This window comes from Enterococcus sp. LJL51 (genome assembly GCF_054871795.1).
The window spans coordinates 1-57,671 of record NZ_JBTXLW010000015.1 but is presented as its reverse complement, the minus strand read 5'-3'; the positions used below and the strand labels follow the sequence as shown (position 1 = coordinate 57,671).

Below are 57,671 nucleotides of genomic sequence, written 5' to 3'. Positions count from 1 at the left end.
GAACCGTAGACAAGCTTGTAGGAACCTAATGCATTGTCTCGAGAATCGCTAGACTCGTAGAGACAGCAAGCTCACTACACTTTGTTCCGATAGCATCAACTTCTAAGTGCTAAAAGCACTAAGAGTTGAAGTTCTCGGAAATAAGCCGAACGATCTCAAAAATATGAAAAGCTCCAGGTAGGTATCAATCAACAGCTACTGGGTTCCCTTGTAGTGTTTCTTGACAATTTTCGGATAATCCGTCTTATTGCTGTGAAACACAGCGAGGGATGAGCTGATGTTGAACAGTACCTACTTGGTTCTCGGAGCTAAACACTTTTGTCTCGACCTCGGTTGAAAGGCTTTGCGTAAATAGGAGTAAGCACTTATTAGCTGCCGTTTTTTGTAATTTTACAGGTTTGAAAAATGAGAAATATTACTTAAGCGATGGAAGAAACTGCGCCCGCTCTCCTCATAGTTTCACTAAAAGAATCTTAATTTAGAGCTCTTTTACCTAAAAAAGTTTAAATTTCAAAAACTTTCATGTATAATGGTTGGAGTTATAGAAGTTATTTAAAAAGCAAGGAGGATTAATTTTGGCAAACGATAACCAAAATAATCAAGATCATTCTGATTCTTCCTTTAAAGATCAGGTACTGCGTTCTTTGAGAGGTGACAATGTTGAGAATGACAATACATCTTCTTCTGGAAACAACTATCATAGTGAAGAAACTAATACGCATACTGATTATACTGATAACTCATCAGAGTGGGAGTCTCGGCAGGAAGCTCCCGAAAGCTATTCTCGATCAGCGGCTCACGATACCCGCAGTGGCGGCTATCAATCAGAAAATACAAATGAGAGTGGGGATGAAGTACACCGCACTTCAGAAAATAGAGCAGGTTCTAAAGAAGAGTTTAGACGAACTCGAAAGAAAGAAGACAGAATTGTTAATAAAATAGCATTATTAGTTATTTCTGTTTTGATTCTGGTGATTGCTATTTTCGGTTTTACCTTATACAAGTATGTTGATGATGGATTGAAACCATTGGATAAAAGTGATTCTAATCTAGTTCAGGTTCATATTCCTGAGGGATCTTCTAATAAGGAGATTGGGGCCATACTAGAGGAATCAAAAGTTATTAAAAGCGGTATGGTGTTCAACTACTATATTAAATTTAAAAATCTGACGGATTTTCAGGCAGGCTATTATCAGATGTCTCCTGATATGACCTTGGACGATGTGGGCGAGATGCTCAAAGCTGGAGGAACAGCTGAGCCAACTCAAATTGCGGATGGAAAAGTAACGATTCCTGAAGGGTATGATATTGATAAAATCGGAGATGCAATCAAAGAAAATACTTCGTTTAAAAAAGACGATTTTATTGCATTGATGAAAAATCAAGATTATTTTAACTCGCTTCAAGCGAAATACCCTGACTTGTTGGAAACTGCGGCAACTGCAGAAGGGGTTCGTTATCGTTTGGAAGGCTATCTATTCCCGGCAACCTATGATTACTACAAAGATATTACACTGGAAGATTTTGTAGAACAAATGGTAGCTAAGTCAAACAGTGTAATGGAGCAATTCAAGCCAACAATTCATGCAAAAGGAATGTCTAATCAGCAGGTGTTGACACTAGCTTCCCTCGTGGAAAAAGAAGGAGTCGAAGAAAGCGACCGAAGAAACATTGCGCAGGTCTTCTTCAACCGATTGGCTGCTAATATGCCACTGCAGTCCGATATTTCAATACTTTACGCATTAGGAGAACATAAGGAACTGGTAACCTATGAGGATCTGGAAGTTGATTCTCCATACAATCTCTATAAAAATGCCGGATATGGACCTGGACCTCTAGACAGTCCGAGTGAACAGGCGATTTCCGCAGTGCTGAATCCTGAAGAGAACAATTATCTGTACTTTGTAGCGGATATCACTACTGGAAAAGTTTACTTTGCTGAAACATATGAAGAGCATCAGGTTTTAGTAGACAAATATGTGAATAATACAGAAGAAAATAGTGATTAAGTATAATTTTAGAGTAATTTGTTACGAGCCAAACTATTTACGGTGAGGCTCGTTTCGCTTTGATAAATTTATGAAAGCGGTAGATTTTTTAGAAACGAAAAAAAATAAAAATACACAATTCTTATTTACAATTTTTGGAAACCGTGGTAATCTTTTGTGGATTACAAATGCTGTATATTGTTAGAAACAAATACATAACAAATTGTAGTAATTTAGTAAGGGAGAATCATTATGGTGGAAAAAGTATTTCCTATGACACTTGAAGGAAAAGAAAAGTTAGAGCAGGAATTAGAAGAATTAAAAACAGTTAAACGAAAAGAAATTGTAGAGCGTATTAAGATTGCCCGTAGTTTTGGAGACTTGTCTGAAAACTCTGAGTATGAATCTGCTAAAGACGAACAGGCTTTCGTTGAAGGACGGATCACTACATTGGAAAATATGATTCGTTTTGCTGAAATTATCGATAACGGCGGAGTTGATTCAGATGAAGTTTCTATTGGAAAAACGGTTGCGTTTATGGAACTGCCAGATGGAGACGAAGAAGAGTATACAATCGTAGGAAGTGCTGAAGCGGATCCGTTTTCAGGGAAAATTTCCAATGATTCACCAATTGCACAGGCTTTGATTGGCAAATACTTAGGTGATGAGGTTGCGATTGCAACACCGGGCGGCGATATGCAGGTAAAAATTACCCGTGTAGGCTAAAGAATAGATGAAGATGATAACCGAGGATAGGAGAAATAACTCTCCCATCCTCGTTTTGTTGAAAACTCAGGCTTAAGACCTATAGCAAAATCGTACTAAAGCAACTAATATTATTGTGAGAGACAAGGTATACTAATGACAGAAAGAAAGGGGGAGTAAGAATGAATAATCCATGGAGATTTTTTATTATTGTAGAGGCATTATTATTTGTTTGTGCTTTATGGCAGGTTATACATAACACACCTCTTCTCATCCTGTTGATACTAGGCGTTTTAAGTGTGGTCTTTTCTACAAGAAGACCGCGTAGAAATAACTTTAACAGTTTTTTACTTATAATGGGGGTTATCCTGATTCTAATTGGGGTAATTAACAGTCCGGCTGTTTGGCTGATGGTTGTCTTTGCTATTTTATTTATTGGTTTAAAAGGTGTGGAAGTTGCCGGCATTGATATTACACAGCGGGCTCCTTGGAAGAAAAAGCAAATGATGATTATTGAGACAACGAATGTTGAAAGTAAAAATGGCCGCCGCTTCAAACGTCCCTGGTTTGCCAATGAGCGGATTGGCAGCAATGTGTATGAGTGGGATGATATCAACATCAACGTTCTTTCAGGCGACACAATTGTTGATTTAGGAAATACCTTGTTGCCGAAGGATGACAATGTTATTATTGTAAGAAAAGGTTTTGGCCGCACAAGGATACTTGTTCCTTTGGGCGTAGCAGTTCTGTTGGAGCACTCCACATTTTTCGGCAGTGTGACATTTGAAGACGAGAAGTATCATTTGAAAAATGAATCCTTCAAAATTTACAGCGACAGCTATGATGATAATCCGAGAAGGCTGAAAATCATTACAAATACTTTGTTAGGAGATGTTGAGGTGATCCGTGTATGATAGGTGAGAAGATTTCCCGACAGATGCTGGCAATTTATGCTTCGCTCAGTACATTTTTAGTTGTAGTATTTACGCTGTTTTCCTACTTCTATTCAACAAGACAAAAAGATTGGCTGTTGGAGCTTTTCCGTAGAAAAGTTTTCTACATCCCTTTCTTTTTTCATATTTTACTGATTTCTTTGTTGGTGGGTTTGATTACTTTTCTATTGATTTCTATTGTGCAAAAAGCGCAATATGGTAAAATTGAAGAAAAGCTGCGCTTGTTGGCAGCTGGGAACTATGACAGTCCTCTGCTGGCTAAGCGAATCCCCCATCCGGAAAGCGATGCATATGTTGGCGAAATTGACACGGATATGGGAAAGATTCGGGCTAAATTGCTGGAGATGTCGAAAGAACTTCAGTTGTTAAACAGTCGTCCGCAGATTGTAGATGGCGAAACGAGAGAAGAGATTTTAGAAGCAGAACGTCATCGTCTGGCCAGAGAACTGCATGATTCAGTGAGTCAGCAGCTCTTTGGCGCGATGATGTTGATTTCTGCACTAAATGAGCAGGCTCAAAAATCAGAGGCGCCTGAAATGGCAATGTTCAAGAAACAACTGGCGATTGTCGGTGATATTATCAATGCTTCTCAATCTGAAATGAGAGCCCTGCTGCTGCATTTACGTCCAGTAAGTCTGGAAGGAAAGAGTTTGAAAAAGGGGATTGAACAGCTTCTAAAAGAACTGCAGACAAAAATTAAGATTGAACTGACGTGGGATGTAGAAGATGTTTGTCTGAACAACAGTATTGAAGATCATCTGTTTCGGATTGTTCAGGAGCTCCTATCGAATACGCTGCGTCATGCGAAAGCCCATGAGCTAGAAGTATACATGCATCAAGTTAATGATAGCGTCCTTTTGCGACTGGTTGATGACGGTGTGGGCTTTGATACAAATGAAAACGAGAACAAAGCCGGCAGCTACGGCTTGAAGAACATTCGGGAACGAGTAGCCGGTATGGGCGGTACAATCAAGATTATTAGCTTTAAAGACCAAGGAACGAGTGTAGAAATAAAAGTACCTGTGATAAAGGAGGAGCTTGTAGATGATCAAAGTAATGCTGGTGGATGACCATGAAATGGTGCGCTTAGGTGTTTCTTCCTACCTGTCTATTCAAGAAGATATTGAAGTAATTGGCGAAGCTGAGAATGGAAAAATTGGCTACGAAAAAGCATTAGAGTTAAGACCGGATGTTATTCTGATGGATTTGGTTATGGACGAAATGGATGGGATAGAATCTACACAAGCGATATTGAAAGACTGGCCAGAAGCCAAGATTATTATCGTAACAAGTTTTATTGATGACGAAAAGGTATATCCTGCTATTGAAGCTGGCGCTGCCGGCTATTTATTGAAAACATCTACAGCTCATGAAATTGCCGATGCTATTCGGGCAACTTATCGTGGGGAACGTGTACTTGAACCAGAGGTTACAACAAAAATGATGGAGCGGCTGACAAAGAAACAGGAGCCGGTTCTTCATGATGATTTAACAAATAGAGAATTTGAAATTCTTTTGCTGATTGCGAAAGGGAAAAGTAATCAGGAAATCGCTGATGAGCTGTTTATTACATTAAAAACAGTAAAAACCCATGTTTCCAATATTTTAGCAAAGCTTGACGTAGATGATCGGACACAGGCGACGATTTATGCTTTTCAGCATCAGCTAACAGAGTAGTGATAAAATTGTATAGCATTTAAAAGCAGAAGTGCATGGAGGAATAATAACCCCCTATTGTGCTTTTGCTAAATTCATTTATAGGAGCATTGAATATTATGAAGCAGAACTTTGCGGTTATTGGATTGGGAAGATTTGGAGGCAGTATTTGTCAAACGCTGGCTGAGGCAGGACAAGAAGTCCTTGCAATTGACAGCAGTGAAGATCGGGTAAATGAGTACATGAATATTGCTACTCATGCAGTAGTTGCTAATGCGCAGGATGAGATGACCCTGCGTTCTTTAGGTATCCGCAATTTTGATCATGTAGTTGTAGCGATTGGCGAGGACATTCAGGCAAGCATCTTGGTCACATTGATGGTGAAGGAAATGGGTGTACCTAACGTTCTAGCGAAGGCTGTGAACTCTTATCATGCTAGAGTATTAGAGAAAATAGGAGCAGATACAGTGGTTCACCCGGAACGGGATATGGGGGTCAGACTGGCACACAAGCTTGTATCAAAAAATATTTTAGATTATATTGAGCTGTCAAATGAGTTTTCCTTAGCAGAGGTTCGTGTATCTAATCCAAAGTTTTATAACAAAACACTTGCTGATTTAAATTTCCGTCAGCGGTTCGGCTTGACCGTAGTTGCTATTCGTCGATCTAAAACAGAAGTTATTGCTTCTCCTGCTGCAGAAGAAATCGTTCGGGAGAATGATAACCTGTTAGTAATTGGTGATACGGACGATGTTGACTTATTGGACGAGAAAATGAGTCAATAAGCATTTTTCCATGAAACTACTGTGCCGTATGCTACAATGGTTTGGTAGGGAGGAATGATGATGAAACTGACGATAACACCTCGTGCTCAGAAATGGTTTGAAGGGGAAATCGATGTTGCCTCAGGGATGGGGATTCGCTTTTATGGGAAGGTCTACGGGAAAACCGATGTCCATGAAGGTTTTTCAGTTGGGATGTCTGTTGATACCCCAGAGACGCCGCTAATAGAGGTTAATGAAGCAGGCAGACTATACTTTGTTGAAGAAACCGATGATTGGTTCTTTAAAGGCTATGACTTGCTTGTAGACTATAATGCCAAAATGGACGAACCGAGCTACCATTTTGAAAAAAATGATGATTTTGAAGGGTAAGTAGGTATCTATTCTTGCGGACGATTGATTTTCTATTTTGAATAGATGTTAATTCACTTCATTTCAGATACAGAAAATGAGAATGCAAAAAATATAAAGCTCCGAGATTAAACTGGAATTATCCGAAAATAGCTGCTGCTATTTTTGATTGATTCCTGCTTAATCCCACGGAGCTTGCTTTGCTGTCTATGCTTCTTACGACAGTACGTTTCAGGAATATAAGAACAATGAAACGCTATTTAATATTTTTTTAGGACTGGAGCTTAGTCATATGACTAAGCTCCAGTCCTATCTTTACTTTTAAAGTATTGTTGCTGGTGATTTTGGGATAATGAAAGAACAAGAAACGGTTTGTTTAAGTTTCCCTATAATTTACTCAGCCGGCAATAAATTTATTGGTTTTTTCTGTATACTTTTCCTGTAGGGTAGAAAAAAGAATTTTTTGGTAATTTTCCATCTCAGTCAATGTAATTAATTTAAAGTTTCCCTTCCTTCTTACGCTTTTTGGCAGCAGGAGAGGAGAGGTGGCTATGTAGAAATCATAATCCTTTTTTGCAGATGAGGTAATCAAATCGACATCAACAAAGGGGATTTTTGATAAATACTCGAACAGTGATTGAGAGACGATAGCATTTTGAAACAGAATAATACCTACGCGAAGTAAATGATTTTTCCTGCTTCTTTCAACATATGGAAGTAAAAATACTGCACATGTGTAAGATAAATGGTCAATGCAGTTGATAAGCCACTGATACTGTTCCATTTGGGCAGTTGACCTTAGAAAACTTTGAATATTCTTGAATAAAGGTTCAAATAATGGATGATGACCTTTGAACAAATCAAAAGAAAAATCAACAGCAAGGGGTAGTGTATTTTCTCTAATTGCATGATTAAGCACAGTAGTAAAAATGTTAATATGTAGTAGCTCTTTCTCCTCATTAGTGAGAGAGAGATCGCCAAGTGAATGGCTATAGAAAAATTGGAAACGGTCAATCAAGTCATCCAGTGGGTGGTTATCGCTGAGCATATAAGAGCGTACATACGGGATGCGAGGATCATCAAAGTGGAAATAGGGAATCCAGTAAAAGAGCATATAAGACAGAAAATCACATTCTCGTGAGCGGAATTCAGCGGAAACGCCTAACTGCTTCAGCTCATCAAAATAGGAAAGGTTGGTTTCGGGGTAAACCAACTGATCAAATGGTGTTTCATCCAAATAATGAGCCTTTTCAAGACGCAGCCGGTTAATAGAGGTTAACAGAAACCATTGGCGTGGTTCTACATATTTCATCAGCTGTTTATCGCTGAAGTCGAATAATTCTGGTCCACGTTTTTTTTCATCAAGTGCAACAAAAAAATCTTCTCCAAAGGAAGTCAGCCAGAAAAAGTTGAAATATACGATTCGAATAATCGCTTCATTTCCGGTGATTTTCATTTTGGAGCAGTTGATTTGGATATCAAATTTTTTAAGATAGTTAATGAGAGGATTTAGTCTACGCAGAACAGAAGCTCTACTTATGTAATTTTCTTCACAAAAGTCTTCAAGCCGATAATTTTTCTCAAGGATTGCGGCTAATAAAAATTTATAAGCAATGCTTTCCTGGAAAAGGAATTGTTGATAGGGAATTTTTATTAGCTCCTCTTTATCAATTACGACTTTACCATCTTCGGAAAGAAGGGAGAAATCAGCCTGCTGCTGAAAGTCTTCATTCATTTCTGAAAATAAAGAGATTAATCTGGCATAGGAAAACTCTGAATACTGCTTAAAGAAGCGGGGGGAATAAACACCATCATCAAAATCAAATAGTTGATGAAACATTTCCAGCTTTTTTACAGCAAAATCATCTAATGCAATTGTTTCAAGCATATTTATCTCCTTTATAAATAGTTATCAAGTAAATTATTTTTTATTATTCACTACATATATATAATACCCATGAAAACGGATAAATACAACACTTATTTCAGAAAAATTTGTTTTTTATATAAAAATAAATAAATAACAAGCCTATTTATAGGGAAGTTATATCGCTATTTTTTCATTTTATTTAATAATACGCTAGTTATTTAATATGTTGTATTTATCTACGTTTATGGTATGTTATAATAAATAGAAGACCGTTGTAGGAGGAAAGAGAAAATGTTATCGATAGTTATTCCTTGTTATAATGAAGAGGAGTCCATTCCAGCTTTCTTTAAGGAAGTAGAAAAAGTTAGTCAGCAAATCGACCATGAAATTGAATATATATTTGTGAATGATGGGTCAAAAGATAGTACCTTGTCTTGTTTAAGAGAATTGCATCGTTCTTATCCCCAAAAGGTTAGGTACATATCGTTTTCTAGAAATTTTGGCAAAGAAGCTGGTTTGTATGCTGGTTTACAATCTGCAAAAGGCGAACTGGTAACAGTCATGGATGCAGATTTACAAGATCCGCCTGAATTACTGCCGGAGATGATTCGGCTGATTGAAACAGAAGATATAGACTGCGTGGGTACGCGAAGAGCAACGAGGGATGGAGAACCGGCTATCCGTAGTTTTTTTGCCCGCATGTTTTACAAATTGATTAATAAGATTGGCGAAACTGAGATGGTAGACGGTGCACGTGATTTTCGCCTGATGACACGCCAAATGGTGGACAGCATTCTTGAACTGACTGAATATAACCGTTTTTCAAAAGGGATTTTTAGCTGGGTGGGGTTTAACACAAAGTATCTTTCTTATGAAAACAGGGAACGCGTAGCAGGCGAGACATCGTGGTCTTTTTGGAGTCTATTGAGCTATTCGATAGACGGTATCATCAATTTTTCTGAAGTTCCATTGAACATTGCTTCATATGTGGGTGCGTTGTCATGTTTTGGCTCGGTAATTGCGATGCTGGTTATCTTGTTCCGCACATTGATGTATGGTGACCCGACGAGCGGCTGGCCCTCAATGGTTTGTATTTTCCTATTTGTCGGCGGACTACAGCTGTTGTGCTTAGGAATTATAGGGAAATATATCGGAAAGATATTTATGGAGACAAAAAATAGACCTGCGTATATCGTAAAGGAAACTGAGGAAAACAATCTATTATAATTGTAAAAGAAGCAAAGCCATCCAACAGGAAACTGCGGATGGCTTTTATTATATAAGTTGTCGAGTAAAGGGATTAGCAATCATAGTTGTGGGATAGTTTAATAACCTTTTGTAAGGTCGACTTGATTTTTTTCAAGTTTTCCAGCTTCAATAAAACTTTTTAAATTGCTCAAAAATATTCTGGTTAACTTTTCTTTAAAGCCGGCAGTCATACCTGAAATATGCGGGGTAATCAGAACATTATCTAGTGTCCATAATGGAGAGTCTTTGGGTAATGGTTCTTCTTCAAAAACATCCAGTGCGGCAAAACTAATTTGTTCATTATTGAGAGCGGAGAGCAAATCTGTTGTTTTGACCGAAGGTCCTCTTCCCACATTGATAAAAACAACTCCTTTTTTCATTGCATTAAACATAGCTTCATCGTATAAATAATACGTTTCCTCTGTTAACGGTAAAATATTAACAACAATATCCATGTCCTGAATAATTCGACTCATATTTTTTTGTGAGTAACATTCCAAAAAGCCAGATGATGGATGCCCCGTTGAATTGATGCCGTATGTCTGTATTTTTAATCCTTGAGCAAATGCAGCCAGCTGTTGTCCGATTTTTCCAGTGCCCACAATTAACATTTTTTGACCTGAAAGCTGCCGTATTTTACTGGTAGACCGGCTCCATGCGTTTTTCTTTTGATCAATGACTGCACTGCGCAATCCTCGATATTCGGATAATAAAACACCTAATACATGCTCAGTTATGGAAACACTGTGAATACCGCTGCCGTTAGATAATAAGATATTTTTGTTCTGAAAAGCAGCCAAATCAAAAGAATCAACTCCTGCCGAAATAGACTGTACCCATTGGAGCTGACTATGCGGATTCGCTAATAGACGAGGGCCTATTTCCTTGTTCCAGCCGAGCATAATAGCTATATCCTCTTCGTTAAACGTTTGAGAGTCAGTTGACGAATCAAGCACAAGATAGTTTTCAGCAGTTTCTGTGATTCGTTTAATTTGTTCAGGCTTAAGCTTTTCCTGAAGAAAAATAATTGGTTTTCCCATGATAATATCCTCCCCTTCGCTAGTATCATTGTAACAAAGAATAGCGAAAACAAACAAAAAATGCACTCTTCTTGGAAAGAAGAATGCATCTCTATTTTATATTTCTTCACCACGGGCATAGGCTTCAGCTAATAGGTCTACCTCTTTTTTTAGTTCCTCTACCATGATTTCCTCTGGAACAGTTCGGATAATCTTTCCTTTTTTGAAAAGCATCCCTTTTCCTTGACCGCCTGCAATACCGATATCTGCTTCTCTGGCTTCTCCCGGACCGTTCACTGCACAGCCTAGAACGGCTACTTTGATGGGTGCCTTGATTTTTTCGATATAAGCTTCGATTTCATTAGCAATCGGAATCAAATCGATTTCAATCCGTCCGCAGGTTGGACAGGAGATTAGAGTTGCAGCATTACTTGCTAAGCCAAAGGCTTTTAGAACTTCTCTAGCCACCTTTATTTCTTCTACAGGATCAGCAGAAAGAGACACACGACAAGTATTTCCGATTCCTCGAGAAAGAAGAGCGCCCAGCCCGGCAGCCGACTTAATCCCGCCGGAAAACTGTGTGCCAGCCTCAGTAATACCTAAATGAAGCGGGTAGTCAAAGCTTTCTGCCGCCAGAGAATAAGCATCAATGGCAAGGTTCACATCACTGGCTTTTAAAGATACGATGATATCATAAAAATCCAAATCTTCTAAGATTTTAATATGTTCTATAGCACTGGCCACCATTGCTTCAGCAGTAGGATAGCCATATTGTTGAAGAAATTTCTTTTCTAACGAGCCGGCGTTGACACCGATTCTGATTGGAATCCCTTTTTCTTTGCAGGCAGCAACAACTTTTTCAACCCGGTCTTTCCGGCCGATATTTCCGGGGTTAATCCTGATTTTGTCGACGCCCTGCTCAATTGCTTTCAAGGCTAACCGATAATCAAAATGGATATCAGCAACTAAAGGAATATGGATTTGTTTTTTTATCGCACCTAATGCATTTGCTGCTGCTTCATCAGGAACAGCCACCCGCACAATCTGACAGCCAGCTTCTTCTAATTCCAAAATCTGAGCAACAGTTCCTTCTACATCGTGCGTTTTTGTTGTGCACATACTTTGAATGAACAATTCATTACTTCCGCCAATTGTTAAGTCGCCAACCTTTACCGGGCGAGTATTCTTTCGATGAACCATCTTCTTCATGAATCTCTCTCCTTTACCTTGTCTAATGGAATGGGGTGAAGCAGCTGAATCAAATGCTTATGAAACAGACAATGTATTCTAAAATATAGTATTTTCCGTTTATCAATAAACAATAGTAACATATTCCGGCAAAAGAAGAACTATAAAAATGTTTAAAATTGTGCTAAGAAAAAGAAGAAATTGAAGTGATGGCTTATATTTAACTGGAAAAATTGAGTTTTTTTGAGAGGAGTTGAAGTTATTTTTTAGTATTTTTCCCTGTATAGTGCAGGAAAGCAAAAAAAACGTGGAAAAAAGAGTGTTTGTAAGCAATTATTTTGAAGGTTGGCTTCAAGTTTGTTATGCTGATATTGTATAGAGTTTAAAACATTGATTTTGGAGGAGATTTAAGATGACTTATAAACTACCAGATTTACCTTATGCTTACGATGCTTTGGAACCAAACATTGACACAGAAACGATGCATTTGCACCATGACAAGCATCATAATACCTATGTAACCAACTTGAATGGTGCAATTGAGAAGCATCCTGAATTGGGCGAGAAATCGGTTGAAGCATTAATTGCTGATTTAGATAGTATTCCAGAAGATATCCGCGGTGTTGTGAGAAACAATGGCGGCGGCCATGCAAATCATACATTTTTCTGGGAAATTATGGGACCTAATGGCGGTGGAGAACCGACTGGGGATATCAAAACAGCCATTGATGAAGCATTTGGAAGCTTTGAGGCGTTTAAAGAAGAATTCAAAACTGCAGCGACTGGACGTTTCGGTTCAGGCTGGGCTTGGTTAATTGTTAATAACGGTAAGCTTGAAATCACATCAACACCAAATCAGGACTCTCCTTTAATGGAAGGCAAGAAACCTGTTTTAGGTTTAGATGTTTGGGAACACGCATATTATTTGAAGTATAAAAATGTACGTCCTGATTATATTGCTGCATTTTGGAATGTTGTAAATTGGGATAAAGTAAATGAAAATCTAAAGAATGCAAAATAAAAATTAATAAAAAAGAGGAGAAGTAAAAAAATTACTGTTCTCCTCTTTTTTTTTATGGCATACTAGTAGTTGGAGTGTTCTCAGGAAAAGGGAGGTTTCTTAAATTGAATGTGTCTTTGTATAAAGTACATGGATCGGGTAATGATTTTTTTATTTTAGATGAAAGAAAGCTTTCAAAACCGCTGACAAGCTCAGAGATTGAGCAGCTAAGAATCAATCTGTGCGACCGTGAAACAGGGCTTTTAGGCGGAGCGGATGGAATTCTGCTTATAGAAAATGTGAGTAAAGGAACAAGTCTGGCTAAAATGCGTGTTATAAACAGAGATGGAAGCGAAGCAAGTATGTGCGGCAATGGATTGCGCACAGTAGCTAGATACCTCTCTGATAGCTACCAAAAGGAATTCTTTTCAATAGAAACAATGTTTGCTGATTTAAAGGTTGGAAAAACAGACAGCTTTGCAGAAGGCGTGCCTGCTTATCAGGTAGAAATATCACCGGTCAGCTTTGACAAGGATGCTGTCCCTATGATTTATTCCCAACAAACCATAATTGACAAGATGATTCCAGAGCTTTCTAATACTTTGCACTTTTCAGTAGTTTCTGTACCCAATCCCCATTTAATTGCGTTTGTTGATCATAAGGGACTGTATGATGGAGAATTAGAGCGGATTGCAGCTTATGTCAATGGCGAAAATCCAATTTTTCTCGATGGCATTAATGTTAGTTTTGTTGAAGTAGTTGCCGAAAACAAATTGTTTGTGCGGACGTATGAGCGAGGTGTCGGCTTAACCAGCGCCTGTGGAACAGCTATGTGTGCAAGCAGCTTAATGTATGCGCTGCTGTATTCCAGACGCTTTTGTGAAAAGATTACCGTGAAAAATACGGGAGGAATGGTTCAGACCGTTGTCCATGAAACCGGAGACGGAGGTTACTGGATGGAGCTAATAGGAAATGCAACAATTACCCATCGGATTAACGGAACCTTACCAGCATTGCTTGATGAAACCTTTAATAAGCTTATAATTGAAGAAACGGATGAGCAAACGGCGTATCTTGAATTTATAAAAAGTATAATATAGTATGGTAAAAAGTATGAATAAGTGTATAATTTGAGGTTAGAATAAATTATTTTCCGCTAATTAGAAATATTAGCAGTAACCAGGAGGAAAAAATGGAAGAGACAATAAGTTTGAAAGATATATTTAGAATTTTAAGAAAGCGGCTGTTTTTGATAATCTTTGGAATCATCGTAGGAGTTACTGCTGCGGGAGTGCTTACTTTTTTAGTAATTGCACCCAAATACAGTTCTCAGGCGCAGTTAATTGTTCGGTTGCCTCAGGGAGAAATAAATAATGTAAATGATATTAATGCTAATCTACAGATGATTAATACATATATGGATTTAATCACTAGTGACACAGTCTTAAGTGCTGTTCAACAGAAAATGAAAGAAGAATACAATCAGGAAATAACTATTGAAAGTTTGAAAGCAAGTTTACAAGTAAAGCAGTCTCAAAACTCTCAAATGTTTTCGATTAGTTCAACCACGGATGATCCAATTCTATCGGAGCAAATAGCCAATCAGACGTCTACGGTTTTTAAAGACACTGCGTTGAACACATTAAATGTTGACAAAATTACGATTATTTCTAACGCCTCAGCTAATGTCATTCCTGTTTCACCCAATAATAAGTTGAATTTGGCGATTGGATTGCTAGGCGGCTTATTAGCGGGGATTCTATGTGCGTTTCTAATTGAATTATTTGATCGTTCGCTAAAAGATGAACACTTTATTTCTGAGGATTTGGAGTTACCAATACTAGGAGTTGTGCCAAATATGTCGGCCAAAGAGTTGAATGTAAAAATATCGAGAATTACTTCTGAACAGAATGATGAGCTTCAGGAAAATGCACCAAAAGAAAATGGGCAGCAGCCATTACGTAGAACTCGAACAAGATTATAGGAGAAAAGCGAATGAAAAATAATATGAAAAAACAAGATACAGAAAAAGGCGTTAGTCTGATTACTCTAGCAGACAAAGCGTCTCCCGTTTCAGAACAGTATCGGACAATTCGTACAAATATTCAGTATTCCATGATAGATCATGATTTACACACCTTAGTAATCACTTCATCTGGTCCGGGTGAAGGGAAATCGACTACTTCAGCTAATCTGGCTGTTGTCTTTGCTGATTCCGGAAAGAAAGTTCTGCTGGTGGATGCAGATTTGCGAAAACCAACAGTAGCCAAAACATTTAATTTATCTAATGTAAATGGTTTAAGCAGTATCTTAGGAAAGCGGCAGGTGAATATTCAAGAAATTATTCAGAGGTCAGGAGTAGATAATCTTCATATTTTACCTAGTGGACCTAAACCGCCAAATCCTTCAGAATTGCTTGGATCTGCTCGAATGAGCCGCTTGATTGAGGAACTAAAGCATAGCTACGATTTAATTATTTTTGATATGCCTCCAGTTGTAACAGTTACAGATGCTCAGATTTTGTCATCTAAAGCAGATGGAACGATTGTAGTAGCTAGAGAAGATGTGTCCAATCGTGAGGCGTTGAGAAAAGCGAAAAGTTTACTGAATTATGTTGATGCCAATATTTTGGGTGTTGTATATAATGGTGCCAGAAATATGACTGAACAAGGCTATTATTACGGGTAAGAGAAACAAGAACAAAGGTAGGCGAGTAGAATGATTGATTTGCATTGCCATATTTTGCCAGGGATAGATGATGGCGCTCAAACGTTGGAAGATTCTATTGCTATGGCTGAAACAGCCGTAGCACAAGGAATTGAGCATATCCTTTGTACTCCACATCATAACAACGGCAGCTACAATAATCCAGCTGCCCAAGTTATTTTAAAAGTTAGGGAGCTTCAGGGGGTTTTAGATTTACGTGGAATTCCTTTAACTTTATATGAAGGACAGGAAGTACATATTACTGAAAAGTTACTTCAACAGATTCAAGATGGGGATATACTTTTTGCGGATTTGAATGATAAATATATACTAATAGAGTTTCCTTTTGAGGGAATCCCAGAGTACACTGAACCAATTTTTTTTGAGTTAACCCAAAGAGGACATCGTCCAATCATTGTTCATCCAGAACGTAACAGTACTTTTATTGAAGATCCTAACCGACTTATCCCATTTATTCAAATGGGGGCATTGGCTCAATTAACAGCACCAAGTTATCTAGGTGTCTTTGGTAGAGAGATTGAACAAGCTGCTAAGCTGATGGTGGAACATAATCTGGTGCAGATGATGGCCTCTGATGCTCATAATACAAAAAGACGCAGTTTTTTTATGCAACGGGCATTTAAAGCAATTGAACAAGATTTTGGCAAGAGAAAAGTAACTGCAATGGAGTTTTGCGCACGGGATGTATTGAATGGAGACGAAATAGCAAGACCTGCATTTAAGGAGATTAAACGGAAGAAATTCCGATTGTTTTAGAAAGAGTGGCTAGTGGTATGTCGAGAATCCAGAAATTATTGATGCTAGTATCAATAGATTCTATCATCATTATTGGGGCAAATATATTTACGTATTTTTATATGATGCCTTACATTCATATTTCAACAGATTTTGTATTTGTTAGTACATTGTTACAATTGTTTTTTTACATAATATTTGGTTTTGTTTTTAAAATTTTTACTCGAATCAATCGTTTCACTAATTTAAGAGAAATGATTGCGATTTTTTTTGCTACAAGTATCAGTCTTCTTTTGGAAGGAATCATTCTTTTTAGAGAAAGCCGTCGTTTTTTGTTGCTAACTTATCTAATCACCACTTTTATTATTATATCAAGTCGGTTAGTATGGCGTTTATTTATCGAGTGGCGTAACGGGAAGCGTGGTGTCAATCCTAAAGCTAAGAAAACGTTAATCATTGGTGCTGGAGAAGGCGGTCGAATATTGCTTTCAAGTCTGAGCACTTCAACAACTAGCAGAGACATACAAGTCGTTGGGTTTATTGATGACGCATCTGATAAATATAGAATGTACTTATCTGGCGTAAAGGTCTTAGGAAAAACAACCGATATTCCTCAAATTGTTGAGGAGTACAATGTTGAGATGCTGACAATAGCGATTCCTTCTTTAAAGAAAGAGGAGTTACAAAGGATTTTGGATATTGTAACGCCTCTTGGTTTGCCTGTTAATGCTATGCCGGCATTAGAAGAGGTAGCTTCGGGCAATATCACCATCTCTCGATTAAAACAAATAAATGTAGTAGATTTGTTGGGGAGAGAAGAAGTTAAGCTGGATATGAATCAGCTAAAGGGGAAAATTACAAACAAGATAATTTTGGTGACAGGTGCTGGGGGATCAATTGGTTCGGAGATTTGTCGGCAGCTGATGCGTTTTAACCCTAAGAAGCTTATTTTATTGGGGCATGGAGAGAATTCAATTTATTTGATTCATAAGGAGCTTACCAATAAATATCCTAATAAACTGACAGAGATTATTCCAATTATTGCTGATATTCAGGACAAACAACGGTTAGTAGACGTGATGAGTATATACAAACCGGACACTGTCTATCACGCAGCCGCTCATAAACATGTTCCGTTAATGGAATACAACCCGATTGAAGCAGTGAAAAACAATGTGTACGGTACAAAGAATGTTGCTGAGGCCGCCAAAGAGTGTGGAGTTGAAAACTTTGTTATGATTTCAACAGATAAAGCAGTAAATCCGCCGAATGTTATGGGTGCAACGAAACGAATTGCTGAGATGATTGTTACAGGTATGAATGAAGAAGGCTGTACCAAGTTTTGTGCTGTTCGCTTTGGAAATGTATTGGGCAGCCGCGGTAGTGTGATTCCTGTTTTTGAAGAACAAATAAGTCGTGGGGGACCAGTAACAGTTACCGATTTTCGGATGACTAGATATTTTATGACGATTCCGGAAGCTAGCCGTTTGGTTATTCAAGCTGGGGCTTTGGCAAACGGCGGAGAAATTTTTATTCTGGATATGGGAGAGCCAGTTAGGATTTATGATTTAGCCAAGAATATCATTCAGCTGAGTGGTTATCAGGAAGGCGAAATTGAAATTATAGAAACTGGTATTCGTCCAGGAGAGAAATTGTATGAAGAATTGTTAGTAAGTAAAGAGAAAAATTCAAAACAAGTCTATGAGAAAATCTTTATAGGGAATGTAAATGGCTTTTCAATTGAAGAAGTAATGGAGTTTGTTGAACATTTACCAAAAAATTCTGAGAAATTGAGTAAAGAGTTGGTAAAATTTGCCAATGAATCGAGTAAGTGAGGACTATAATGAAAAAGCTTATAATAATAGGTGCTGGTGGGCATGGGAAAGAAGTATGTTTTCTTGTTGAGCGACTTTCTGAATATGAACTGTTGGGGTTTTTAGACGATAATAAAGTTGGGGAAGTAGTGTGCGGTAAACCCGTACTTGGGGGCATTGCTGAAGCTGGCCAATTGCCTGTAGGAACCCATGTAGTCTTTGGAATATCAAGTCCACAATTTAAAGAAGATATATATAACCGATATTTTCGAGAGAAAAATGGAGAATTAGTATTTCCAAATCTTATTGATCCAAGTGTCTTGATGGGTAAGTCTGTGAAATTAGGAAAGGGTAATGTAATCATGGCGTATACAACATTAACAGAAGACATCGTTATCGGAGACTTCAATGCAGTAAATATTGGTTGTACAATTGGGCATGATGTAAGTGTCGGTGATTTTAATTCCATTTACCCTTCTGTAAATATATCTGGAAATGTTAATCTTGATAACAAAATACAATTAGGAGTAGGAAGTCAAATAATACAAAATATAAACATTGGCGAATCAGTTATTATTGGTGCAGGAAGTGTAGTAATAAATGAAATTGCTGATGGAAATAAAGTTGTAGGAGTTCCAGCTAAAGCAATAAGGGAGATGAAGAAAAAGTGACTAAAAAAATTCTTTTAGCTTCACCTCATATGAGTGATGAAGGTTATGAGCAAGCTTTTGTACAAGAAGCTTTTGACACAAATTGGATTGCTCCATTAGGAGAGAATGTAAATAAGTTTGAAGAAGAGCTGGCTGATTTGGTAAATATCGATCATGCTGCAGCGTTATCTTCAGGGACAGCTGCTATTCACTTGGCGCTAAAGGACACTGGAGTAGATAAAGGAGATATTGTTTTATGTCAGTCGTTAACTTTCTCAGCTACTGCTAATCCTATTATTTATCAGGGCGCGATACCCGTTTTTATTGATAGTGACTTTGCGACATGGAATATGGATCCTGTTTATCTGAGAAAGGCATTAGAAAAATATCCTCAGACCAAAGCAGTGATTGTGGTACACTTATATGGTTTGTCGGCTGCCATTGATGAAATTCAAGCAATTTGTGATGAATATGGTGTGACATTGATTGAAGATGCTGCAGAGTCACTGGGAACTACATATAAAGATAAGGCAACTGGAACATTTGGAAAATATGGTATTTATTCATTTAATGGGAACAAAATTATTACCACATCTGGTGGTGGTATGTTAGTTTCAAATGACAAGGAAGCGATTGATAAAGCACGATTCTGGGCCACTCAATCAAGGGATCAGGCAAGACATTATCAGCATAGTGAATTGGGATACAATTATCGCATGAGTAATATTGTTGCTGGCATTGGCCGGGGACAGTTAAAAATTTTAGCTGATCGAGTAAAAAAGAAAAATGAGATTTACCAGTTTTATAAAAAAGAACTTGAAGCGTTTGAACAAGTGTCATTCATGCCAGAAAATGAATGGAATCAGCCAAACTTTTGGCTGAGCTGTATCACGCTTAAAGGAGTTGCTCCGGAAGAAATAATGGATGCACTTGCTGAAGATGATATTGAATCACGACCAATTTGGAAGCCAATGCATATGCAGCCTTATTTTGAAGAGTATGATTATTTTGGTGACAAGGTTTCGCAGACGCTGTTTGAAACCGGCGTTTGTCTCCCTTCAGATACTAAAATGACAGATGAAGATCTTGAACGGGTAGTGAAGATTATCAAGAAGGTGTTGGCTGGTGACTAAACAGGGAGCATATGGAAAATGGGTTAAGCGTTTGTTAGATTGTTTATTATCTGCTATAGCACTAGTAGTGTTGAGTCCTATATATTTAATTGTTGCTTTATTGGTAAAAGTAAAATTGGGTGGTCCTATAATTTTTAAACAGCAAAGACCAGGACTAAATGAGAAAGTTTTTTCTATGTATAAGTTTAGAACGATGACAGATGAGCGAGATGAAAAGGGTGAGCTGTTGCCGGATGATATTCGACTAACTAAGTTTGGCAAATTTCTGCGCTCAACCAGTTTAGATGAATTGCCTGAGCTTTGGAATATTTTCAAAGGAGATATGGCAATTGTCGGACCACGACCTTTATTAGTTGAGTATTTACCACTGTACAACGAGGAACAGTGCAAACGGCATGATGTTCGGCCTGGACTAACAGGATTGGCTCAAGTAAATGGTAGAAATGCAATTAGCTGGGAAGAAAAGTTTAAGTTAGATGTTCATTATGTCCGTCATGTAACATTTTCTGAGGATATAAAGATTATCCTTTTAACGATAAAAAAGGTTATAAAAAAAGAAGATATTAATGCATCAGATCATGTAACCATTGAGAAATTTAAAGGAACAAAAAAGGGTTGTTAATCGGTTATATAGATGGCCAATTTTTTGATTATTATTACATATTATTTCAAGTAAAACAGTGGGTATGATTAATTGAGTTAGTTGAGGTGAAAGTTTTGAAAAATGTACTGATAGTTGCTTCGGCGCCATCAATGATTGGTCAATTTAATATAGAAAACATCTTAATTCTTCAAAGTATGGGATATACGGTTCATGTAGCCTGTAATTTTAATATTAAAGGAATAATGGATGAAGAAAGCTTAAACCAGTTAAGAAGAAAACTGGAAAATTTAGAAGTTATTGCACATCAGGTTGATTTTAAACGTGGTATTGGAGATATTAAAACTAATATTTCCTGCTATAAACAACTAGTGACTATCTTACAAGAAAATAAAATTGATTTTATGCATTGTCATTCTCCAATTGGTGGAGTATTGGGAAGGTTAGCGGCAAAAAAAGTAAAAATTCCCGTGATTTATACGGCTCATGGATTTCAATTTTTTCAAGGTGGCTCTCGAAAAGACTGGCTGCTATTCTATCCAGTAGAAAAATATCTTTCTAAATATACGGATATTCTCATTACTATTAATAATGAGGATTATAATTTGGCTAAGAAATTTAAATGTGGGAAATTATTTAAAGTTTCAGGAGTAGGAATTGATTATGAAAAATACTACAACCCAGTTTCTAGTGAAGTAATTCAAAGTATTAAAGAAGAACTGCGCATATCAGAGAAGTCAAAAGTGATGATTTCTGTTGGAGAACTTACTATAAGAAAAAACCATATCGCAGGTATTCATGCTTTATCGATATTAAATAACGAAAACATAATCTATTTGATTTGTGGCAGCGGTGCTGAGCTTGAAAATTTAAAAGCTGAAGCCGAAAGACTAGATGTTGCATCTCAAGTGATTTTCTTAGGATATCAATCAGCTATTGAAAATTACTACGCTATTTCTGATATTTCCTTATTTTTATCTAGACGAGAAGGTCTTGGCTTAGCGGGATTAGAAGCTATGGCTGCTGGACTTCCTTTGGTAAGTTCAGCTTTAGGTGGCATTAAAGATTATACAGAAGATGGTAAGACAGGATATACTATTGTTGATCCAACAAATTGTGAGGAAATTGCAGGCGCTATTCACAAACTATTTGATAAGAATAGTGAGGAGCTAAAAAAAATAGCAGAAAATAATAAAAATATTGCTAAAGAATATGACAAAAGTAAAGTAAATATACTCATGAGAGATATCTACGGGGCTATGGGAAAGGAAATATGATGGGTTACAAGGTTTTAGTTATAATGTCTACTTATAATGGTGAAAATTATTTGTCTGAGCAGCTTAATAGTATTTTTAACCAATCTGGGGTGGATGTTTCTGTTTGGGTTAGAGACGATGGTTCACAAGATAGAACTATGGAGATACTCGAAGAAAGTAGTAAAAAAAATTCCCTACGATTTTATAAAGATGGGAGTAATTTAGGTCCTGCTCGAAGTTTTCTGAAAGCGTTGAAAGATTCAGGAAATGACTATGATTTTTATGCATATGCTGATCAAGATGATATTTGGTTTCCTGAAAAAATGAAAAATGCTTGTGAGAAGCTTTCAACGTATCCTGTAGATCAGCCAAATTTATATTGTTCAACTTATGATGTTGTGGATAATAATCTTAATGTTCTTTTTAAAAGAGAAATGCATGCACATATACCATTGACATTAGAAGCAACGATTATCGACCGCTCTCCTTCAGGCTGTACAATGCTTTTCAATAAAACTCTAAGAGATATTCTTTGTACTTCTAATCCTAAAAGTATCCGAATGCATGATTATTGGACATTGCTGACTACAGAAGCATTGAACGGAAACATTTATTTTGATGAGAATTCCACGATGCTTTATCGACAACATGAATACAATAATGTAGGATATACAAATAAAAATGTCTTTAAACGAATACGTCGATTAGTGAAAAGTGCAGTTAAGCAAAAAAATGAACGACAGCAGCAAGCAATTTCAGTATATGAGTGTTATAAAGAACGAATTGAGTCTGAAAAGCTGGCGGAACTAAAAAAAGTGGTCTTTTATCGGGACAGTTTAAAAAATAGGTTTCGTTTGGTTAAAAGTAAAAATTTTGTAACAGATACCCACTTAAATACATGGTTATTTAAATTTTCTGTAATTTTAGGGATTTTTTAACTGAGAAGGAGATAATTAATAATTTGAAAATTGAAGTACAAGTGCTGCTTTCTTATTATAATGGCGAAAAGTATATTAAGGAGCAAGTTGAAAGTATTCATCGTCAAGAGGGACCATTCAAAGTTAAACTGCTTATTCGTGATGATGGCTCGCCAGAACCATTTCCAAAGTTTTTGAAAGAGGGAAATCAAGAAGTTATAGCAGGAACGAATATTGGTCCGAAGCTGAGCTTTTTGGAATTATTAAAAAAATCAGATAGTAGCTGTAGTTATTTTGCTTTTTCAGATCAAGATGATTATTGGGAATCTGATAAGCTGGCAGTAGCTGTTGAGAAACTTAAAAAATATGAAGAACCAGCATTATATATATCCAAGACTCAACTAACAGATTTAAATTTAAAAAAAACTGGTTTAGATAATTTTGAAGAGGGAGCCTTTTCATTTGGTCGCATAGTTATCAAAAATAATGGTGTGGGCTGTACGATGGTTATGAATAAAGCTCTAAGGGATACTGTAAATAGTATAAGTATCAAGAGTAACAATTCGAATTTTCTCCATGACCATCTGATCTATATGATTTGTTTGGGGGTTGGAGGGACAGTGATATATGACTCGACTCCTCACATTTTTTACAGACAACATGAAAAAAATGTTGTTGGTGATCGAAGTACCTTGTTGGAAAAAATTACTGATAATGGTTTTTTTGATTCTAGAAAGATTAGATACCATTGGTGTGAAGAACTATATGTTAACTATGGGGAAGTTCTTACTAGCGAAAATAGAGAGTTTTTAGAGGAAATACTTTCTTATGATAAAAAGCTGACTAATAAAATAAAACTTTGTATAAGCAAAAAGTTCGACACTCGGTCTATTCTAGAAAAATTAAATCTTAGTATGCTTATTCTTTTAGGAAAATATTAGTTTAATTGAAAACTTATAAAGGAGATATTATGGAAGAAAAGTTAGAAAACATTCGCTTTGGTAAACGAAGTATTCAGAAGTTGTTAATTAGCTTATTTCTATTTTTTGCTGTCTTTACGCCAGCAGATTCCTTAAACTTAAAATTATTCTTTTTTTCCATAATATTGTTAATTAATATATCGTTGTTTCTTGATTTTTATAGAAAAAAAGAGAATTTATACCTGTTGTTTTATACATTGATTTTCCCAGCTATTCTATTTATAGTATCTTTGATATTGACGGGTAATTTTTCTGACACATTGAAATACTTTTATGTTTTTACCTATCTATTGCTTATTCCTATAGTAGAGAGGTACAAAATTGATTATATTAAAATATTTATGAACTGCTTGAATATTATTTCTCTTACTATAGTACTTAGCTCCTTGTTAGACCTGTTAGGAATATTGAGTATTTATGTGAATCCATTGTTACAATTTTTGAGTACAAATGGGGAGGCGCAGATAAGCCTATCTATGTATGCTATTTTTAAATATGTTCTTTTTTTAAAGGGATCACCGCTCTTGATTATATCTTTATGTTATTATACATGGCATTATAGACTTGGATGGGCAACGGTGTCATTTCTTGGATTAATCTTGTCTGGAACTAGAGCTAATATATATATGGCATTGATGGCTATCGTTGTTTTAGCTTTTATAAATAATAGAAGTAGATGGTTAAAACCAATATTTCTAATTGTTTTAATTTTGATAGTAATTCTTTTTGGTGGGAATTTTATAGATAAAGTTGAAACAATAAATTGGGCAAAATCAACCGGAGATAGTATTAGAGAATTGAATGCTCAATCTATCTTGCTAAGTATGAAATCAAATCCTTTATCTTATTTTATAGGTAATGGGGCTATGTCTGCTTATTATGGATTGGGTCGTGGAGAATACTTGATGACATCAGAGCTTTCATATCTGGAACTATTTAGACAGACTGGGTTACTGGGAATCATACCATTTGGGCTATTTTTACTTAGACCACTTGCTACTTTTGTGGTTAAGAAAAATTCTTGGCTGCTGATAGGCTACAGTTTTTATTTGATAAAATGTGTATTTGATCCGTTCTTATTCACATCAACGGGATTTCTTTTGTATGTTTTAGTTTATTATGAGATGAGAAGAGGACAGGAAAATGATTTATTATCCAATAAAATATATTAGCAACCTATTAATAAATAGTGTAGTAGCTTTTTTGAATATTTTTATAAGAAGAGATAAAGATATTGTTTTAATTGGCGCTTGGATGGGAGAAAAGTTTACAGATAATTCGAGATACCTCTATCAGTACTTACACTACAATAAGCAGTCATTAAAATTAAACCGTGTTATTTGGGTAACTAGAAACAAAGCATTATTAGCGGAACTGCAAAGTAAAAATTATGAATGTTATAAAATGAATAGCTTGAAAAGCCTCTATTTTCACTTGAAATCAGGAGTGCATATAGTTTGTAATGTTCCACATAGTACAAAGAAATACAAAGGAGATATTTTAGGAGAACTCTCATTGGGGGCTAAAAGAATTCAGCTTTGGCATGGTATCCCATTAAAAGGTGTGGGTAATACTATTTCAACAAACTCAGCGATTCAAGCAACCAGCAATCCAATAAGAAAACTTTCAAAATCTTTAAAGAAATTTTATTTATTCAAGCACTTAATTCATGTATCAGGGGGCTGGGATGATTTTCGTTTGTTATCGACTAGTAAAGATGTCAGTAAAAGATTTGAAAGAATTTTTGATATCAGTCCCAATAAAATCATTGATTCATCTTATCCTAGAAACTGTGAATGTCTAGAGTATTTGCAAAAGGAACAGGAAGTTCTTGATAGAATAAGTTCAGCAGAATTTACCGTTTTATATCTGCCAACTTTTAGAGAAGGAAATATAAAGTTTGCATATCCTTTAGATACAGAAGAAATTAATAAATTGATAGACAAACATTCTATTTTATGGATAGAAAAACCTCATAGTGCAGATAACAATTTTGGAAAAAGATCGAATAATTTATCAAAGTGCACATTACTTTTGGAAAGTGAATTTGATATTAATACAATTGTTCCCAAAGTAGATTTGATTATTACAGATTATTCATCAGTGTCTTTTGATGCTATTTATTATAATAAGAAAGTCATTTACTATATTCCAGATTTTGATAATTATATTTCTAATGAACGGGGACTTTCTTCTGGTTTCGATGAGAATACAGCTGGTTTTATGGCTAAGTCTATTGAGAAATTATCTGAAAGTATCCTATATGATTATTTCAATAGAAAAAATAGTGATGATGAAGAAATGAAATTACAAAGTGTAAAAGAGCTTGTTTTTGATTCTAAGAAAGCAGCTTATAATCAAATTATCCATGATTTGGAATTAGAAGATAGAAAAAATAATTAAACATTTTTGAGTAAAAATATTCTTTTATGCTAACAATGGATGAACCAAATAAATGGAGAAATTGACAGATGAAAAAAATGCTTACTAATATTGTAATGAATGCATTGTATCAAGCATTGATTATACTTATACCAATAATAACTATTCCTTATGTAGCAAGAGTTCTTGGCGCTAGTACATTAGGAAAAAATACGTCAATTACATCAATGTCGCTTTTTTTAGGATATATAGTATTAATGGGGTTAGCTCAGTTGGGACCCAAAGAAATTTCTCAAGCTGAAGAAGAGAAGAGATACGAGGTGTTTAAGAAATTATGGCATATCCAGTTAATGATGGGTATCCTTGTTACGAGTTTGTTTACATGTATCACTTTTTTCTCAGAAGATAGAATTCTTTGGTGGACTCAAATTCCGTATTTGGCATCTGTAATCTTAGATATTTCCTGGCTGTTTATCGGTCTTGAGCAAGTGAAAAAAGTTGTTATTAGAAATACGAGTGTTAAATTGCTTTCACTCGTGCTGATATTTATTCTAGTCAGGCAAGAAAATGATCTATGGCTGTATCTTTTAATAAACAGTCTTAGTGTTGCCTTTGCAAATTTGTTGTTCTGGATAGATGTAAATCATAATTTTCCAAAACATACACAGAAAAATAAAATTGCAATAAAAGCATCGAAGATTTATATTGGGAGTGCATTAATTTTGTTACTTCCACAGTTGGCAGTACAAATATATACGAGTTTCGATAAAGTTCTAGTTGGGTTTATGGTTACTTCAGCAGAGCTTTCCTATTATGATCAATCGCAAAAAATTGCGAGAATTGTTTTAGCAATTATTACATCCATTAGCGTGGTTTTAATGCCCATGGTTGCAAAATTGGATAAAGAGAAAGGTAATACAGAAAAAGTTCAAAATTTACTTAAATATTCTCTAGATTACACTCTTATAGGCGCATTATTGTTTACAGCTTTAATTACTTTAAATGCAGATATATTTGTACCTTGGTTTTTAGGAAAAGAATTTATACCAATGATTCAACATATGAAATGGGTAAGCTTTATTATTATTCCAGTTGCTTATGGCGGTGTTTTTGCTAATCAGTTCACTTTGGCAAAAGGTTTATATAAAAGCTACTCTATTCCTTTTATAATAGGAGCCTTAACAAATATAACATTAAATCTTTTATTGACATCTTTAATGGGTTCGTTTGGTGCTACAATGGCACTCATTATTACTGAATGTATGGTTTGTTTCTTACGTATCTTTTTGATACGAAAACAAATGGAGTTCAAAATTTTTTTCAAGGGACAACTTCAAATAGTTATTTGTTTTCTACTAACGTGTGGTCTATTCTCCCATTTTAGAATTAATCTATCCAATGCTTTGCCAACGTTAATTATAAATGCTATTTTACAATCATTATTTTTCGTGTTCCTGTTATTAATAATAACAAATAGAGTAAAAACGGATTTAGCAAAAATTTTTTCGTTGAAAAAAAAGAATAAATCACAAAAGAAAGAGGGAAGTTAGTGAAAAAAATAATTACGTATGGCACGTTTGACTTATTGCACTACGGACATATAAATCTTTTAAGAAGAGCAAAAGAACAAGGGGACTACTTAATTGTAGCTTTATCAACTGATGAATTTAATTGGAACGAAAAACAAAAAAAATGCTATTTTTCTTTTGAAAAGAGGAAGCAGCTCTTAGAGGCTATAAGATATGTTGATTTAGTTATACCTGAAGAAAGCTGGGATCAAAAGGTTAGTGATATTAAAGAGTTTAGAGTTAATCGATTTGTTATGGGGGATGACTGGAAAGGTGAGTTTGATTTTATAGCAGATGAGACGGATGCTGAGGTAATTTATTTAGAGAGAACACCAGAAATCTCAACTTCTCAAATCAAAGAGGATTTAAATAAGAAAAACTTATAGTTATTGTCATCTTAAAGTATGCATGATGTGAGCGAAGTGATGAGATGATTATCAGTAGACGAATGTCTTAATTAGATATACAATAGGAGACGCTGATACTTATAATAGAAATAGTATTTGTTATGAATTTTGTGGATAATTTGAAAGTTTTGAACCTTAGAATGAAAAGTTTTATATTAGAGGAGAAAGCCAATCATGAATATTTCAGTTTTCGGTCTAGGCTACGTTGGTCTGGCAAATGCATTACTATTATCACAGAATGAGCAGGTTCAGGCATATGATATTGTTGGTGAGAAAATTGATATACTGAATAAAAGAGAATCGCCATTGGAAGATAAAGAAATCCATGAGTTTTTAGATAGAGATGACTTGAACGTGGAATTTACGAAAGACTTTGAAGCTGCTGTCCGTTTTGGCGATTATCTAATTATTGCGACACCAACGGACTATGATGAACAGAAAAATTATTTCAATACATCAACAGTTGAAAATGTGATTGAACAAGCACGAGCAATAAGACCAGATGCTGTATTTATTATTAAGTCAACCGTGCCTGTTGGCTATACACAAGCATTGAAAGAAAAATATGATACCGAAAATATCATATTTTCACCAGAGTTTTTACGAGAAGGCAGAGCACTGTATGATAATCTTTATCCTTCAAGAATTATCGTAGGCGAATGCTCTGAACGAGCTCAGGAGCTTGCAGATATGTTTTTGCGAAATACAGTGGAAAAGAATAGTCAGGTTTTATTGACGCATTCTACAGAAGCCGAAGCAATTAAATTGTTTTCGAATACCTATCTGGCTTTAAGAGTTGCCTACTTCAATGAACTGGATACGTATGCTGAATCAAGAGGATTGGATGCAAAACAGATTATTGAAGGTGTGGGGCTTGATCCAAGAATCGGTTCCCATTATAATAATCCATCCTTTGGGTATGGCGGTTATTGCTTGCCGAAAGACACCAAGCAGCTGCGTGCCAATTATGAAGATGTTCCCAATAATATCATTGGTGCTATCGTGGATGCTAATCGGACAAGAAAAGATTTTATAGCAGAGCAAATTCTTAGCAGAAAGCCAAATACTGTAGGGATATATCGTTTGACGATGAAGGCAAATTCGGATAATTTCCGTTATTCGTCTATTCAGGGTGTAATGAAACGTCTAAAGGCCAAGGGCATTGAAGTAGTTGTTTATGAACCCGCATTGGATGAAGAGGAATTTTATCACTCCAAAGTAATCAAAGATCTTCAGGAGTTTAAAGAACTATCTGATGTGATTGTCTCAAATCGATTTGAAGACGACTTGGCTGATGTTGAAGAAAAAATTTATACAAGAGATTTATTTAAACGGGATTAAGCGTTATCCCGTTTTTTCGATGTTATTGTTTCTTAAACTATGTAGAGAACCACTGAGTCGAGAAAATTTGGATTTCTTATGTTCAGTATTTTACAATTGTGTTAAGATATCATGCCAATTTTTCAAAAATATTGCTAGCCCGGGGAATTTATGAGAAAATGATTGGGTGTAACGATTCTTGTGTAAATGAGGAAGTGTCTTATGAATCTATGGAAAAAACTGGTACTGTCATTTTTAGGACTGGTATTGATACTGATTGCTGGTGTTTGTGCCTACGGTCTAAAAATGTATTCAGATGCCACTGATACAGTAACAGATGTTTATGAATCGATCGAAAGAGTATCTACAAAGCGGGAAACAGCAGTGAATATTGATGCTCAAGAGCCTTTTTCAGTTTTATTGATGGGAATCGATAACGGAGACCTTGGGCGAGCTGAAGAAGATGGCGGTCGTTCTGATACCTTAATGGTTGTAACCGTAAATCCGAAAGAAAATAAATCAACAATGATTAGTTTAAGTCGAGATACGTTAACTGAAATTGTAGGAAATGATACAAATGATAAATTGAATCATGCCTATGCTTATGGCGGAGCTAAGATGGCGATTGAAACAGTGGAAAATCTGCTGGATATCCCAATTGACAGCTATGTTTCCATCAATATGAGAGGTCTAAAAGACTTAATTGAAGCAGTCGGGGGCATCGATGTGGATAATCCATATGCAACAGAGTTGGATGGTATTGAACTGCCTAAAGGACCAATGACATTGAATGGAGAGACAGGTTTAGCTTATGCTAGATACCGTTATGATGATCCAGAAGGAGATACTGGCCGTCAGAAACGGCAGCGGGAAGTTGTTGAAAAGATTGTCCGAAAAGTAATGAGTTTAAATGGTGTAACTCAGTATAAAAGTATTTTAAATGCTGTGAAGGATAATGTTAAAACTGATTTAACCTGGGATGATATGATTGATATTCAGAAGAAATATATGTCGGCATTCCAGACGATTGATTCATTGCAGATAGAAACAACTGGCGAAATGATTAATGGTGTATCTTATCAAATCATGAATCCTGATAACCTGTTTGAAGTACAGACAAAACTTCGGGAGCAGCTGGGTTTGCCTAAAAATGAAGAAATGCTGGCGGAACTGACAAATAAGTTATCTATTTACTCATCAAATGCTGGGACAGCGGATAGCACCTATTATGAAGATCAGGATTATTATGATCAAAATACGTATGTGGACCCTAATGCTGCTAACCAAACATATTATGGAAATGATCAAACTGGTGCTAGTTATAATCAGGGTTATCAGGCACCTGTTTATAATGAACCAGTGACTCCTGCTGAAACAACGCCTCAATATGAAGCTCCTGTAGATCCCAATACGGGCGTTGATGGAACCGGCAGTACAGACACTGGTGCTGGAGTTCAGCCAGAGGCTCCTGCAGATGTACAAAATGCAGAGGATACCTGAATAATCTGAAAAAAAAAGTAAGAGATTGAAAGCAGAAGCACTGTCAGAGTGTTTCTGTTTTTTTCTTTTATCTAATCTTTTAGGTAGAAATTTGAAAATAAAAGTGGTATAATTGGACTATACCAAATACGAAAGAAGTAAAGGAGATTGTCATAAATGAAAATCATTCGTGTAGCAAATGCAGAAGAAGGCGGAAAAAAAGCGTTTGAATTGATTAAAGAAGGCATGGAAAAGGGAGCAAAGGTTTTAGGCTTGGCAACTGGAAGTACACCGGAAACACTTTACCATGAAATGGTAGGGAGCGACCTTGATTTTTCTAATATGGTTTCTATCAATTTAGATGAATACGTTGGCTTAGGCGGAGAAGATGAACAGAGCTACCGCTATTTTATGAATCAAAAGCTATTTAGTAAGAAACCGTTTAAAGACACCTATGTACCAAACGGTAAAGCAGAAGATTTAGATGCAGAATGTGCGCGCTACGAAGAGATTATTGATAGCCATACAGTTGATATTCAAATTCTAGGAATTGGTCAAAATGGTCATATCGGTTTCAATGAACCTGGCACTCCTTTAGATAGCCTGACACACGTTGTACAACTAACAGAATCTACAATCAATGCAAACAAACGTTACTTTGATAAAGTTGAAGATGTACCGACAACAGCTGTTTCAATGGGGATTGGCTCAATTATGAAAGGTAAGAAAATGATTTTAATGGCATACGGCGAAGCAAAGGCTGATGCGATTAAAGGAATGGTAGATGGACCTGTAACAATTGATATGCCGGCAAGTGCTTTACAAGACCACGAAGATGTTGTTGTAATCATCGATGAAGCAGCAGCAAGCAAGCTGTAAAAGATAGGAATAATTAGAAGAGCTGAGTTTTTACTCGGCTCTTTTTTCCATTCCAAAGAAACATCTGCAAAAAAATATTATCCACAGGCGTTCATATTTTTTTGATATTAGTGCTATAATTAAGAAATACAAGGTTTATAGAAAAAGGTGAGAGAATTGAGTACATTGGAATTAACAGTGCCGGAGATAATTCTGCGTCTGTCTATTTCTTTGGCAATCGGCGGTATCATCGGATTTGAACGGCAGTACAAGAATCGACCGGCTGGAATGCGCACCCATATATTAGTTTGTATGGGCGCAACGATTATCGCATTGATACAGGATCAGATTGCAATCTCTGCATTGAAGGATGCAATGACATATCCTGAGTTGAGTGGTGTGATACGATCGGATCAGGCCAGACTGATTGCACAGGTTGTCAGCGGTATTGGCTTTCTAGGAGCTGGAACAATCATTGTAACAAAGCGTTCAGTTACAGGACTAACAACAGCAGCATCGCTTTGGGCAGTCGCTGGTTTGGGAATAGCAATTGGCATGGGCTATTACTCAATTGCTTTGACTAGTTTTGTTGGAATCTTTATGGCGTTGACATTAGTCAAAAAAGTAATTCATGTGCCCAGCATAAAAAAACTTGAGGTTCGATATATCCATAAACAGGAGACAAAGGAATTTATTACTCAATATTTTACAGAGCATGGTATTGAAGTCAGTGATGTCAATTTCGATGTAGACTTAAGTGGTCCAGCAAGAATCTATACGAATATTTATACCATTGAGCTGGCGAAGGGAATGACCTACGCGGAAGTAATAGAAGATCTTTCTATCTATGAAAATATCACTAAACTACGTTTAGTAAGTCTTTAGGGAGGTAACAATGAAACTTGCAAATTTTAGAGAATTAGGCGGCATCAAAACAAAAGATGGAAAACAAGTCAAACACAAGCGGCTACTTCGCTCTGGGGAAGTGTATCAGCTGGATGAAAAGAGCTTAAAGGTGCTGGAGGCTCATGAACTGACTAAAATTATTGATTTACGAGGAGAAAAGGAAATTAATGAACGTCCGGATGATCAGCTGGCGAATGTTTCCTATCAGTGGATTGATATCATGAAGGAAGTTCACCATAATGCTAGCATGGAGGACTTGTTTGATGTTTCCGATATTGGCGCTGTGGATCAGCATATGATGGATATTTACGAGAATCTCATTTTAAATACAGGTGCTCAGCAGGGATACCGGGAATATTTTCAGCAGCTGCTTTCGACGGAGCAGGGAAGTGTACTGTTCCACTGTTTTGCAGGGAAAGATCGGACTGGTGTTGCAGCTGCCCTGACATTGGAGTTGTTGGAGGTATCAAAAGAGACAATCTATAAAGATTATTTAGATACAAACATTCAACGTCAAAAGCCTAACGCTTTATTTTTAGCAGAGGCAGCTTCACGAGGGCTGACAAAAGAGCAGCTGGCAGGAATCAAAGTGGCAATGGAAGTCAAAAAAGAATATTTGGATTATGCCTATCAGCTGATTGATCAGAATTTTGGAAATGTTTCTGAGTATGCAAAGGATATCTTAAAGCTAAGCAGTAGTGATGTTCAGCTGTTGAAGCAGATGTATGCTGAATAGGGAAATCGGTTGAGGCAGAAGCGTTAAGCTTTGCGAACTAAGCAGATACTGAGAAAGATTCGCTCATACCTCACTTTGTTTTCTCAGTAATAAGAAGGACTTTCTTAGGGTAACTATACAAAGTTTAAAGAAAATTTGGCTTATTTCCGAAAACTTCAACTCTTAGTGCTTTTAGCACTTAGAAGTTGGTGCTATCGGAACGAAGTGTAGTAAGTTGATTCTGAGCCACCGTTAATTTGAATTTTAGAGAAAGAGGAGGTTGGGGATTTAGTTATGCTTCAATCTCTTTTTTATAAAGTATTTTTTGCGAATGAAAGCATAATTTTTTATAAAGTATGTAGAAAATACTGAAAAAGAATATTTTGTAGAAGTTGATAATGTTAAAATATGGGTAATTATTGTTTTTTGGGAAAGGGTTTTGGTTGAATGGGTTCTTTGTTTAAGCAGTCCAAATTATTATTTTGGACAGTAGAAATAGTTTTAACGATTATCGGTATTTTCTTTTTAATGAGGATGCCAAACATTTTTACACCAGTTTTGGGGATGATTTCAGCTTTATTTTTACCACTGCTGATTGCGGGATTTTTCTATTATATGTTTGAGCCGATTGTTGTTTTTATGGAGAAAAAGAAGATTCCAAGGCTGGTAGGTTTCTTTATAACATTGATCGTATTGATGATATTGATTGCTCTCATTGTGATGAATGTAGTACCACAGCTTGTTAATCAATTTTTAGAATTAAGTCAGTCTATTCCGGCTTATGCAGAGGAAATCAATAAATGGCTGGTGGAATTAAGTCAACAGGAGGCTTTGAAGGGATTTAATCTTCAGGAAGAATTGTCTCAAGCAAACATTACTGTCAGTAATATCCTTAATATTGCTATTGTTGGCGTGACAAATAGTTTATCGAAAATTGTCAGTGTGCTGATGCAGTTTTTCATTCTTTTATTCACAGTTCCATTTATCCTGTTCTTTATGTTTAAAGATGGCCATAAATTTTTGGATGCTGCCTCTCATTTCTTTCCTAAAAGTATTCGTAAAGAACTAAGAGAAACTGTTCAGGAAATGAATCAAACGTTGTCTGCATATATCAGCAGCACGATTCTAGATGCGCTGATTATTGGTGTGCTGAGCTTTGTAGCTATGACGATATTGAATCAGCCTTACACATTGCTGCTAGCTGTATTTTGCGGCGTGACGAATATCATTCCCTATGTCGGACCCTTTATCGGAGCTGTTCCGGCAGTTTTAGTCGGTGTATTCGTTTCACCATGGCAGGCTTTATATGTTGCTTTAGCTATTTTAATTATTCAGCAGCTTGATGGTAATTTGATTAAGCCTCTTCTTATGGGGAAATCGCTGAGTATTCATCCATTGACTATTATTTTAATTTTGATTGCTGCAGGAAGTATTGGCGGAATTATCGGGATGCTGATTTGTATACCTGTTTATGCAGTAATTAAAACATTAGTGCTGAATATCCGCAAAATTTATCTTCTAAAAAAAGAAACTAAAATAGAGACTGATTTGAATAATTAAGTGAGATACTTTCTGCATCCGTTTTAAGTGATGCGGGAAGTATTTTTTATTATACTCACTAAAAATCAAAACATTTGCTCATTTTCTGAAATAATTTAAGAAAATTTCAGGAAATGAGCAATATTGTTTGAATTATTAAAATAGGATGAGATAATACTTTCCAGTTAAATAAATCCTACTAAATAAATGAGAAGCTATACTGAAACGCTGGGAAAGGCGATAATAGCTACTCTGAAAGCTAAGTATCTCTATTAAAGCAAGCTTATTGGATAAACAATTAAGTAGGATTTATCTGACATCAAAAAATGGAAAGAAGGAAGACTGTTATGATTAAAGGAATAATATTTGATATGGATGGCGTGATTGTTGATTCAGAATACACCTTTTTAGAATCAAAAGCAGAGTTGCTGAAGGATGTAGGCTTCCCTCTTGGTATCAGCTATCATTATCAATTTATGGGAACTACGTCTGAATTTATGTGGAAAAAGATTAAAGAAGACTTATCGCTTCCCGGGTCTGTAGAAGATTACATCAAAGAGATGACTGCACGTAGAAAAGAAATTATTAAAAGAGATGGATTGAAGCCCATTGAAGGCGTAGTAGAATTTATTCATCGTCTAGCAGAAGAAAATGTACGGTTGGCAGTTGCCTCTTCTTCTCCAAAGAAGGATATTATTCATAATCTGAAGGAATTAGGTATTCGGGATTGTTTTGATGCATTAGTCAGCGGTGAAGAGGTTAATCGTTCTAAACCGGCCCCAGATGTTTTTCTAGAAGCAGCTAAGCAAATCGAGATTGCTCCCGCAGAATCTTTGGCATTTGAAGATTCTCATAATGGAAGTATCGCTGTAAAAAAAGCCGGAATGTTCTGTGTTGGAGTAGAAAATGATAATTATCCTCCACAAGATTTAAGCCAGGCTGATCAACTAATTTCAAGTTTTTCAGAGGTCGAACTAAAAGATTTAAATCGATCCTTTATTAATAATAAAAAATAAAGCTCTTCAATCTTTCGAATGTATCAGCTTGTTCTAACCGATACATCGAAGCTCTATAGCTTTGTAATACGCTGTGCTGGTGGAAACCTCTTAAGGAAAATCCAACCAGCACTTTTTAATTAACCAAACGTAAAGAAGGAATACCAAGTGAAGGAAATCATCTCAAACCATAGTCCATTAAAAAAAGGCTTGTCTGTTGGTAAAAATGCTAGAGTATTCATAGACATACAAATAGACAGCTCTTCTTCGAAATAAAAGAAGAAATAGAAACAGTGATTTCTGCTTTTTATTCCAAATTCCAAGTTTTCATTTAGTTTTTATTATGCTAACATAAATTGATATAGAGATATTTTTGCTTTCATTCCGGATTCTTCAAAGTAAACGAGTGTTTAATTCAATCAAAAGTCATGAGATAATACGATAGAAAATAAAAAAGAATACGAATGACGGGAGAACCAGGATGATTAAAGGGATAATATTTGATATGGATGGTGTATTGGTTGATTCTGAGTACACTTTTTTAGAGTCCAAAACTGAAATGCTGAAAGATGCTGGCTTTTTGAAAGATATCAGCTATCAGTATCAATTTATGGGAACTACTTTTGAATTTATGTGGCAGAAAATGAAAGAGGAGCTTGGACTGCCGGATTCAGTTGAATCCTACATCAAAGAAATGAATAGTCGCCGAGCGACGATGATAAAAAGAGATGGAATTCGTGGAATTAGAGATGCAGTACCATTGGTTCGTCATTTAGCAAAGCAGGATATAAAAATAGCCGTGGCCTCTTCCTCGCCTAAAAAGGAGATCCTCTATAATATGAAAGAGCTTGGTTTACTTCCTTGCTTTGATGCCTTAGTCAGCGGAGAAGAGGTGGAAAACTCTAAACCAGCGCCAGATGTATTTTTGGAAGCGGCTAAACAGATAGATGTTTTGCCGGAAAACTGCCTCGCCTTTGAAGATACAAAAAACGGCAGTCTGGCAGTAAAACGGGCGGGTATGTTTTGCGTAGGGTTTAAGAATCCTGAGTACCCGGCACAGGACCTTAGTCAGGCGGATCAGGTTATTTCCAGTTTTTCAAACCTCAGAATGTCGGACTTAAAGAGGTGGTTTTCTGAACAATAATCAACGCATCACCAAAAAAAGCGTTTGAGACATAATTAAATGTCCAAACGCTTTTTAATTAGTCTAAGCCAATCAGATAGTCATCGTCTTTCATTGCTTCTACTTGCCCCAGCAGGTAGCCGTTTCCTACTTGGGAGAAGAAGTCATGATTACTAGTTCCAGTAGATAAACCATTCATAACAATTGGATTCACATCGTTGGCAGTATCGCCAAACATTGGGTCCATCCCCAAGTTCATTAAGGCCTTATTGGCATTATAACGCAGGAAGGTTTTTACTTCTTCAGTCCAGCCGAGATCATCATACAATTCTTCTGTATAACGTTCTTCATTTTCATATAATTCATAAAGTAAGTCGTACATCCAAGCTTTCATCGCTTCTTGTTCATCTTCGGCTAATTCATTGAAGCCAAGCTGAAATTTATAACCGATGTAGGTTCCATGAACGGACTCGTCGCGGATAATCAACTTGATAATTTCTGCAACATTGGCCAGTTTGTTGTTGCCAAGATAATATAGCGGTGTATAAAAACCAGAGTAGAATAAAAATGTTTCTAGAAAAACACTGGCAATTTTTTTCTCTAAAGGTGTTCCATTTTTGTAGATTTCATTGATGCGCTCTGCTTTTTTCTGCAAATAGACATTAGTATTTGTCCATTCAAAGATATCGTCAATTTCTTTTTTTGTATTTAAAGTACTAAAGATAGAGGAATAACTTTTTGCATGGACAGATTCCATAAACTGAATATTATTTAGTACAGCTTCCTCATGAGGAGTCCGAACATCTTTGCGAAGCTGGTCCATACCGCTTTCAGATTGAACGGTATCCAGTAATGTCAGTCCGCCAAAGACATAGCCTACTGTTTGTTTTTCTAGCTCAGAAAGTGTACGCCAGTCATCTAAATCGTTAGATAAAGGAATACGGGTATCCAGCCAAAATTGCTCAGTCAGCTTCTCCCAGGTTGATTTGTCAATGATATCTTCAATTGCGTTCCAATTAATCGCTTCATAATAAGTTGCCATAGTTTTCTTCCTTTCTGCCTAAATAATCAAAGTAAACCGGCTGAAGCAAGATAAGAGGAGCGTTAATCAGCACGTTCTCTCTAATAACTTTCTATTAGACCATGGTGCTTACTGGAAGCATGCCGATGATTCGCAGTCCAAGGTTGTCCAGTTTGCAGCCGGTTGTAGATCATTAGGTTGTCCTAGATGACACAGCTTTCACATTGATTACTACCAATTTCTTCAGAATCTTCAGTGAAAGTCCGTACGTAATAAATTGATTTGATGCCTTTATGGAAAGCATAATGGCGTAAAATATTTAAATCTCTGGTTGTCTGTTTCGTTGTTTCTTTCCATTCATACAGACCTTCTGGAATTTCTGAACGCATAAAGAGCGTTAAACTCATTCCTTGATCCACATGCTGCTGAGCAGTAGCATAAACATCAATTACTTTACGCATATCCATGTCATACGCTGAGGTGTAATAAGGAATCGTATCATTAGCAAGATGAGGTGCAGGATAGTAAATTTTTCCGATTTTCTTTTCCTGACGTTCCTCAATCATACGAGTAATCGGGTGAATACTGGCACTTGTATCATTGATATAAGAAATTGATCCGTTTGGAGCGACTGCCAATCGGTTTTGGTGATACAAACCATCCTGCATAACAGCATTTTTCAGTTGTTCCCAATCTTCCGCTGATGGAATAAAAATTCCTTTAAAAATTTCTTTTACTTTATCAAATTGAGGGGTAAAATCACCATTGATATATTTATCAAAATATGTGCCGTCAGCATAAGCTGATTTTTCAAAGTTATGGAAGGACTGATTATATTCTTTAGCGATTGTATTGCTTTCAGCCAACGTCCAATAATTTAGGAGCATAAAATAGATATTTGTAAAGTCCAATGATTCTTCCGAACCATACTCCATGTGGTTTTTGGCAAAGAAGGTATGGAGCCCCATTGCACCTAAACCGATTGTGTGGCTGAGCTTGTTGCCGTTTTGAATAGTCGGAACAACATCAATATCAGATGAATCTGTTACAAAGGTCAATGCACGAGTCATCGCACGTACTGATTTTCCAAAATCGGGACTTTCCATTAAATTAACAATGTTTGTAGAGCCTAGGTTACAGCTGATATCAGTTCCCATAACCTCGTACTCCTGCTTGCCGTTAATAACAGAAGGTGTTTGTACCTGTAGGATTTCAGAACAAAGATTGCTCATAATGATTTTTCCATCAATCGGGTTCTGTTTATTTGCTGTGTCAATATTAACAATATAAGGATAGCCTGATTCCTGCTGCAGCTTGGAAATTTCATTTTCCAAATCTCGTGCTTTGATTTTTGTTTTACGGATATTCGGATTGGCTACCAAATTATCATATTCCTCAGTAATATCTACATAAGAGAAAGGAACACCATATTCCCGCTCCACACTGTAAGGGCTGAAAAGATACATTTCTTCATTCTTACGAGCTAGCTCATAGAATTTGTCAGGTACTAATACACCTAGAGAAAGAGTTTTTACACGAACTTTTTCATCTGCATTTTCTTTTTTTGTTGATAAGAACATTTCAATGTCAGGATGGAAAACATTCAGGTAAACCACGCCGGCACCTTGCCGCTGACCAAGCTGATTAGAATAACTGAAGCTATCTTCGAAAAGCTTCATAACAGGTACTACACCGCTCGCTGCGCCTTCGTAGCCCTTGATTGGAGCACCGCCCTCTCTTAAATTAGAAAGAGTGATTCCAACACCGCCGCCAATTCTTGATAACTGTAGTGCAGAGTTGATTGAACGGCCGATGCTGTTCATATCATCTGTGACTTGAATTAAGAAACAAGAGACCAGCTCGCCACGACGTTGTCTGCCGGCATTTAGGAATGACGGTGTGGCAGGCTGGTAGCGCTGATGAATCATTTCATCTGCAAGACTTATGGCCAGCTCTTCATTTCCATCAGCAAAATACAACGCATTAAAAGCAACACGGTCTTCATACGATTCCAGATACTCTGTCCCGGCATTATTCTTCAATGCATATTGAGAATAGAATTTGTAAGCAGCCATAAAAGATTTAAACTGGAAGTTTTGTTCTGCTAGAAACTGATACAAACATTCAATAAATGCTAAAGAATATTTCTTGATGAATCCTTTTTCAATATAATCATTCTCAGTTAAATAGCTGATTTTTTCTGATACATTAGCAAATTTTTTAGTATTAGGTAAAACATTTTCATTAAAAAAAGCCTTCAGGGCTTCGCCATCCTTATTTAAAGGAATTTGTCCGTTGACAGGACGATTGATTTCGTTATTTAACTTGAAATAGCTAACATCTTTAATTTCTTTTAAACTCAATCTCACTCACTACTTTCTTAAAGGATTCGACATCTTCGGTTGTTCCGCTGAATTCAAAGGAGAAAACTAGCGGTACATGATAATCTCTGGCAATGTCTTTTGCCGTATAAATAAAAAGCTCAGCGAAGTTACGGTTGCCGCCTCCGGCTACGCCTTGTAAAAAGTCTTTATTGGATTTGTAATCCAGAAAATCATTAACAACTTCAGTAATTTCTATATCATAAGTAGGGACAATCAAAACAAACGGCTCGTTTATCTCAAAAAAAGGATTCGCAGGCTCAATTTCATAAGCTGGCAAATCCAATTTTTTTATAAAGCGTCTGGTCTGTCCGGTCACACTAAAATAGACTATTTTCATAATTAATTTGCCAATTGCTTCAATTGATCAGGACGGAACCCGACAACTGTAGTGGCATCAGAAGTAATCACTGGAACGCTTTGATATCCTTGTTCCTTTAACCAGTCAATCATCTCAGGCTGATTATCGATATTTACTTCCTCAAAAGTAATGTTATTTTCATTTAAAAAGCGTTTTGCCATGTTGCATTGGATACAATTATTTTTAGAAAAGATTTTTACGTTCATTTTTTTTGCCCCCTTGATTAATCTACATTCACTAGTATAAATCTCTTTAGGAAAAAGTCAACACTTAGGCACTACATATTGTGGTCGTTTTTTTGTTAGATACTATGTTTTGTGTTTTTTTAAGATTTATGAAAACCAGTCGCTATGAGAGTTTTCCCGAGAAAAAGAGGTTTTTTATCTTTATAAATTGACGAAAATAAAAAATTTTTGAAAAAAATTTGCTGTCTAAAATACAAGATATAGTGGTCAGTTTTTTTAGAGACACTATTTTTTAGACGAAAAATAGGATTAGCTAAAAAGTTACTTTTTGTGTATAAACTTTATAAAAATATTCAATGCACGAACCTCTAATCTTATAAGTCTGTTATTTCAGCTTCGTTAAATGAGCTCCTATAGTAAATAGGCAGGCAAAAGGAAACGCACGTTAATCTACTAAAATTCATTTTTTAAAGATATAAAATTGGCAGGTTATCGTTAATATTCTGAGGGTTTTAAGTGGTGTAATATTGACAACTATATATAGAAGGAGTATTCTTATTGATAATGATTATCAATCCCAATGAAGCTGGAATTGAAACTTTTTCACAAAAAAAGGAGGAACTTAGATGCTGACTTTAGTAGATGCTGAAATCAATACGGTATATATAGTAAAAGAACTCACTGTCTCTGACGAAACAAAAAAACACTTAAATAACCTGGGATTGATTGTAGGCGGTAAGATTGCACTGGTTAGCTATTCTAATGGAAATGGCATTATCCTCCTTCATAACAGTCGGATTGCCTTGAGTAAATCAGTATTAGAACAAATTATAATAGATGAAGAAATTCTGGAAGAAGAGAGCTGGTTGTCTTTGGATCAGCTAGAGGTTGGAGAGACGGCAACCGTTATTAGTGTTCATGGTCAGGGGGCAGTTCGCAGGCGGTTGATGGACATGGGGATAACTAGAAATGTCGAATTACTGGTTAGAAAGAGAGCTCCTTTAGGAGATCCGATTGAAATCAATCTTAGAGGGTATGAACTGACGCTTAGAAAAAATGAAGCAGAGCTGGTTTTAATAAAGAGAGTGGGGTAAGAAATGAACGAGTGCCAAATTGCATTAACAGGGAATCCGAATAGTGGAAAAACGACAGCCTTCAACGGACTAACGGGTGCCAATCAATATGTTGGAAACTGGCCGGGAGTGACTGTAGAGCGCAAAGAAGGAAAATGGAAACAGAAGAAGAATGTGCTGATTCAGGATTTGCCGGGTATTTACTCGCTCTCACCTTATACACCGGAGGAAGTAATTGCCAGAGATTTTCTGCTGGAACAACAACCGGAAGCCATCCTTAATATAGTAGATGCAACGAATCTCGAACGAAATCTATATCTGACGACACAACTAATCGAAACAGGTATTCCTGTGGTTGTCTGTCTAAATATGATGGATATTGTTGAAAAAAGTGGAAAACAAATCAATTTTCAGAAGCTGGCGTACAGTTTAGGAACCAAAGTCGTTGGAATCAGTGCGGTCAAAAAAAGAAATTTGGATGAGGCTGTGGAAAAAACACTGCAGCAAGTTGAATCAGCTGAGGAAATAAATTATCCTCAATATGATAAACGCCTAGAGGCTGCATTAAATGAAATCACTGGTGTTTTAGGTACGACGGTTTCGAAAAAACAGGCGCGCTTTTATAGTGTGAAACTTTTTGAAAGAGATCCTCAGATACAAAAAACACTGCGGCTAAATAGTGAGCAGCAGAAAGAAATTGAAGAAATTATTAAAATAACAGAAAAAATCTTTAATGATGATAGTGAGACGATTGTGATTAATGAACGGTATGATTTCATTGCTCGTCTTACTGCTTTGTGTGCAATTGAGGAAGATGAACTGAAACTAAAATTAAGCGATAAAATTGATCAAATTGTGACTAACCGCTGGTTAGCCCTGCCAATATTTGCACTAGTTATGTGGCTTGTCTACTATCTGGCAATTCAGACCATAGGTACTCTAGGTACTGACTGGGTCAATGAAGAGCTTTTCGGTTCGATTATTCCTAATACTGTTCAGTCGTGGCTGGATAACTGGCAGGTTGCTGGCTGGATGCAGAGTCTGATATTGGATGGAATCCTTGCTGGTGTGGGAGCAGTCTTAGGGTTTTTACCTCAATTAGCTGTGCTGTTCTTATGCCTGGGCTTTCTTGAGGATTGTGGTTATATGGCAAGAATTGCTTTTGTGATGGATCGAATGTTCAGAAAATTTGGCTTATCAGGAAAATCGTTTATTCCCATGCTGATTGCTACTGGCTGCGGCGTCCCGGGTGTGATGGCTAGCCGGACCATTGAAAATGAAAAAGACCGTCATATGACCATCATGGTCACAACCTTTATGCCCTGCTCAGCTAAGCTGCCAATCATTGCACTGATTGCCGGCGCATTTTTTCCAAACAGCAGCTGGGTATCTCCGTCAGCTTACTTTTTAGGTATTGGAGCAATTATTCTTTCGGGGATTGGCTTAAAGAAAACCAAAATCTTTGCTGGTGATCCAGCTCCCTTTATTATGGAGCTGCCGGCCTACCATTTACCCCAGCTGAAAAATGTTATCCGCTATTCATATGATAGAAGTAAAGCATTTGCTAAGAAAGCGGGAACCATTATTTTTGTCTCTAGTATCATTATTTGGTTTACCTCCACCTATACCTTCACTCTTCAGGAAGCCGAAGGCGACCAAAGTATTCTAGCAGCAGCCGGTCGTCTAATTGCACCAATTTTTGCGCCATTAGGCTGGGGTAACTGGCAAGGGGCGGTTGCGACAATCACTGGATTAGTAGCGAAGGAAAATGTGATTGGAACTTTTGGGATTTTATTTGGACATGTAGAAGAAGTATCTGAGAACGGTCAGGAGTATTGGCAGGCGCTGCAAAGTGCTTTTACACCAGTAGCTGCGTATTCTTTCCTTACATTCAATTTGTTATGTGCGCCCTGCTTTGCTGCGATTGGAGCTATTCGCCGGGAATTGCCAGATTTGAAATGGCTGGCAGGGGCAATCGGCTATCAATGCGGATTGGCTTACGTCGTTAGCTTTATCATTTACCAAATTGGTCATGTGATTTTTGAAAACGGTACTTTGGGATTTGGCACATTGCTCGCTATTATCTTGATTTTCACAGGTATTTATTTATTAATTAGAAAGCCAAAGAATTTAGGAAAGACACCAGTAGGCGTTCTTCCAATCACGGAAAAGGGGTAGGAATATGGCAACGATTGTTTTAGCTGTTATCATTTTCGGCAGCGCCGGCTATATCGTCTATAGTCGAATGAAAAAGGGACAGGACTGTACAGACTGTCATACAACTTGTCCAGTGAAGAAAGAACAGGAATGAGATAGAAGGATTCTCTGTCAGTGTAAAACTGGCTGCTGACAGAGAAGGGGTTGATTGTTTCACGCAATTTTAAACAGAGAAAAATAGTGAGTAGAATCTTTCAAATTTTAATAGAGATTTCACTTGAATAAGTGAGACTGTGGTGCTACAATAGTTAAGTATTGTTTGGGCCGTTAGCTCAGTTGGTAGAGCAGCTGACTCTTAATCAGCGGGTCGCGGGTTCGAGCCCCTCACGGCCCATTGGGTGCCAAACCCACGAGAATGGTATTCTGTCGGCGTCTTCGGACGTTTAGAAGATGGAGTACGCATTCTCTTTTTTTGTTTTGACCACATTTTGACCTCAATCTATTTATTCGTCTTTAACGAGTTTGATAATTTTAGAAATGTCATCAATATCCAAAGCATCTGCAATTCTTTCGATATGAGGTAGATAGATTTTCTCTCTTTTTCCATTTGCTAACTTGTTAATGATTGATGGTTCAATATCTGATAAACGAGCTAATTCTCTAAGAGATATTCCTCTTTCCTTAAAAAGTTCTTTCAAACATATTTTTACTTTTCTATCCATAAGTATCCCATCTTTCTTTTTTATTGTTGTCTATAGAGACATCGGATAGTGAAATGAGAATACAGGTGGTCACCATTAGTAAAAATAAGTAGAATGCTGATGGATAGTATAAAAACGGGTATCACTAGAAATAAACAACCGATAAAAGAAATTAGTTATCAAGGTATTCATGAAATTAGTGATTTGTTAGAGCGATTGAGTTCTTGGGATTAACCTCTTAAAATTTTAGATGATTTTTTAGTGAGAAAAGTAATCCAGTCAATAAAAAGAAGATAGTAAAAGAATATCATGCGTGCTCTCAATTATTTCATGCGTTCCATTTTGAGTTTGGCAATTCGATACAAAGGACTGAAGGACAGATTGAAGAGTTGAAGAATCGGAAAAAGGCATGAAAAAAGAACAATGATATCATGCTGGGTATCATTGTTCTTTTTATGCTATTTTGATTCCGTGTTCATTAATTGTGCAAATCGTTGTACCGCTTGTTTATTTACTTCTTTTGTAATATGAAGATACACCTTTCTCATTGTTTTAGAATCTTCGTGTCCGATTCGTTCTTGTATCGCTTGTAAATCAATACCAGCATCTAGGAGTAAGCTTACGCGGTGTGGCTAAACTTGTGAAGCGTAAGGGGGTTACTATTAACTAATTTTTACAGGTATCTTTTTAGACAGAAACCTATTGCTCTTCTTGATTCCGGATAACCGCAGAAGTTCCCTTCTAGCTTGGTAAAAACAAAATTTTTATCATGATAAGCAGGAAAGATTTTTTTAATCTCTTCTTGCTCAAATTGCATAACACTTAATTGTTCTAAAACAACCTTATCCACTAAAATAACTCTGTTAGACTTTTTTGTTTTTGGAGTAGTCAAGTAGTATACCTGTATGAAATTCAACATGCTTTAGAAATTTCAATAACTCGTTTTTTGTAAAATAAAGATCTTCTAGAGACTGTTCTTTTTGCTCTTCAATAGTTTTGGCTGGTCGGGAATGCGTATTTTTTGTTTAAAAATCTGTTGTATCTATCATGTTAGTCTGATATTCATTGATTTCGGGATTTAGTAAACGATTTATTTCACTTTCCATCTGTTCAGCCCATAATGTTTCTCCCATATTTTGCAGAGTTTCAACAAATGTTCTAGCGACTTTTTGGTAGTGATACTCTTTTGTGGTTAAGTACAAATACATATTATGTAAATATCCAATGTTTAGATGATAGTGGTAATCCTTTACACCAGAATCCATAGATTTCGCTAGGTCAATATACCTCTCAGCCAACAAATAATTTCTCTCAAATAAATACTTTGTGATTATATTAGTTACTCCATTAAGAACAAACAATCTAGTTTTCTGATTTCTTAAATGACAATATTTAATTGGATATGCCGCTTTTGAAAGGAGGTCAATCTGTGTATCGTCAAAAATGAAAATGGTATCGCTTAGTAAAACATAGTCAAAATGAGTAAAAAAACTTTTATTTGATAGGTAATGGTATATTTTGTGCATATCTTTTTTTGATAGAGGAGTAACTTCTTTAAAGCGATGGCCCAAATGAATCTTTATTGATACAAGATTTGAGTATTCCTGTATGTTAAGATTGCTCCGATTATTTAAATCATAATATATGGAAAGTAACTTTTCTTTTGACTGCAAATCACTTGAATTAACTGAACAATTATAAAATAGCAACCGAAATTTATTCTGTTCTTCGTCAAGCTCAACAACAGAAAAAAATTCTTCTTGGCCAATTCCTGCCTTCTTTAAAATATCTCTTATCTCTTCAAAAGGCACTGTTTGCTTGCCGTTTTCTATTTTTGAAAGAGTGGGTTGTTTCATATAATCAGGTCGGACACTTTTTTGTGTCAAGTTCATGTTCTTTCTAAAGAAACTTAAGGCTTCTCCAACTTTCAAAAAAATCCCCCTTTTTTATAAAAATATAACTTACAAGAATAAATTTATCAGGAAAATGGCGAATAATCATAAAAATGGGAGTATTGTTAATAATATGTATGTTATTTTATTCTAATTTGTTATAAACACTCATCCTCTATTTATTTTCCTTTAATGATTTGCTACAATCCGAATATAGCAATATAAAAAGGAGGTTTTTAGATGGATGCAATTATGGTTTTAATCAGCAGGGTACCATGCATCATCGGAGTAAGTCCGTAGACACGAAAAAACAGGAGCACATTCACAGATTGACCATCATGTAAAAGCACATAGCTAGTGCTGCTCCCGCTTTGTAGAAACCTACGTTTAAAGTATGTCAGATATCTATGGAGCAAAACACTGAATATTAATTTAAATAAAAAATCCTGTTATTTAACTAAGCCCTTAATCATAAATTATAAGGGGTTGTTATCATGAAACTGAGTAATGAAAGTAACTCAATGTCTGAGAAAGAATATGTTGAATATATTATAAAAATGCTTTATCAGATAAAAGATATACATTTAATAAAAAAAATCTATACTATTACTAGTTATTACTATAAACAGGCTGATTAATCAGTCTGTTTTTTTGTTTCTGCATTTATCTTGTCAATCATACTTTCAAGCGCATCCCATTCGGATTTATCAAATTTTGAAAAAGCTCGGAATAGATTTCTATGGAATTCATTATCCCCAAAGTTAACCTCATCAAACAGCCTCATTATTGCATCTTCTGATTCAGAAAACATATTTCCTTTTCCAGTATCCAGCCATAGGGGGTCTACATTGAACTCCTTTATCATCAAACGACGTGTGGATTCTGGGATAATCCGCTTCCCTTTCTCCCAGTTTGAAACAGTTGACTTAGTTACTCCTAGCCTTGTACCAAAATCTTCTTGGTTCAATCGCAAAGATTTACGTAACTCAATTAGTCTATTTAGCATTTCATCATCTCCTTAGTAAATATTTAAACAGAAAAAGTAAACTTAGTCAACTTTTGTATTGACAAAGTTTTCTAAGTCGATTAATATGTTGTCAAAGGCGATATGAGTCTGGAGGTGAAGAACATGACAAAAGCAACAATTGAGCAAATGAAACAAACAGCACAAAAAGTTTACTTCTATGGATGTGGAAGTTTAGCAGTTCATTATGGGCTATATAGTTGGACGGGCTAGAAGCAAAAATATAAAGGAAAAGATGCTTTGATAAAAGAAATGTTCAATAAATAAGCAGCATAGGAGGAAAAAGTGATGTTGCATTATTAACAATCCGCTGATCCTTCTTATTGTTGTGAAACAAGTGAGGGACGAGCTGATGTTAAACAATACCTACTTGGTTTTCAGAGCTAAACATTTTTGTTGCAACCTCACGTAAATATTTTGAAGAAAAACAGGGCACAATTTTAAAGCCGTTAGTTACTCTTCGTTTTCTTGTGAAATTTGATTATGGAAATCCTACATTCAAAATCGATGAGAATCACCTTTGTGGTTTGAACACAGGAAAGGACATCATTGGATTTGGAAAAGAATCGAGTATCTAGAGAAGGAAGTAGCAGAATCTAGAGAAGGTTGTTTGAAAGGAATGAGAAATGCAATCAAACAAAAAAACTTGTCCGAAAACAAGGTTTTCGTAGCAACCCAGCGAGAGTTGCTAATCTGAATTCGTACTTAGATTATAACACTCCCAGAGGCTGGTCACAACGAATGAAACGCTGTAGTATCAACATTTATCACCCTCGTATACTGCATTAACATTCTGATGTAACAGAAGTAATTGGTGAGGGAGATAGGGAAAGCTGTTATTCATTAGAGAAAAAATAATAAGGTGTGGTGGATATGCTGAAGGAGATATTATTCTCCACACAGGTATAACAGAGAAGACTGTTAGAGACAGACGAGGAAAGCGAAAGAAAATATCTAGGTCTAGCCAGAATAAGGTGAACGATAAAAATTCATCAAGATATTTGACAATGGTATGTAGGGGGATTGGAGAATGGAACTTTCTAAGAAACAACAAATGGCTTTATGCTTCGCAATTGAAGAACATGATTATAAAGAAGTGCTAGATAGTATTAGCAGCATTTACTATTCGTCATATCTTAGCCCACTGGAGACAATAGAGGTTATTAGAGAATATTTGGATTTTGTAAAAAAAGAGGTTTCCAATCTGGAATTAAAAAACATAGAAGGAAAGTAAGATGAAGAGTCATCGAAAGGGGGTATAAATTTGACAGTAAAAAAGTAGTTGAGTTTTCAGATGAGCAGCTTAAGGAACTCGCTGAAATAGTTATTAATCGTCTAATAAGCTTTTTCCTAGCTGCAACTTGTGGAAATAAGATTATGCAACAGTCAACCTAACATTGATAATTAAAATAATGTTTGGCTAGGAAGGCATTACGTAGAAAATGACAGACGGATGGAACATAACTAAATTCCCAGACTTTTCGTACGCTTAAATCCGCATAAATGGTGAGACAGTAACACATATGGGCACTGAATTGCAACGAGTAACCGCAGAAGCAGCTTTTTCGACAATAAGCCGAAATTTAGTAAACGTTTTTGGCGCACCAGATAGGAATCGGTCAACATCGAATGGTTTACCTTCGTGTTTCCTGTCATTTTCATAATTTCCGACTTATTGCTTTAAATCACTGTGACTGCTCACTGCGTAAGTAGAACAGATGCTGAAAAGTATCTAATTGGTGCTTGAAGCTAATCGTTTCTGTCTCAACCCCCGTTTGCTTTTGTTTGAAAGGATAAAACGAATAGACCACATTGAAGAGATTAAAAAGATAAGAGAAGAAAAGCACCTGGATCATATTGCTGCCGCAATAGAAGAAGTAATACGTATGTTATCAAAATAGAAAGAAAGCAGGCTTGAGTTTTTAAGTCTGTTTTTTTATCGGAAGAGTTGCCTCAGTGTATTGAGGAATATAAACGATTTAAAGCTTTAGGTCTGTAACAATGTATGTTCGCTTGAATAATTGTAAGGAAAATGAAAGTGTAAAAGTTATCCTTAGTAAGTTGGGTTCTATAAAGTTCTCATGTATAATAGAAAAGATATGAGTAAGAGAAACTAAATTAATTGAGATTAGCTGGTAGAAAGTATCTGGTGAAGAATATAAATCAAATAGGTTTTAATGATAGAATTTGACATACTTATGAGAGGTTTTTTATGAAGCACAAGAAAGAAAAAAGACATAGTGAATGGTACGAGCTTTTAATTAGCTGCGGATTGTTCTTGTTGGGTGGAATACTTTTTGGGTATTTGTTGTTTAATAATTTGGATTATCAAGAGGAGGCAGCTTGGCCTAGTCATGAAGGATATCGGCTTTCGAAAGAAGAGATTATCCAGATTCCGATGCTTATCTCTGAATCTGCGGGCGATGATGAAGGAATTAGTGTAAATCCTAATTATCAAGAGGAGTATCTGGAAACTTTATTGAAAGAGAAAACAAATGGAATAGGAATAAGCTATCCTAACTCAAAGCCTGTTTTCCAGTTAGTAGATATAGGTAATGGTCAAACGGTCTATCGGATAACGGCAGAGCTTTCCAGTTTGCGTCAAATTGATTCGGTGCAATTCCCTGTCTGGGGTGAACAGAATGGTCAGAATGATTTGCAGCTCTATGATGCAGTTTATGATGCTGAGACAAAAAAATGGCAAAGTGATATTTTAGTTGAGAATCATCAAGAAGCTGGAAGCTACTATGCAGATATTATTGTGAACAAAAAGAGCGGACGCATTGAGCAAACAGAGTTAGGGAAGTTTAAGGTGGATAAACCCAGCATCACGGCGGAACTTGATCCAACACGTACAGACAAAGGTCAATTCGATGTAAGAGTCACAGTTGATAGTAAAGCTCCTGTGGCAGAAATCAAGGTTTCTGTCTGGTCAAAGGAAGACCAAAGTGACCTGAGATGGTATGAGGGAAAACGGCAGGATGATGAAACCTATCAGGTTCGGATGGACTACGAAGATTTTGACTTTAGCAATGGCGTGTATACAGCAGAAGCCTATCTGACAAGCGCAAATGGTTTACAGGCTCATGCAGCAGCTGGAACTGCCGAGATTAATATGAATTATCCTGTCAGAATCCGTGTTCAGGGGGATACTGCATTGTTCAAGGACAGACAGTTGACAAATGAAATAAAAAAAGTTTCTTCGAATAGTATGGCGTATATCAAAGGAATTGTTTACAATTCTGAACAGAAAATTTATAGAACGGATTCCGGCTATATCCCAGCTGATGGACTTCAGGTAAATGAGATGATGGAAGATATTCGTTATGTAGCTCATCGGGGAAATCATCAAGCAGCCCCGGAAAATTCAATTCCATCTTTTGAGCAAGCAGATACGTGGGGCGTGGAAACAGACATACGTTTGACCAAGGATAAGAAGTGGGTTGTAATGCACGATGGTACAATTGATCGAATGACTAATGGTAAAGGAAATATCAGTGATTTAACCTTGGAACAAATCCGAAGCTACAGAATAATATCCGGCTCGAATGTTTCTACTTATAGTCAGGAACAGCTAGTGGTTCCCACTTTGGAAGAGTTTCTCAGCATCATGGGCAGCAAGCAAGGCATTCCATTTATAGAAATTAAGACAGAGAAAGTAGCAGCAGCAGACTATGATCACCTTACGCAATTAATTGATCAATACGGCTTCTCTGAAAGAGGTGTTGTCATTTCTTTCAATTATGAAAATCTAAAAGAAATGAAGAGCAGACTTCCACAACTACAGGTTCAACTGTTAAGTGAAAATCTGAATGTAAAAATGATTGAAGAAGCAGCTGCTCTAGGTGTGAATGCTGGACTAGATATCAAATATAATCCTGCAGTTTCAACAGCAGATTTAATCGCAAAAGCACAGCAAAAAGGTCTATCTGTTAACCTTTGGGGCGTACCGCGGGATAAATTTCCACAGATGGAGGCTTTAGGGATTGATAATTTAACGACAGATTTTGATTAATCAATTATTTAAAAATTACTGATGAAGTTCTGATATGCGGGAGCAGCTATTGCATGTCAGAACTTTTTGTAGCTGTGTCCAAACAAATGCCTTTCTTTTTTCTAAAAAAAAGATGTGTGCTATCCTTCAATTAAAGATAAACTCTATTAAAAAGTGAGCGAAAGGACTATTTTTTCTATAAAATGTCATTTTGCAGGATAAAAAAATTTTTATAGAATTTATTATAGAAAAAACAATGGAGGGAACACCATGAAAGAGTATTTTTGGTTTGAAAAAAAAGATGATGACTTCCCTTTTTACAGGAATCTTCCGTATAGCGTTGCAGGTTGGCAATGGTTAGTTATGCTGCTATTTCCTTTTTTAGGATTTTTGTCTTTAACAGTGGTTTATATACCAAGCCTTTCTATCTATGAAAATGAGCTTTTTAGTGGAATCGTTTTAGTTCTATCTGGTTTCTTGGGGTTATTTTTAGCAGTTGGTAAAGACTGGAAAAAGCTATTTAGGAGAATTTATCCAAAAGAAATCCTGCTGGTCATAGGTTATGTGCTGGGGGCGATTCTTTTTGCTTCTTTACTTGGAGGTATTATTGAACTGCTGAGTGGCACTTTGGCCGATAATCCAGCAGCCACAAATTCAGAAGGTAAAGCAGCTCTAATGGAATATTTACTTCTAAGATTCCAGGAAATTTTTCAGTTGTTCGGTGAAGAATTTCTAGCAATCATCCCTTTTTTAGCAGTCCTTCATTTAATGGTTGCTCGTTGGCAGTTAAGGAGGAAAACAGCAGTAATTATCGCTTGGATTGTTTCATCCGTAGTCTTTGGATTGCTTCATCTGCCCACGTATGATTGGAATATTATTCAATGTGTGTTTCTCATAGGCGGCAGCCGTATGGTGTTGACATTGCCTTATATCCAAACGAAGAATATTTGGATTTCTTATTTTGTTCATTATTTATATGATATGCTCATCTTTACAGCGGCATTCTTGAGTTAATACGTTTTAGTTTAGGAGGAAAAGTCATGAAAAAGAATTATTTACTAATAGGCAGTTTAGTGTTTTTGACTGCGCTAATTGTTGGATGCAGCAATTCCAATGATAAATCAAAGGATTCAACCGACAAAAGCAGTAGTGAGACTAGTTTAACAAGTAGTAAAGAGTCGTCTGAATCAGAAACAAAGCAATCAACAGCAAAATCAGGGAGTACTATAGAGGGGAGTTCTCAAACGAGTGAAACATCCGCACAGGCAAATGAAGCTACTCCGGAGGACCAGGCGAACAGTATATTAAATAGTCTGACTAAGCTGTTTCCAGCTGATGCACTGCCTTCAGAGATTTTAACAGCGAGTACACCAAACTATGTCAGTGCAGCCACAACGCCATCGGAAGACCAAGCAAACTACCGAATTTTATACTATGCTGAAAATCATCCGATTGGACTGAACAGCAAGGAATTAAACGAGCTTAAGCCGATTGCTTCTTTTGAAAAAATAACGTTTGGTACGAACGAAGAAGCAAAAGCCGCGGTTGATAAGCTTAGTGATTCAGGTGGAAATCCAGTCGATCTTGGCTTTGGTTTGACGGGATATATGCAGGGAGCAGCTGGATCCAGCTACTTGACATGGGCAGAGGGGAATTGGAATCTTACTGTAAAAGCTTCAAATATTGAAGGGGAAGATCCTGTTTCTTTAGCGAAAGAAGTTGTTAACTATTTGGAAAAGAATGCTTTGCCAGCACCAGATACTGATGGGAAAATCAGTTTAGAGGTTGGTGAAAACGGCGACTATCAGACCAACAGTGTCATTTGGCAAAAGCAAAACGTTGTCTATAAAATATATCACTTTAACGCATTACGCGCTATACAAATGGCGGTTTCAGCTCGTTGATGAAAAAAGGAATGGAAGACTAGTCAAACTGGCTATTTTCCAGTTCTTGAAAAGCAAATAAACAGGGTCTTAAAAGCCCCCCTATCCAGCTTGCCAGTCAAATAGGGGGGCTTCGCTATACTTCTTTTACTTACTATTGCGTAATTCTGCTTTTATCTGGCTGAGAATGAGCTAGACGACTGGCAGCTGAAGCGGCTATAGCGCCTACAATATCATCAAGAAATGTATGAACAGAAACGCCGTCATGAGAATTCAACTTAGCCAGAATACCAGGCTTCACTTTATCGATATAACCGTAGTTGGTAAAGCCGATTGAACCATAAACATTTACAATAGATAAAGCCAAAATTTCGTCAATTCCATAAAGTCCTTCATCATCAGACAAAATCTGCTGAAGGGGCTGGAGTAGTTTTTTCTCTTCTGCAAGTATATCCAACTGAATCCCGGTGATAATGGTGTTGTGCACTTCTCGTTTCGATAAAACTGCTTCGACATGTTCAATACAGGTTTCTATATCCAGCTTGTCTACATAGTCTTTTTGCAAAAACATAACTAAATCAGCAATATCTTCTATTTCCACACCTCTCTGCTTTAATAATGCACGAGCTGTTTCTTCTAATGTTTTCCCCTGAATAACCATATTATTTCCTCCAACGTGATTTTTTTACTATAATACAACAATGGTATACTAAATATATCCTAAAAAGCAAGGGAAGAACAATGAATCCATTAATTGAGTGCTGTGAACAAAACTTGGCAAAAGGCGGATCACTGCTGCTGGAGAATCCTTTTATAAATGAAAATAGCGACCTCATCACTTATTCCTGCATAAATGAGTGTGTACTATGCGCGCAAAGCTTTTATGTATTATTTGAGGGAGAAAGAATTAGCGGACAAACACCGGAAGAGCTGTTAGAGAAAGTGAAAGAGGCTATTTATCAATGGCAGAATGAGATGATGTAATAAAGCTAAATAAAAATAAACAGATAAAGATACCTGCTAAAAGGATCTTCATCTGTTTATTTTTGTAGGATTAGCCTGAAAAAACTTCAGGATTAATTTTCTCAAATAGACTGGTACTATGCATCGGTTGAGTCCGTGCGTCCGGCTGGATGAAATGCAGTGCGTTGTTAACCGCAGTCGGTGCTTCGCCAAAACCAGTGGCAATCAATTTTACTTTTCCCTTATAAGTAGAAATATCCCCAACCGCGTAAACTCCGGGAATGTTTGTGGACATATCAGACTCAACATTAATTGAATGACGGGATATATCCAATCCCCAGTCTTTTAAGTGATCTAAAGAAGAAGTAAATCCATAATTGACAATTAAAGAATCCACTGAAAGCCTACGCACCTGCTTCTCCTTCGCATGTTTTAGCTGAATACCGTAAAATGAACCAGCCTCAAGCAGCAGCTCGTCAATGATATAAGGGGTGAGAATTTGAACGCTAGAGCTTTTTAGTTTCTCCACACTATGTTCATGCCCGCGGAATTCTGGCCTGCGATGAATAATTGAAACTTCTTCAGCAACAGGCTCCAGCATTAAAGCCCAGTCAATTGCAGAATCACCACCGCCGGCAATTGCAACTTTTTTACCGGAAAAAGTACTTAAATCCTTTACGAAATAATGGATGCTTTGATCTTCAAAAGTATCTGCCCCATCAATAGTCAGACGCCGGGGCTGGAAGGAACCATTTCCGATAGCTAAGATAACCGCTTTGGAGTAGTGGGTGCCTTTATTGGTTTCAATTTCAAGGTGTCCTTCTTTTTGAGTGAGGTTTGTGACCTCTTCCTCTAAAAAAATATCATGGTCAAATGTTTCCAACTGTTTTTCCAGGTTAGCGACCAAATCGGCTGCTTTTACTGCTGGGTATCCGGGTACATCATAAATGTATTTTTCAGGATACAAAGTTGTTAATTGTCCTCCTAATTGAGGTAAACTGTCAATCAGTTTTGTTTTAGCTTGTCTCATACCGGCATAAAAAGCAGCAAAAAGTCCGACAGGACCGCCGCCTATAATTGTTAAGTCATAAATCTCAGTTGTATGGGTCATTACATTTCCTCCAAATTCATCGAACAAATTATCGGATAAAATAAACAAGTTACGTTTCAATCATTTTTCACAAAATAGCATTTGTACAGGAAAAAAGCAAGTAATAGTTTGTGAATAAGAAAAAGTTTTAAAGATTCTAAGAAAAGAAAATGGTAATTTTTGCTGAGATTAGGTATGATAAAACAATAATCATTTTTAAGGAGGAACTACTTGTGAGTGAATTTCCACAGTTGAATTTAGAAAATGTATCAGGACCAAAAGCGGTAGTAAAGACGAATAGAGGAGATATTACTATTCAGCTTTTCCCGGAACAAGCACCTAAAACAGTAAAAAACTTTGTCGAGTTAGCAAAAAAAGGCTATTATGATGGTGTGATTTTTCATCGAGTAATTCCAGACTTCATGATCCAAGGCGGCGACCCAACTGGAACAGGAATGGGCGGTGAAAGTATTTACGGCGAAAAATTTGAAGATGAATTTTCAAAAGAAGTCTTTAATTTACGTGGTGCTTTATCCATGGCTAATGCTGGACCAAATACTAACGGTAGTCAGTTCTTTATTGTAAACAAGGTTGAAATGCCGGCAAATATGTTGGAGCAGCTGGAAGGCGCTGGTTTTCCAAAAGAAATCATCGAAGCCTATAAAAACGGTGGAACACCATGGCTTGATTTCCGCCATACTGTATTTGGTCATGTAACTGAAGGCTTGGATATAGTGGATGAGATTGCTGGTGTCCAACGTGATGCGCAGGACCGTCCGACATTTGATGTTGTAATTGATACGGTAGAAATCACCGACTAAAGATAAAGGGAGTGGGACATAATCCACTCTCAAAAAGAAAACAAGCTCGATTTTGATGATGAATGTCAAAATCGGGCTTGTTTTTTCTTCTTCCCTTCTCTTTCTCTCCATATATTTTCCTAATTTTCTTAGATTTAGTGCCATGAGAGCTAAACCAACATCAATCTTCGCTCCTTGTTTTCCACGTAAATGGAAACGATGGAACGCCAAATGAGCCTTTAGATGTCCAATGTCTCCTGACTTCTGAATCGATTAATGGTGCGATAGCTGACTTGTTCGTGGTTCGCTAACCAGCGCATACGATAGCTGTCATCCAACAGAAATTCCATTTTCCGACCAGAAAAGACACGCTGAGTATACGCATACAGAATAATTTTTAATAGCATCTTCGGGTGGTAGGCCGGTCGGCCTAATTGTTCTTCTAATTTATTAAAGAGTGTTTGCGGCATGGCTTCGACTAAGGCATTAACCGCAAAAGCGACATCTGTTTCGGGAATAAACTGTTCCAACTCTAATGGTAAAATCGTTTGATTGATGGTATAATTTTTAAACATAAAAGCACGCTCCTTTTGATTGGGTTTGGTCACTTTAATCATACAAGGCTGTGTGCTTTTTGTGTACCCTAAAATTAAAAAAGTGAGACAATAATCAGATTTTCTTCTGACTATTGTCCCACTTCCTTATATTAAGACTATAGGCTATTTCTAAAACAGAAGAATATCTGCAGTCCTGCTATCACAATTTTTATAATAGTTTTTCAATTGTTATTTTAGCCCATCATTCATGAAACAGGCTTGATTCCTGAAATTTGTTCAAGTCGTATATGCCAAGGTACAGATGAACTAAAGTGATACTCTGGCATCGCTTTTCCATTATTATCCATATAAATGGATTTTAAAATTTTAATTTGATCCAAATGTCCCAAGTGCTTCGATACACTTCCATCAAAATAATAAGCATCCTCTTGTCCAGGTACTCCTGCACGTGGTTTCCAATAAATACATTGCATAGTCGTTTCTCCTTTTCTTGTAATTTCACTACCACTTACGGGTGTGTTAAATAGACTAATTTCTTCTTGACGACGGCGCCGTAAACCTTCTTCAAATTCTGATCCTGCGTTGATATAATTAGGGAAGGATTCCGTAATGTAACTATCGGAAGCATTTCTATCCCAATTATCTACTGTAAAAATTCCAGTACCACAATTATAGGCAAGACTTACCATCGCATCGAATTGATTTTGATTAAACGAACGAGTAA

At 36.5% G+C, this 57,671-nt stretch carries 56 protein-coding genes, 1 tRNA gene and 1 pseudogene; 42 read left to right on the top strand and 16 right to left on the bottom strand.

Annotation, left to right across the window (positions count from 1 at the left end; all coding sequences use genetic code 11):
• The first annotated feature begins 575 nt into the window (after positions 1-575).
• The 7 genes from mltG to ACYSNQ_RS13445 all read left to right on the top strand — a co-directional run bounded on the left by mltG (position 576) and on the right by ACYSNQ_RS13445 (position 6,456).
• Positions 576-2,009, top strand: coding sequence for an endolytic transglycosylase MltG (gene mltG / locus ACYSNQ_RS13475; RefSeq protein WP_426084095.1), 1,434 nt, complete (start codon positions 576-578; stop codon positions 2,007-2,009).
• A gap of 231 nt (positions 2,010-2,240) precedes the next feature.
• Complete coding sequence (greA, locus tag ACYSNQ_RS13470) at positions 2,241-2,714, top strand: transcription elongation factor GreA (protein WP_426084094.1); 474 nt, start codon at positions 2,241-2,243, stop codon at positions 2,712-2,714.
• A 161-nt stretch (positions 2,715-2,875) separates the two neighbouring features.
• Positions 2,876-3,607: a cell wall-active antibiotics response protein LiaF gene (gene liaF / locus ACYSNQ_RS13465; protein WP_426084093.1), complete on the top strand. Its 732-nt coding sequence runs from the start codon at positions 2,876-2,878 to the stop codon at positions 3,605-3,607.
• The gene (locus tag ACYSNQ_RS13460) at positions 3,604-4,716 is read left to right on the top strand and encodes a sensor histidine kinase (protein ID WP_426084092.1); all 1,113 of its coding nucleotides are present in this window, start codon (positions 3,604-3,606) and stop codon (positions 4,714-4,716) included. The genes liaF and ACYSNQ_RS13460 overlap by 4 nt, the downstream gene beginning before the upstream one ends.
• A complete protein-coding gene (locus ACYSNQ_RS13455) occupies positions 4,691-5,323 on the top strand; it encodes a response regulator (RefSeq protein WP_426084091.1) in 633 nt (210 codons plus the stop codon). Before ACYSNQ_RS13460 ends, ACYSNQ_RS13455 begins: the two co-directional genes overlap by 26 nt.
• Positions 5,324-5,421: 98 nt before the next feature.
• Positions 5,422-6,087: a potassium channel family protein gene (locus ACYSNQ_RS13450; protein ID WP_426084090.1), complete on the top strand. Its 666-nt coding sequence runs from the start codon at positions 5,422-5,424 to the stop codon at positions 6,085-6,087.
• 60 nt (positions 6,088-6,147) lie between these two features.
• Positions 6,148-6,456, top strand: a complete 309-nt coding sequence (locus ACYSNQ_RS13445) for a HesB/YadR/YfhF family protein (protein ID WP_426084089.1) — start codon at positions 6,148-6,150, stop codon at positions 6,454-6,456.
• Between the two features lie 376 nt (positions 6,457-6,832).
• Here ACYSNQ_RS13445 and ACYSNQ_RS13440 read toward each other — a convergent pair whose 3' ends face one another.
• Positions 6,833-8,323, bottom strand: coding sequence for a helix-turn-helix domain-containing protein (locus tag ACYSNQ_RS13440; RefSeq protein ID WP_426084088.1), 1,491 nt, complete (start codon positions 8,321-8,323; stop codon positions 6,833-6,835).
• Positions 8,324-8,596: 273 nt separating this feature from the next.
• On the opposite strand from ACYSNQ_RS13440, the gene ACYSNQ_RS13435 reads away from it, so the two are divergent.
• The gene (locus ACYSNQ_RS13435) at positions 8,597-9,532 is read left to right on the top strand and encodes a glycosyltransferase family 2 protein (RefSeq protein WP_426084087.1); all 936 of its coding nucleotides are present in this window, start codon (positions 8,597-8,599) and stop codon (positions 9,530-9,532) included.
• 98 nt (positions 9,533-9,630) lie between these two features.
• Here ACYSNQ_RS13435 and ACYSNQ_RS13430 read toward each other — a convergent pair whose 3' ends face one another.
• Complete coding sequence (locus ACYSNQ_RS13430; protein ID WP_426084086.1) at positions 9,631-10,593, bottom strand: phosphoglycerate dehydrogenase; 963 nt, start codon at positions 10,591-10,593, stop codon at positions 9,631-9,633.
• 96 nt (positions 10,594-10,689) lie between these two features.
• Positions 10,690-11,781, bottom strand: a complete 1,092-nt coding sequence (ispG, locus tag ACYSNQ_RS13425) for a flavodoxin-dependent (E)-4-hydroxy-3-methylbut-2-enyl-diphosphate synthase (protein WP_426084085.1) — start codon at positions 11,779-11,781, stop codon at positions 10,690-10,692.
• Positions 11,782-12,172: 391 nt separating this feature from the next.
• Between ispG and ACYSNQ_RS13420 the strand changes: the two genes are divergently transcribed.
• The 24 genes from ACYSNQ_RS13420 to ACYSNQ_RS13305 all read left to right on the top strand — a co-directional run bounded on the left by ACYSNQ_RS13420 (position 12,173) and on the right by ACYSNQ_RS13305 (position 36,886).
• The gene (locus tag ACYSNQ_RS13420) at positions 12,173-12,781 is read left to right on the top strand and encodes a superoxide dismutase (RefSeq protein WP_426084084.1); all 609 of its coding nucleotides are present in this window, start codon (positions 12,173-12,175) and stop codon (positions 12,779-12,781) included.
• 110 nt (positions 12,782-12,891) lie between these two features.
• Positions 12,892-13,860, top strand: a complete 969-nt coding sequence (dapF, locus tag ACYSNQ_RS13415) for a diaminopimelate epimerase (protein ID WP_426084127.1) — start codon at positions 12,892-12,894, stop codon at positions 13,858-13,860.
• Between the two features lie 92 nt (positions 13,861-13,952).
• On the top strand, positions 13,953-14,744 hold the full coding sequence (locus tag ACYSNQ_RS13410) for a YveK family protein (protein ID WP_426084083.1): 792 nt from the start codon (positions 13,953-13,955) through the stop codon (positions 14,742-14,744).
• A gap of 11 nt (positions 14,745-14,755) precedes the next feature.
• The gene (locus ACYSNQ_RS13405) at positions 14,756-15,448 is read left to right on the top strand and encodes a CpsD/CapB family tyrosine-protein kinase (RefSeq protein ID WP_426084082.1); all 693 of its coding nucleotides are present in this window, start codon (positions 14,756-14,758) and stop codon (positions 15,446-15,448) included.
• A 30-nt stretch (positions 15,449-15,478) separates the two neighbouring features.
• On the top strand, positions 15,479-16,243 hold the full coding sequence (locus ACYSNQ_RS13400) for a tyrosine-protein phosphatase (protein WP_426084081.1): 765 nt from the start codon (positions 15,479-15,481) through the stop codon (positions 16,241-16,243).
• A 17-nt stretch (positions 16,244-16,260) separates the two neighbouring features.
• The gene (locus tag ACYSNQ_RS13395; RefSeq protein ID WP_426084080.1) at positions 16,261-18,057 is read left to right on the top strand and encodes a polysaccharide biosynthesis protein; all 1,797 of its coding nucleotides are present in this window, start codon (positions 16,261-16,263) and stop codon (positions 18,055-18,057) included.
• An 8-nt stretch (positions 18,058-18,065) separates the two neighbouring features.
• Positions 18,066-18,707, top strand: a complete 642-nt coding sequence (locus ACYSNQ_RS13390) for an acetyltransferase (RefSeq protein WP_426084079.1) — start codon at positions 18,066-18,068, stop codon at positions 18,705-18,707.
• A 29-nt stretch (positions 18,708-18,736) separates the two neighbouring features.
• Positions 18,737-19,819, top strand: a complete 1,083-nt coding sequence (locus ACYSNQ_RS13385; protein WP_426084126.1) for a DegT/DnrJ/EryC1/StrS family aminotransferase — start codon at positions 18,737-18,739, stop codon at positions 19,817-19,819.
• The gene (locus ACYSNQ_RS13380; protein ID WP_426084078.1) at positions 19,812-20,441 is read left to right on the top strand and encodes a sugar transferase; all 630 of its coding nucleotides are present in this window, start codon (positions 19,812-19,814) and stop codon (positions 20,439-20,441) included. The genes ACYSNQ_RS13385 and ACYSNQ_RS13380 overlap by 8 nt, the downstream gene beginning before the upstream one ends.
• Before the next feature lie 95 nt (positions 20,442-20,536).
• Positions 20,537-21,697 carry a glycosyltransferase gene (locus tag ACYSNQ_RS13375; RefSeq protein WP_426084077.1) on the top strand — a complete coding sequence of 387 codons (1,161 nt, stop codon included), beginning with the start codon at positions 20,537-20,539 and terminating at the stop codon, positions 21,695-21,697.
• Positions 21,694-22,614 (top strand): glycosyltransferase, encoded by a 921-nt coding sequence (locus ACYSNQ_RS13370; protein ID WP_426084076.1) that lies wholly within the window; start codon positions 21,694-21,696, stop codon positions 22,612-22,614. Before ACYSNQ_RS13375 ends, ACYSNQ_RS13370 begins: the two co-directional genes overlap by 4 nt.
• Before the next feature lie 23 nt (positions 22,615-22,637).
• Positions 22,638-23,534: a glycosyltransferase gene (locus ACYSNQ_RS13365; protein ID WP_426084075.1), complete on the top strand. Its 897-nt coding sequence runs from the start codon at positions 22,638-22,640 to the stop codon at positions 23,532-23,534.
• Positions 23,535-23,563: 29 nt separating this feature from the next.
• Positions 23,564-24,745 (top strand): O-antigen ligase family protein, encoded by a 1,182-nt coding sequence (locus ACYSNQ_RS13360; protein WP_426084074.1) that lies wholly within the window; start codon positions 23,564-23,566, stop codon positions 24,743-24,745.
• Positions 24,717-25,976: a CDP-glycerol glycerophosphotransferase family protein gene (locus ACYSNQ_RS13355; RefSeq protein ID WP_426084073.1), complete on the top strand. Its 1,260-nt coding sequence runs from the start codon at positions 24,717-24,719 to the stop codon at positions 25,974-25,976. Before ACYSNQ_RS13360 ends, ACYSNQ_RS13355 begins: the two co-directional genes overlap by 29 nt.
• 68 nt (positions 25,977-26,044) lie before the next feature.
• Positions 26,045-27,505: an oligosaccharide flippase family protein gene (locus ACYSNQ_RS13350; protein WP_426084072.1), complete on the top strand. Its 1,461-nt coding sequence runs from the start codon at positions 26,045-26,047 to the stop codon at positions 27,503-27,505.
• Complete coding sequence (tagD, locus tag ACYSNQ_RS13345) at positions 27,505-27,909, top strand: glycerol-3-phosphate cytidylyltransferase (RefSeq protein ID WP_426084071.1); 405 nt, start codon at positions 27,505-27,507, stop codon at positions 27,907-27,909. Before ACYSNQ_RS13350 ends, tagD begins: the two co-directional genes overlap by 1 nt.
• A 195-nt stretch (positions 27,910-28,104) precedes the next feature.
• The gene (locus ACYSNQ_RS13340; protein ID WP_426084070.1) at positions 28,105-29,271 is read left to right on the top strand and encodes a nucleotide sugar dehydrogenase; all 1,167 of its coding nucleotides are present in this window, start codon (positions 28,105-28,107) and stop codon (positions 29,269-29,271) included.
• Positions 29,272-29,472: 201 nt separating this feature from the next.
• Positions 29,473-30,750 carry an LCP family glycopolymer transferase gene (locus ACYSNQ_RS13335; protein ID WP_426084069.1) on the top strand — a complete coding sequence of 426 codons (1,278 nt, stop codon included), beginning with the start codon at positions 29,473-29,475 and terminating at the stop codon, positions 30,748-30,750.
• Positions 30,751-30,906: 156 nt separating this feature from the next.
• The gene (nagB, locus tag ACYSNQ_RS13330; protein ID WP_426084068.1) at positions 30,907-31,608 is read left to right on the top strand and encodes a glucosamine-6-phosphate deaminase; all 702 of its coding nucleotides are present in this window, start codon (positions 30,907-30,909) and stop codon (positions 31,606-31,608) included.
• 156 nt (positions 31,609-31,764) lie between these two features.
• Complete coding sequence (locus tag ACYSNQ_RS13325; protein ID WP_426084067.1) at positions 31,765-32,472, top strand: MgtC/SapB family protein; 708 nt, start codon at positions 31,765-31,767, stop codon at positions 32,470-32,472.
• A gap of 10 nt (positions 32,473-32,482) precedes the next feature.
• Positions 32,483-33,229, top strand: coding sequence for a tyrosine-protein phosphatase (locus tag ACYSNQ_RS13320; protein ID WP_426084066.1), 747 nt, complete (start codon positions 32,483-32,485; stop codon positions 33,227-33,229).
• 426 nt (positions 33,230-33,655) lie between these two features.
• Complete coding sequence (locus ACYSNQ_RS13315; RefSeq protein ID WP_426084065.1) at positions 33,656-34,768, top strand: AI-2E family transporter; 1,113 nt, start codon at positions 33,656-33,658, stop codon at positions 34,766-34,768.
• A 326-nt stretch (positions 34,769-35,094) separates the two neighbouring features.
• A complete protein-coding gene (locus ACYSNQ_RS13310; protein WP_426084064.1) occupies positions 35,095-35,763 on the top strand; it encodes an HAD family hydrolase in 669 nt (222 codons plus the stop codon).
• A gap of 460 nt (positions 35,764-36,223) precedes the next feature.
• Complete coding sequence (locus ACYSNQ_RS13305; protein ID WP_426084063.1) at positions 36,224-36,886, top strand: HAD family hydrolase; 663 nt, start codon at positions 36,224-36,226, stop codon at positions 36,884-36,886.
• Between the two features lie 58 nt (positions 36,887-36,944).
• On the opposite strand, the gene nrdF is transcribed toward ACYSNQ_RS13305, so the two are convergent.
• From nrdF to nrdH, 4 genes are all read right to left on the bottom strand, one after another.
• Positions 36,945-37,907 (bottom strand): class 1b ribonucleoside-diphosphate reductase subunit beta, encoded by a 963-nt coding sequence (gene nrdF, locus ACYSNQ_RS13300; RefSeq protein ID WP_426084062.1) that lies wholly within the window; start codon positions 37,905-37,907, stop codon positions 36,945-36,947.
• A 182-nt stretch (positions 37,908-38,089) separates the two neighbouring features.
• Entirely contained in the window at positions 38,090-40,249 is a 2,160-nt protein-coding gene (gene nrdE / locus ACYSNQ_RS13295) for a class 1b ribonucleoside-diphosphate reductase subunit alpha (protein WP_426084061.1), read from the bottom strand.
• A complete protein-coding gene (gene nrdI / locus ACYSNQ_RS13290) occupies positions 40,230-40,607 on the bottom strand; it encodes a class Ib ribonucleoside-diphosphate reductase assembly flavoprotein NrdI (RefSeq protein WP_426084060.1) in 378 nt (125 codons plus the stop codon). Before nrdI ends, nrdE begins: the two co-directional genes overlap by 20 nt.
• Before the next feature lie 2 nt (positions 40,608-40,609).
• Entirely contained in the window at positions 40,610-40,834 is a 225-nt protein-coding gene (gene nrdH, locus ACYSNQ_RS13285; protein ID WP_426084059.1) for a glutaredoxin-like protein NrdH, read from the bottom strand.
• Positions 40,835-41,439: 605 nt separating this feature from the next.
• On the opposite strand from nrdH, the gene ACYSNQ_RS13280 reads away from it, so the two are divergent.
• From ACYSNQ_RS13280 to ACYSNQ_RS13265, 4 genes are all read left to right on the top strand, one after another.
• Positions 41,440-41,907 carry a FeoA family protein gene (locus tag ACYSNQ_RS13280; protein ID WP_426084058.1) on the top strand — a complete coding sequence of 156 codons (468 nt, stop codon included), beginning with the start codon at positions 41,440-41,442 and terminating at the stop codon, positions 41,905-41,907.
• A 3-nt stretch (positions 41,908-41,910) separates the two neighbouring features.
• Complete coding sequence (gene feoB, locus ACYSNQ_RS13275; RefSeq protein WP_426084057.1) at positions 41,911-44,064, top strand: ferrous iron transport protein B; 2,154 nt, start codon at positions 41,911-41,913, stop codon at positions 44,062-44,064.
• 4 nt (positions 44,065-44,068) lie between these two features.
• Positions 44,069-44,197: a FeoB-associated Cys-rich membrane protein gene (locus ACYSNQ_RS13270; RefSeq protein WP_426084056.1), complete on the top strand. Its 129-nt coding sequence runs from the start codon at positions 44,069-44,071 to the stop codon at positions 44,195-44,197.
• Between the two features lie 167 nt (positions 44,198-44,364).
• Positions 44,365-44,437: transfer RNA gene (locus ACYSNQ_RS13265), tRNA-Lys, on the top strand.
• A 109-nt stretch (positions 44,438-44,546) separates the two neighbouring features.
• On the opposite strand, the gene ACYSNQ_RS13260 is transcribed toward ACYSNQ_RS13265, so the two are convergent.
• The 4 genes from ACYSNQ_RS13260 to ACYSNQ_RS13245 all read right to left on the bottom strand — a co-directional run bounded on the left by ACYSNQ_RS13260 (position 44,547) and on the right by ACYSNQ_RS13245 (position 47,642).
• Complete coding sequence (locus ACYSNQ_RS13260; RefSeq protein WP_426084055.1) at positions 44,547-44,765, bottom strand: helix-turn-helix domain-containing protein; 219 nt, start codon at positions 44,763-44,765, stop codon at positions 44,547-44,549.
• A gap of 652 nt (positions 44,766-45,417) precedes the next feature.
• Positions 45,418-45,594 (bottom strand): hypothetical protein, encoded by a 177-nt coding sequence (locus ACYSNQ_RS13255; protein WP_426084054.1) that lies wholly within the window; start codon positions 45,592-45,594, stop codon positions 45,418-45,420.
• A 175-nt stretch (positions 45,595-45,769) separates the two neighbouring features.
• Positions 45,770-46,675, bottom strand: a complete 906-nt coding sequence (locus tag ACYSNQ_RS13250) for a helix-turn-helix domain-containing protein (RefSeq protein ID WP_426084053.1) — start codon at positions 46,673-46,675, stop codon at positions 45,770-45,772.
• A gap of 595 nt (positions 46,676-47,270) precedes the next feature.
• Positions 47,271-47,642 (bottom strand): helix-turn-helix domain-containing protein, encoded by a 372-nt coding sequence (locus ACYSNQ_RS13245; RefSeq protein WP_426084052.1) that lies wholly within the window; start codon positions 47,640-47,642, stop codon positions 47,271-47,273.
• Between the two features lie 1,048 nt (positions 47,643-48,690).
• On the opposite strand from ACYSNQ_RS13245, the gene ACYSNQ_RS13240 reads away from it, so the two are divergent.
• Positions 48,691-48,894 carry a hypothetical protein gene (locus ACYSNQ_RS13240; RefSeq protein WP_426084051.1) on the top strand — a complete coding sequence of 68 codons (204 nt, stop codon included), beginning with the start codon at positions 48,691-48,693 and terminating at the stop codon, positions 48,892-48,894.
• A 230-nt stretch (positions 48,895-49,124) separates the two neighbouring features.
• Here ACYSNQ_RS13240 and ACYSNQ_RS13235 read toward each other — a convergent pair whose 3' ends face one another.
• Complete coding sequence (locus tag ACYSNQ_RS13235) at positions 49,125-49,316, bottom strand: hypothetical protein (protein WP_426084050.1); 192 nt, start codon at positions 49,314-49,316, stop codon at positions 49,125-49,127.
• Positions 49,317-49,872: 556 nt separating this feature from the next.
• On the opposite strand from ACYSNQ_RS13235, the gene ACYSNQ_RS13230 reads away from it, so the two are divergent.
• From ACYSNQ_RS13230 to ACYSNQ_RS13220, 3 genes are all read left to right on the top strand, one after another.
• On the top strand, positions 49,873-51,675 hold the full coding sequence (locus tag ACYSNQ_RS13230; protein WP_426084049.1) for a glycerophosphodiester phosphodiesterase family protein: 1,803 nt from the start codon (positions 49,873-49,875) through the stop codon (positions 51,673-51,675).
• 249 nt (positions 51,676-51,924) lie between these two features.
• Positions 51,925-52,668: a CPBP family glutamic-type intramembrane protease gene (locus tag ACYSNQ_RS13225; protein ID WP_426084048.1), complete on the top strand. Its 744-nt coding sequence runs from the start codon at positions 51,925-51,927 to the stop codon at positions 52,666-52,668.
• Positions 52,669-52,694: 26 nt separating this feature from the next.
• Entirely contained in the window at positions 52,695-53,558 is an 864-nt protein-coding gene (locus tag ACYSNQ_RS13220) for a hypothetical protein (protein WP_426084047.1), read from the top strand.
• Positions 53,559-53,691: 133 nt separating this feature from the next.
• Here the strand turns inward: ACYSNQ_RS13220 and ACYSNQ_RS13215 are convergent, their stop codons facing one another.
• Positions 53,692-54,198: a phosphatidylglycerophosphatase A family protein gene (locus tag ACYSNQ_RS13215; RefSeq protein WP_426084046.1), complete on the bottom strand. Its 507-nt coding sequence runs from the start codon at positions 54,196-54,198 to the stop codon at positions 53,692-53,694.
• An 80-nt stretch (positions 54,199-54,278) separates the two neighbouring features.
• On the opposite strand from ACYSNQ_RS13215, the gene ACYSNQ_RS13210 reads away from it, so the two are divergent.
• Positions 54,279-54,521 (top strand): DUF1450 domain-containing protein, encoded by a 243-nt coding sequence (locus ACYSNQ_RS13210; RefSeq protein WP_426084045.1) that lies wholly within the window; start codon positions 54,279-54,281, stop codon positions 54,519-54,521.
• A 70-nt stretch (positions 54,522-54,591) separates the two neighbouring features.
• Here ACYSNQ_RS13210 and ACYSNQ_RS13205 read toward each other — a convergent pair whose 3' ends face one another.
• On the bottom strand, positions 54,592-55,611 hold the full coding sequence (locus ACYSNQ_RS13205) for an NAD(P)/FAD-dependent oxidoreductase (RefSeq protein WP_426084044.1): 1,020 nt from the start codon (positions 55,609-55,611) through the stop codon (positions 54,592-54,594).
• 212 nt (positions 55,612-55,823) lie between these two features.
• Here ACYSNQ_RS13205 and ACYSNQ_RS13200 point away from each other — a divergent pair, with 212 nt between their 5' ends.
• Positions 55,824-56,411 (top strand): peptidylprolyl isomerase, encoded by a 588-nt coding sequence (locus ACYSNQ_RS13200; protein ID WP_426084043.1) that lies wholly within the window; start codon positions 55,824-55,826, stop codon positions 56,409-56,411.
• 230 nt (positions 56,412-56,641) lie between these two features.
• On the opposite strand, the pseudogene ACYSNQ_RS13195 reads toward ACYSNQ_RS13200, so the two are convergent.
• Both ACYSNQ_RS13195 and ACYSNQ_RS13190 read right to left on the bottom strand, forming a co-directional pair.
• Positions 56,642-56,965: pseudogene (locus ACYSNQ_RS13195) on the bottom strand (transposase); the annotation flags it as partial.
• Between the two features lie 227 nt (positions 56,966-57,192).
• On the bottom strand, positions 57,193-57,671 hold a 479-nt coding region (locus tag ACYSNQ_RS13190; RefSeq protein ID WP_426084042.1), incomplete at its 5' end, for a glycoside hydrolase family protein.

Excerpts from the sequence above, each read along its gene's own strand:
- greA (WP_426084094.1), top strand. The coding sequence starts at position 2,241 with ATGGTGGAAAAAGTATTTCCTATGACACTTGAAGGAAAAGAAAAGTTA.
- liaF (WP_426084093.1), top strand. The coding sequence starts at position 2,876 with ATGAATAATCCATGGAGATTTTTTATTATTGTAGAGGCATTATTATTT.
- ACYSNQ_RS13460 (WP_426084092.1), top strand. The coding sequence starts at position 3,604 with ATGATAGGTGAGAAGATTTCCCGACAGATGCTGGCAATTTATGCTTCG.
- ACYSNQ_RS13455 (WP_426084091.1), top strand. The coding sequence starts at position 4,691 with ATGATCAAAGTAATGCTGGTGGATGACCATGAAATGGTGCGCTTAGGT.
- ACYSNQ_RS13450 (WP_426084090.1), top strand. The coding sequence starts at position 5,422 with ATGAAGCAGAACTTTGCGGTTATTGGATTGGGAAGATTTGGAGGCAGT.
- ACYSNQ_RS13445 (WP_426084089.1), top strand. The coding sequence starts at position 6,148 with ATGAAACTGACGATAACACCTCGTGCTCAGAAATGGTTTGAAGGGGAA.
- ACYSNQ_RS13440 (WP_426084088.1), bottom strand. The coding sequence starts at position 8,323 with ATGCTTGAAACAATTGCATTAGATGATTTTGCTGTAAAAAAGCTGGAA.
- ACYSNQ_RS13435 (WP_426084087.1), top strand. The coding sequence starts at position 8,597 with ATGTTATCGATAGTTATTCCTTGTTATAATGAAGAGGAGTCCATTCCA.
- ACYSNQ_RS13430 (WP_426084086.1), bottom strand. The coding sequence starts at position 10,593 with ATGGGAAAACCAATTATTTTTCTTCAGGAAAAGCTTAAGCCTGAACAA.
- ispG (WP_426084085.1), bottom strand. The coding sequence starts at position 11,781 with ATGAAGAAGATGGTTCATCGAAAGAATACTCGCCCGGTAAAGGTTGGC.
- ACYSNQ_RS13420 (WP_426084084.1), top strand. The coding sequence starts at position 12,173 with ATGACTTATAAACTACCAGATTTACCTTATGCTTACGATGCTTTGGAA.
- ACYSNQ_RS13410 (WP_426084083.1), top strand. The coding sequence starts at position 13,953 with ATGGAAGAGACAATAAGTTTGAAAGATATATTTAGAATTTTAAGAAAG.
- ACYSNQ_RS13405 (WP_426084082.1), top strand. The coding sequence starts at position 14,756 with ATGAAAAATAATATGAAAAAACAAGATACAGAAAAAGGCGTTAGTCTG.
- ACYSNQ_RS13400 (WP_426084081.1), top strand. The coding sequence starts at position 15,479 with ATGATTGATTTGCATTGCCATATTTTGCCAGGGATAGATGATGGCGCT.
- ACYSNQ_RS13395 (WP_426084080.1), top strand. The coding sequence starts at position 16,261 with ATGTCGAGAATCCAGAAATTATTGATGCTAGTATCAATAGATTCTATC.
- ACYSNQ_RS13390 (WP_426084079.1), top strand. The coding sequence starts at position 18,066 with ATGAAAAAGCTTATAATAATAGGTGCTGGTGGGCATGGGAAAGAAGTA.
- ACYSNQ_RS13385 (WP_426084126.1), top strand. The coding sequence starts at position 18,737 with ATGAGTGATGAAGGTTATGAGCAAGCTTTTGTACAAGAAGCTTTTGAC.
- ACYSNQ_RS13370 (WP_426084076.1), top strand. The coding sequence starts at position 21,694 with ATGATGGGTTACAAGGTTTTAGTTATAATGTCTACTTATAATGGTGAA.
- ACYSNQ_RS13360 (WP_426084074.1), top strand. The coding sequence starts at position 23,564 with ATGGAAGAAAAGTTAGAAAACATTCGCTTTGGTAAACGAAGTATTCAG.
- ACYSNQ_RS13355 (WP_426084073.1), top strand. The coding sequence starts at position 24,717 with ATGATTTATTATCCAATAAAATATATTAGCAACCTATTAATAAATAGT.
- ACYSNQ_RS13350 (WP_426084072.1), top strand. The coding sequence starts at position 26,045 with ATGAAAAAAATGCTTACTAATATTGTAATGAATGCATTGTATCAAGCA.
- ACYSNQ_RS13340 (WP_426084070.1), top strand. The coding sequence starts at position 28,105 with ATGAATATTTCAGTTTTCGGTCTAGGCTACGTTGGTCTGGCAAATGCA.
- ACYSNQ_RS13335 (WP_426084069.1), top strand. The coding sequence starts at position 29,473 with ATGAATCTATGGAAAAAACTGGTACTGTCATTTTTAGGACTGGTATTG.
- nagB (WP_426084068.1), top strand. The coding sequence starts at position 30,907 with ATGAAAATCATTCGTGTAGCAAATGCAGAAGAAGGCGGAAAAAAAGCG.
- ACYSNQ_RS13320 (WP_426084066.1), top strand. The coding sequence starts at position 32,483 with ATGAAACTTGCAAATTTTAGAGAATTAGGCGGCATCAAAACAAAAGAT.
- ACYSNQ_RS13315 (WP_426084065.1), top strand. The coding sequence starts at position 33,656 with ATGGGTTCTTTGTTTAAGCAGTCCAAATTATTATTTTGGACAGTAGAA.
- ACYSNQ_RS13310 (WP_426084064.1), top strand. The coding sequence starts at position 35,095 with ATGATTAAAGGAATAATATTTGATATGGATGGCGTGATTGTTGATTCA.
- ACYSNQ_RS13305 (WP_426084063.1), top strand. The coding sequence starts at position 36,224 with ATGATTAAAGGGATAATATTTGATATGGATGGTGTATTGGTTGATTCT.
- nrdF (WP_426084062.1), bottom strand. The coding sequence starts at position 37,907 with ATGGCAACTTATTATGAAGCGATTAATTGGAACGCAATTGAAGATATC.
- nrdI (WP_426084060.1), bottom strand. The coding sequence starts at position 40,607 with ATGAAAATAGTCTATTTTAGTGTGACCGGACAGACCAGACGCTTTATA.
- nrdH (WP_426084059.1), bottom strand. The coding sequence starts at position 40,834 with ATGAACGTAAAAATCTTTTCTAAAAATAATTGTATCCAATGCAACATG.
- ACYSNQ_RS13280 (WP_426084058.1), top strand. The coding sequence starts at position 41,440 with ATGCTGACTTTAGTAGATGCTGAAATCAATACGGTATATATAGTAAAA.
- feoB (WP_426084057.1), top strand. The coding sequence starts at position 41,911 with ATGAACGAGTGCCAAATTGCATTAACAGGGAATCCGAATAGTGGAAAA.
- ACYSNQ_RS13270 (WP_426084056.1), top strand. The coding sequence starts at position 44,069 with ATGGCAACGATTGTTTTAGCTGTTATCATTTTCGGCAGCGCCGGCTAT.
- ACYSNQ_RS13260 (WP_426084055.1), bottom strand. The coding sequence starts at position 44,765 with ATGGATAGAAAAGTAAAAATATGTTTGAAAGAACTTTTTAAGGAAAGA.
- ACYSNQ_RS13245 (WP_426084052.1), bottom strand. The coding sequence starts at position 47,642 with ATGCTAAATAGACTAATTGAGTTACGTAAATCTTTGCGATTGAACCAA.
- ACYSNQ_RS13240 (WP_426084051.1), top strand. The coding sequence starts at position 48,691 with ATGGAACTTTCTAAGAAACAACAAATGGCTTTATGCTTCGCAATTGAA.
- ACYSNQ_RS13235 (WP_426084050.1), bottom strand. The coding sequence starts at position 49,316 with ATGACAGGAAACACGAAGGTAAACCATTCGATGTTGACCGATTCCTAT.
- ACYSNQ_RS13230 (WP_426084049.1), top strand. The coding sequence starts at position 49,873 with ATGAAGCACAAGAAAGAAAAAAGACATAGTGAATGGTACGAGCTTTTA.
- ACYSNQ_RS13225 (WP_426084048.1), top strand. The coding sequence starts at position 51,925 with ATGAAAGAGTATTTTTGGTTTGAAAAAAAAGATGATGACTTCCCTTTT.
- ACYSNQ_RS13220 (WP_426084047.1), top strand. The coding sequence starts at position 52,695 with ATGAAAAAGAATTATTTACTAATAGGCAGTTTAGTGTTTTTGACTGCG.
- ACYSNQ_RS13215 (WP_426084046.1), bottom strand. The coding sequence starts at position 54,198 with ATGGTTATTCAGGGGAAAACATTAGAAGAAACAGCTCGTGCATTATTA.
- ACYSNQ_RS13210 (WP_426084045.1), top strand. The coding sequence starts at position 54,279 with ATGAATCCATTAATTGAGTGCTGTGAACAAAACTTGGCAAAAGGCGGA.
- ACYSNQ_RS13205 (WP_426084044.1), bottom strand. The coding sequence starts at position 55,611 with ATGACCCATACAACTGAGATTTATGACTTAACAATTATAGGCGGCGGT.